Here is a 52,290-nt window from a genome sequence, read left to right as displayed (position 1 = left end):
GGGCACTGTGATGTTGAACCCGGATCGGCAGCAGCAGACCGAGAAAAGAGCGGCATAGTTAGACGGCGACGCGACAACAACCTTGAAAAACGCCGAACCAGGCAAACCGCTTTGTTGTATCAAAGACGATACCTACCGTTCGGCCATACACTGCACGTTCTTGTACGAAAGTACCTAAAGCTTCTTCCCATCCCGACGATACCCATGGATACCCGTGATGTTTTCCCCCTGAACCCATAATAAAAAACGTAGCTAAAGGACCGGTCTCCATGCCCGCATTGCGCACTATTCAGGCTCGCTACACGCTGTTTCTGGTTCTGTTCATGCTGTTGTTGTCGGTGCTGACCGTGGTTGGCATCAGTCAACTGGTCGCCCCCAAACTGCGTCATACCGAAGAACAGGTTGTGCTCAACCGTATCGCCGAAGTCGCCGAGCAGATTCAGGGCGAATTGAACAAGGTTCAGGCGCAACAGCGCAGCATCACCCAAACCATCCCGTTGCTCGACAGCGCTGCCATCGATACGGTATTGCCGGGCTTGGTCGATCAATACGGCGAGCCGAAAGTCTTCGGCGGCGGGATCTGGCCGCTGCCGGGGCAGCGTGAGGCTGGGCGCAACAAGTTCAGCACTTTCTGGCATCGCGATGCCTCGGGCAAACTGGCGGTCAACACCTTCTGGAACAGCGACGCCGCGCCCAACTATTACGACCAGAGCTGGTACAAGGGCGGCATGCAGACCCCGCGCGGTCAGTGCGCCTGGGCCGCTGCCTATAAAGACGATGCCAGCGCCGAACCGCGCACCAACTGCGCCATGGCCATCCAGAAAAACGGTAGCGCCTGGGGCGTGTCGACCATCGACGTGACCCTCGGTTTCTTCAATGATCTGGTCGCCCGCAAGGAAAAAGACCTCAACGCCGAGATGCTCATCGTCGAGGCCGACGGCAAGATCATCAGCAACAGCTCGCGCATCAGCGGGCCGATCGTGCTGAAAAACATCAGTGAACTGGCCGCCAGTTCGACCTTCGCCAGCCAGGTCAAGGCTGGCCTGCAAAACCGCGATCAGGCGCAGCGCGTCGAGTTCGACAACAACGGTCAGGACAGCACCTTCTTCATGCGGCCGATCGAAGGCACCCCTTGGTTCCTCGCCACCGCCCTGCCGACCAAAATGCTGACCGCCCAGCGTGATGACGTACTCAGCACACTGAGCCTGCTGCAGATTCCGCTGGTGCTGCTGCTGGTGCTCTTGCAGGTTTATGCCATCCGCCAACTGGTTTCGCGCTTGAAGGCGTTGAAAGCCAACATCGACTTGCTGTCCAGTGGCGATGCCGACCTGACTCGCCGCATCACCATCCGCGCCGAAGACGAACTGGGTGCCATCGGCCACTCGGTCAACACCTTCATTGCCTATCTGCAAAACATGATCGGGGAAGTCACGCAGGCCACAGGGGCCATGGCCTCAAGCCTCGACAACCTGCAACGTACCTCGGCGCATACCAGCCAGATCCTGCTGCGCCATGCCTCGGAAACCGATCAAACCGTCACCGCTATCACCGAGATGAGTTCCACCGCGGAAAGTGTGGCGCAAAATGCCGCCGAAACCGCAGCGTTTACACAGCGAGCCAACGAAAACGCCGATCGCTCTCGCGTAGTGGTGGGCGAAGCGACCAACAGCGTGGTTGCACTGATTGACGAAGTGGCCAGTGCCACACACAAAGTTGAAAACATGCAGCAGGATGCTCAACGCATCACCGAGATTCTCGGGGTCATCGGAGCGATTGCCGGTCAGACCAACCTGCTGGCGCTAAACGCCGCGATTGAAGCGGCCCGCGCCGGCGAGCAGGGTCGTGGTTTTGCAGTGGTCGCTGACGAGGTACGCGCCCTCGCCGCCCGTACCCAAGCCAGTACCTCGGAAATCAACGAAATGTTGACCCGTCTGACCCAAGGGGTGAGCTCATCGGTCAGCGCGATGGAAAACACTCAGGCCAGTTGCCAGTCCGCCGCTGACGCTACGGCGCGGGTCAACTCCGGGCTGGACGAAATGGCTGGCTCGGTCAGCCACATCAATGGCCTCAGCACTCAGATCGCCACTGCCGCCGAACAGCAAAGCGCAGTGACCGAAGAGATCAACCGCAGCATGGTGCAGATCCGTCACATGGTCGATGAACTGGTGAAAAGCGGCCAGGCCAGCGAACTCAACACCCGTCAGTTGCTGGAAGCCAACAGCCAGGTGAGTGCGATCATGGGGCGGTTCAAGGTGCGCTGACAGGCCTGTGGCGAGGGCGATTGCGGCCTCGCCACCTCGGGTGTCTACCGCCCTTGCCCGGCGGCTCAACTGACAGATTTGTAATCTCTCGCTCATCGGGCTGTCAGCCTTGATCTACGATCATGCTGACGGCCTGCCTCGTAGCAACTGGAAACAATCCGTTGATGCCTGCCAGGAAAAACCGGTCAAAATGCGTTCTTTTTTGACCGTCAATCCGAGTCGAGAAGCCATCATGCGAACCCCTTTGCGTCTGGTCGCCCTGAGCGCCCTGTTCATCTCCTCCCTCGCCCAGGCTGGCGACCTGATCCAGATCGAAGTCCATCGCGACGCCAACTGTGGCTGCTGCAAAAAATGGATCAGCCACCTGGAAGCCAACGGCTTCAAGGTAGAAGATCACGTCGAAAGCGACATGAGCCGTTTCAAGCAACAGCATGGCGTGCCGCCGCGTCTGGCGTCGTGTCACACCGCGATCATCGACGGCAAGTTCGTCGAGGGCCATGTGCCGGCCGAACAAGTGCTGGCTCTGAGCAAGCGTGACGACTTGCTCGGTGTCGCTGCGCCGGGCATGCCGATGGGCTCGCCGGGCATGGAAATGGACGGCATGAGCGATGCTTATCAAATCATCGGCCTGAACAAGGACGGCGCTGACGTGGTGGTGGCAGACTACCCGGCCCATTGATGGGCGCGGCGTATATCGGGCTGTTCTTCGCCGCATTCGGCGCCGCAACATTGCTGCCGTTGCAGTCAGAGGCGTTACTGGTTGGCCTGATCGTCAGCGATCGTCATTGGCTCTGGGGGTTGCTGGCGGTCGCCACGCTGGGCAACGTCCTCGGTTCACTGGTCAACTGGTGGTTGGGATGTCGACTTGAACGGTTTGAGCATCGGCGCTGGTTTGCGGTCAGCCCCAAACACATGGCCACGGCGCGCAAGCACTACGAGCGTTACGGGCATTGGTCGCTGTTGCTCAGTTGGCTGCCGATCATCGGTGATCCGCTGACCCTGATTGCCGGCGTGATGCGCGAGCCCCTCGGGCGGTTTCTGGTGATTGTCACCCTCGCCAAGGGCGCCCGCTATGCCGTGCTGGCAATGCTGACACTGGGCTGGCTCGGTTGAACATTCGGGCCTGGGCATTGCCTGTGTTTAACATCGCCCTAATCCGGTCGTTCCAGCATCAGCCGATTTTCACTGGAGTTTGCACCCATGCCCGTTACGTTTTCCCGCTGGCTGCCCAGCCTGCTTTTGAGCGCTGCGCTGCCACTGATCGCCCAGGCCGAAACAGCGCCTGCGCCCGAAGGCCCCGAATACGGCTCGCAACTGGAAGGCTTCGAATACCCTTACACGCTTAAACACTTCGCCTTCCAGTCCCAGGGTAAATCCCTGCAGATGGGATACATGGACGTCGCCGCCCACGGCAAAGCCAACGGTCGCACCGTGGTGTTGATGCACGGCAAGAATTTTTGCGGCGCCACCTGGGATAGCTCGATCAAGGCTTTGAGCGAGGCGGGTTATCGGGTGGTCGCGCCGGATCAGATCGGTTTCTGCACGTCCAGCAAACCCGACAACTATCAGTACAGTTTCCAGCAACTGGCGACCAACACTCACCAATTGCTCAAAGCGCTGGGCATCCAGAAAGCCACCCTGCTTGGCCATTCCACCGGCGGCATGCTCGCCACCCGTTATGCGCTGCAGTTCCCGGAACAGGTCGATCAACTGGCGCTGGTCAACCCGATTGGCCTGGAAGACTGGAAAGCCCTCGGCGTGCCCTATCGCACCGTGGATCAGTGGTACCAGCGCGAACTGAACGTCAGTGCCCAAGGCATCCGCGAGTACGAACGCAAGACCTATTACGAGGGTCGCTGGAAACCCGAGTTCGACCGTTGGGTGGACATGCTCGCCGGTCTGAACAAAGGCCCGGGCAAAACCCAAGTGGCGTGGAACTCGGCGCTGATCTACGACATGATTTTCACCCAGCCGGTGTACTACGAATTCAAAAACCTGAAGATGCCGACCCTGTTGCTGATCGGCACCAGCGACACCACCGCCATTGGCAAGGACATCGCGCCGCCCGAAGTGAAAGCGAAAATCGGCCACTATGAGGAGCTCGGCAAACAGGTGGCCAAGCTGATCCCGCAGTCGACGCTGGTGGAGTTTCCCGGCATGGGCCACGCGCCGCAAATGGAAGAACCCGCGCAGTTTCACAAAGCGCTGTTGAGCTGGCTGGGCAAAAACAATCCCGTTCGTTGATGAGGTAAGGCTGATGGCGGTGCAGATTGCAGTGATCGATGACTGGCAGGACGTAGCCCGAGACGTGGTCGACTGGTCCGCCCTCGATAGCGTCGGTGAGGTGACGTTCGAGCATGAGTATCCGGCGGACAACGCCACGCTGGCCGAACGTCTGGGCAAGTACCAGGTGATTTGCGTGATGCGCGAACGCACCCGGTTCGACGAAGACTTGCTCAAGCGATTGCCCAAGCTCAAGTTGCTGGTCACCGGCGGCATGCGCAACGCGGCGCTGGACATGCAGGCGGCAGCAAAACTGGGTATCAAGGTTTGTGGCACCGACAGCTATAAACACGCGGCACCGGAACTGACCTGGGCGCTGATCATGGCTGCGACCCGTAACCTGGTGAACGAGGCGAACTCGTTGCGCGCCGGCACCTGGCAAAAAGGGCTGGGTGGCGATCTGCATGGCAAGACCCTGGGCATTCTCGGCCTGGGCAGCATCGGCCTGCGTGTGGCGCAGTTCGGCCAGGTGTTTGGCATGCGGGTCATCGCCTGGAGCGAAAACCTCACCGCCGAGCGCGCCGAACAGGCGGGCGTGACGTATGTCAGCAAGCAGCAACTGTTCGAACAGGCCGATGTGCTGTCGGTGCACCTGGTGCTCAGCGACCGCAGTCGCGGGCTGGTCGATGCGCAAGCGTTGGCGTGGATGAAACCGACAGCACTGTTGGTGAACACCGCACGCGGGCCGATCGTCGACGAGTCAGCGTTGATCAAAGCCTTGCACAAGCGACAGATCGCCGGGGCCGCGCTGGATGTGTTCGAGCAAGAACCGTTACCGGCGTTGCACCCGTTTCGCACGCTGGACAATGTGCTCGCCACGCCCCATGTGGGGTATGTCAGTCGGCAGAACTATGAGCGGTTTTTTTCACAGATGTTCGAGGATATTCAGGGCTGGGCGGCAGGAGCGCCCCTTCGATTACTGAATTGAGTCCGAGGGCTGCGTTGCTCCAGCCTGCGTCTTCGCGAGCAAGCCTGCGCCCACAATGATGCGTGTCCGACTGATCACCAGTGGAGCGCTTGCTCGCGAAGGGGCCATGAAAGCCCCTGCTACAAATTGCCCGCACCACAACAGTGCGTCCCGCCTTTCCGCTAGCACACATTCGTGACCGACCAGTCACTGTTTTGGCTCTTCCCCGCAAAAAAACCTGCACTTCGTCGGTGCGTTTACCCTGCCTGATCACGGTTTTCATTAAAGGAAACCGATTGTCGAACAATTTAGCCATTTGTTGTGGCCCGCTCTAGGATCTGGCCTAGACTGGTTTTCGCGGGTCAAAACCTGCCGGTCACACACCCGCAAAATAATCGAAACTTTTGCTGACGGCGGTGGGTCATCTGAAAGGCAGGGGAACGCGGCTGGTTCATTCCTTGCAATGGCCTCTTCACCCATTCTGCTTGCGCGTGTCGGGTAGCGTTTGCTCAGCGATGCGTGGTGCGTTTGCGCCCGGCCACAGGACGTTGGCCATGGACATCGCCTGCTAAAGACAAGAATCAGATCAACAAAACGGGAGATTCATATGATCAGTGCGGCATTGGATATTCAGGGAGAACGTGCTCAGCAATCGATAGGTGAATCGAGCACCGTCAGCGTTCCCGGCAGCCGATCGATCAACGCCCCCGGCACCAAGACGCTGGCTCCGGTAGCGAGTCAGAATCCCAACAAGAAAAAAGTGTTGTTCGTGACCTCGGAAATCGCCGACCTGGTGAAGACCGGCGGTCTGGGTGACGTTTCCGCCGCCCTGCCCCGCGCCATGGCACATCTGCACGATGTGCGCGTGCTGATCCCCGGCTACCCGCAAGTGATGCACAGCGAAAACCCGATTCACATCATTGGCGAACTGGGTGGCCATGCCGCACTGCCACCGTGCAAGATCGGTCGCATGGACATGCCTGACGGGCTGGTGATCTATGTGTTGATCTGCCCCGAACTTTACGAGCGCGAAGGTTCGCCTTACGGCGCCAACAACGGCCGCGACTGGCCGGACAACCACATTCGCTTCGCCCGCTTGGGTCTGGCCGCTGCGGACATCGCCGCCAACCTCGCGCAAATCCACTGGCGCCCGGATCTGGTGCACGCCCATGACTGGCCGGCCGGACTGGCACCCGCTTATATGCATTGGCGCGGGCAACGCACGCCGACGCTGTTCACCATTCACAACCTTGCCTACCAAGGCGTAACCAGCCTGGGTTCCTGCCCGGAACTGGGCATTCCCAACCATGCCCTGCAACAGGAAGGCATGGAGTTCTACGGCAAGATGTCGTTCCTCAAGGCCGGTATGGCGTATTCGAGCCACATCACCACGGTCAGCGCCACTTACGCGCAGGAAATCACCACCCCGGACTTCGGTTGCGGTCTCGACGGATTTCTTGCCGCCAAGACCCAGCAAGGTTTGCTCAGCGGCATCCCCAACGGCATTGACGAGAGCTGGGATGCGGCCACCGATCCGCACCTGTTTGCACCTTTCGCCATTGGCGATTGGGAAGGCAAAGCGGTCAATGCCGCGCATGTTCGCGAGCTGTTCGGTCTGGACCACTCCGAAGGGCCGCTGTTCGCGGTCGTATCGCGCCTGGTTTACCAGAAAGGTCTGGACCTGACCGAAGCCGTCTCGGAGTTCATCGTGCAGAACGGCGGCCAGATCGCGATCATCGGTCGTGGCGAACCGGAGGAAGAACAAGCCATGCGCGAACTGGCACTGCGCTTTCCCGGCCAGATCGGCGTGCGGATCGGCTTTAACGAAACCGACGCCCGCCGGATGTTTGCCGGCAGTGATTTCCTGCTGATGCCATCACGGTACGAACCGTGCGGCCTGAGCCAGATGTACGCCCAGCGCTTCGGCTCGCTGCCGGTGGCGCGCAACACTGGCGGACTGGCCGACACCATCGAGAACGGCGTCACCGGTTTCCTCTTCGACGAATCCACACCAGACAGCTATCGCGAGGCCCTGAGCCGCGCGTTCAAGGTGTTCGCCTTCCCGGAGCTGCTCAACGCCATGCGTTGCCGAGCCATGGCCGCGCCTTTCAACTGGTGCAAAGCGGTTGAACCCTACGCTGAACTGTATGAACAACTGGTCGCCAAGGCGCTGGGTAAAGCCGTCCACAAATAATCAGGGAGTTTCAACAATGCCGTTACGGACCCAAGAAACCTGGCCCCACGGCGCAATCATGCTGGATGCCGAACACACGCAGTTCGCGCTATGGGCGCCGGATGCGTTTTACGTCAGTGTCGAACTCGAAGACGGACGTTCTGTGCCGATGCTGCCTCAGGCCGATGGCTGGTTTGTGATCCAGACCCGCTGCGCGGCAGGCAGCCGTTACCGCTACAACATCGATGGCGAACTGGAGGTGCCGGACCCGGCCTCCAGAGCGCAGGATGGCGACCTTGATCGCCAGAGCGTGGTGGTCGACCCCCTCGCCTACCCATGGCAACACAGCACCTGGCACGGCCGGCCCTGGAGCGAGGCGGTGATCTACGAGTTGCACGTCGGTGCGCTCGGCGGTTTCGCTGAAGTCGAGCAACATCTGGAGCGCCTCGCCGCGCTGGGCATCACGGCCATTGAACTGATGCCGCTGGCGCAATTCCCCGGTGCGCGAAACTGGGGGTATGACGGTGTCCTGCCCTACGCGCCGCAAGCCTCCTACGGCACCCCGGAACAACTCAAACATTTGATCGACAGCGCTCACGGCCATGGCTTGGCTGTGATTCTGGATGTGGTTTACAACCACTTTGGCCCGGACGGCAATTACCTGCACCGCTACGCCAAAGGATTCTTTCGCGAAGACAAACACACGCCATGGGGCGCAGCGATCGACTTTCGCCGTTCCGAGGTCCGTGATTTCTTTATCGAAAACGCCTTGATGTGGCTGCTCGAATACCGTTTCGACGGCTTGCGTCTGGACGCGGTACACGCCATAGACAGTCCGGATTTCCTCCCCGAACTGGCCCAGCAGGTACGCCAGCAAATCGACCCGAGTCGCCATGTCTGGCTGACCGTCGAAAACGAGCTGAATCAGTCCAGCCTGCTGGAAGAAAATTACGATGCGCAGTGGAATGACGACGGCCATAACGCCCTGCATGTGCTGCTGACCGGCGAAACCGACGCCTATTACGCCGACTACGCCCAACAACCCACCGAGCAACTGGTGCGTTGTCTGAGCCAGGGTTTCGTGTTCCAGGGGCATATCACTCGCCATGGCGAACCCCGGGGTGAGCCGAGCGAACATTTGCCTTCCACCGCGTTCGTGCTGTTTTTGCAGAACCACGACCAGATCGGCAACCGCGCCTTCGGCGAACGTCTGCATCAGCTCGCCGATCCGCGTGCACTGCAAGCGGCCACCGTGTTGCTGCTGTTGTCACCGATGATTCCACTGATGTTCATGGGCGACGAGTTTGCCGCCGAGCAGCCGTTCCTGTTCTTTACCAGCCATCACGACGAACTCGCGCAGTTGGTGCGCGAAGGCCGGCGCAACGAGTTTGCCGCGTTCAGCGCCTTCACCGACCCACACAAGCGCGAGCAAATTCCCGATCCCAACGCCTTGCAAACCTTCCACGCTTCACAGCCACGTTTGACAGGCAACGGTACTGCCAAACAGCAGGACACCCTCGCGCTGTATCGGCAACTCCTGCAATTGCGCCATCAGCACATCATTCCCCACCTTCCCGGGACGCAAGCGTTGGGCGCGCACCTGCTCGGCCACGGCGCCGTCAGCGCACGCTGGCGCCTGGGCAATGGCAGCGAACTGCGAATTGACCTGAACCTCAGCAATACGGCGGTGGTCAACCCTCCACGAACCGACGCGGTGTGGCTGTTTCAACAGCCCGGTGCCGTCGAGTTATCGGATGAGGGCCTGTTGCCCCCGTATTGCGCGCTCGTCAGCCTCACGGCCGCAACCCCTTTGCAACCTCTGGATGGAGAGCGCCTATGAGCGATGCGCAACTGGAAATTCTTGCAAGCCGCGCCGGCCTTGCCGTCGACTGGATCGACGCCAACGGCCGCCCGCAAAAAGTCGCTCCGGCGGTGTTGCGCAATGTCCTGATCGGGCTCGGCCACCCTGCCAGTACGACGCAGGAAATCGACGCCAGCCTGCTTGAACTGCAACAAGTCCAGCAAGACCGTCACCTGCCCCCGTTGCTGACCAGCGATGTCGGCGCTGGCGTTGATCTGGCGCGCTATTTCGCACCTCTAACGCCTTGTGAGATTCATCTCGAAGACGGTTCGCGACTGAACCTGAAACTGGATGCGCAAGCGATACTGCCCGGGCTGATTCCGGTCGGTTATCAGCAAGTGCACATCGGCGATCAATATTTCACGCTGGCCGTCGCCCCCGAACGCTGCTTCAGCGTCGGCGATGCGGTGGACAATCCGATCCCGCGTGTGTGGGGCCTGAGCGTGCAACTGTATTCGTTGCGCCGCCCAGGTGACGGCGGCTTCGGCGACACGCAAGCCTTGGAAGCACTCGCTCGCGTGGCCGGTGAACGGGGCGCCGAAGCCTTGGCGATCAGCCCGCTGCACGCGATGTTCAGCGCCGACACCGGACGCTACAGTCCTTATTCGCCATCCAGTCGCCTGTTCCTTAACGCCCTGTACGCCGCACCGGGGGCGATTCTCGGCGAGCGCGCCGTGCGTGATGCCATCGACGCCGCAGGTCTGGCTGAGCAATTTACGCAACTGCAAGACCTGAAACTGATCGACTGGCCAGCCGCCGCCGACGCCAAACAGCAATTGCTGCAAGCGCTGTACGAAGGCTTTGTCGCCGGCGAGCACCCCTTGCATCCGGACTTTGCCAGTTTCCGTCATGCCGGTGGCGAAGCGCTGGAAAACCACTGCCGCTTTGAAGCGATCCAGGAAATGCGCGCCGCCCGTGGCGAAAGCCTCGACTGGCGCGAATGGCCCGAGCACTGGCACGACCCGCGTGGCGCTGCCCTGGAAGCCTTTGCCGAGGAATACGCCGAACGCATCGCCTACTTCGCCTTCTGCCAATGGCTGATCCACCGCTCGCTTGAGCGCGCACAAAGCGCCGCCCGCAGCGCCGGTATGGGCATTGGCCTGATCGCTGACCTTGCGGTGGGTGCCGACGGCGCCGGCAGCCAAGCCTGGAGTTTTCAGGATGAACTGCTCGCTTCACTGACCGTGGGTGCGCCGCCCGATATCCTCAATCGCGCAGGACAAGGCTGGGGGATTTCCGCGTTTTCCCCCGAAGGCCTGATCCGCAATGGTTTTCGTGCGTTCATCGAAATGCTGCGCGCCAACTTTGCCCACGCTGGCGGCCTGCGCATCGATCATGTCATGGGCCTGCAACGTCTTTGGGTCATCCCCAACGGCGCGGCGCCGGCCGACGGCGCGTACCTGTATTACCCGGTCGACGACCTGCTGCGCCTGCTGACCCTCGAATCCCATCGCCATCAAGCCATCGTGCTCGGTGAAGACCTCGGCACCGTACCGGAGGGGCTTCAGGAAAAACTCATCGCTCGCTCGATTCTGGGCATGCGCGTGCTGCTGTTCGAACAGGACAACACCCGTTTCAAACCGATCCTCGACTGGCCGGACAATGCGCTGGCCACTACCAGCACCCATGACCTGCCGACACTCAATGGCTGGTGGCATGGTCGCGACATCGACTGGAATGCGCGATTGGGTTTTGTCGACGCCAATGGCGAAATCGAATGGCGTCATCACCGTCAACGTGAACGCGAAGGCCTGCGCAGCGCGTTGAGCCAGGACCCGCAGAATTTTCGAGAGGAGTCCCACGAGGCCGACCAAGTAATCGATGCCAGTGTGCGTTTCCTCGGCCATACCCGCGCACCGCTGGTGTTGCTGCCTCTGGAAGATGCGCTGGGCATCAATGAGCAGGCGAACTTGCCCGGCACGATCGATACCCACCCCAACTGGTCGCGGCGCTTGCCGGGCAACAGCGAAACGTTGCTCGATGGCGCAGATGCCGCGCGACGTCTGGAACTCCTGGCGTGTGCACGTCTTCAGGCTGCCGAGCGTGACCAATGAATCAAACGCTCATCCAACCGCTACGCGCCACCCTGCGACTGCAATTTCACAAAGGTTTTACCCTTGAACACGCGGTGCCCCTGGTGCCGTATTTCGCCCGGCTCGGCATCAGCCATATTTACGCTTCGCCGCTGCTCGCCGCGCGGGCAGGCTCCATGCACGGTTACGACGTGGTCGACCCGACTCAAGTGAACCCGGAACTGGGCGGCGAACCAGCCCTGCGGCACCTGGTCAGCACCTTGCGTGAACACAAGATGGGCTTGATCCTCGACATCGTGTCCAATCACATGGCCGTCGGTGGCAGCGACAACCCGTGGTGGCTCGACCTGCTGGAATGGGGGCGATTGAGTCCCTATGGGGAATTTTTCGACATTCAATGGCACTCGCCTGACCCGCTGATGGAAGGCCAGTTGCTGCTGCCGTTTCTGGGCAGCGATTACGGCGTCGCGTTGCAGGAAGGCACCCTGAAGCTGCATTTCAACGCACAAACCGGCAGCTTCCACGTCGAGCATTACGACCATCACTTCCCGATCTGCCCGAATGATTACGGCGAGCTGCTCAAGCCTGATGAAACACTGAAAACCCTCGCGGATCGTTTCAGTGCCCTCAGCTATCAAACCGACGCCCATTCGCTGGCGGCTCCACTTAAGGAAGAGTTGCAACAGCGAGCGAGTGATCCGCGGACACTGGCAGCCATCCACAGCCATCTGGCGCATTACGACTCCACCACCGAAGAAGGCTTTCACAAGCTGCATGAGTTGCTGGAGCGCCAGAGTTATCGCCTGGCCAGTTGGCGCACCGCCGCGGATGACATCAACTGGCGGCGTTTTTTCGACATCAACGAGCTCGGTGGTTTGCGTGTCGAACGGCCGGCCGTGTTCGAGGCCACCCACGGCAAAATCTTCCAGTTGGTCGCCGAGGGGTTGGTCGACGGCTTGCGCATCGACCACATCGACGGCCTCGCCGACCCACGCGGTTATTGCCGCAAGCTGCGCCGACGTCTGGATCGGTTGGCGCCGGGAAGGCATTTGCCAATCTACGTCGAGAAAATCCTGGGTGCCGGCGAAACCCTGCGCCGCGACTGGGCAGTGGACGGCACCACCGGTTATGAGTTCATGAATCAGTTGTCCCTGCTGCAACACGATCCGGATGGCGAACACGTGCTCGGTGAGCTGTGGCAGCGGCGCACCGAACGCCCGGCTGCGTTTATCGAAGAGGCGCAGCTTGCCCGTCAGCAGATCCTCAACGGTTCGCTGGCCAGCGATTGCGAAAGCGTCGCTCAGGCGTTGCTGCAAGTGGCCCGCGATGACCTGATGACCCGCGACTTGACCCTCGGCGCAATCCGCCGGGTCTTGCAGGCGTTGATCGTGCATTTCCCGGTGTATCGCACCTACATCAGCGCGATGGGTCGTTCGGCGCAAGACGATGAAATTTTCCAGCATGCCATGGACGGTGCCCGGCAGACGCTGGGCGAAGGCGACTGGCCGGTGCTTGACTGCGTGGCGGCCTGGCTCGGTGGCACGCCGTGGCGACGCAAGCCCCGCGGGCGCTCGCGCAAAATCCTCAAGCATGCCTGCGTACGCTTTCAGCAACTGACGTCACCGGCGGCCGCCAAAGCCGTGGAAGACACTGCGCTGTACCGCTCAGCCGTGCTGCTGTCGCGCAATGATGTGGGCTACAACACCGAACAGTTCAGCGCACCGGTCAGTGATTTCCATGCGATCAATCAGCAACGCCTGACCGAGTTTCCCGACAACCTGCTGGCCACCGCCACCCACGATCACAAACGCGGCGAAGACACCCGCGCACGCCTCGCGGTGCTGAGCGAGCGCAGCCACTGGTACGCCGAACAGATCGAGTTGTGGCGCGCCCTCGCCCGCCCGGTGCGCCTTGATGATCAAATGCCGTCGACCGGCGACGAACTGATCCTCTACCAGGCGCTGATCGGTAGCTGGCCGCTGGATTTACAGGATGACGATCAGGCCGGTTTCGCCGACTACGCCAAACGCATCTGGCAGTGGCAACAGAAAGCCCTGCGCGAGGCCAAGCTGCAAAGCAGTTGGAGCGCGCCCAACGAAGCCTATGAAAACGCCACGCAGGCGTTCACCGAAAAACTGCTGACCGGCGATGAAGGTGAGTTGCTGCGCGCTGCACTGAGCAAGACCGTCAACAGCATCGCTGCTGCCGGCGCGCTCAACGGCTTGGCGCAAACCTTGCTGCACATGACGGTACCGGGGGTGCCGGATCTGTATCAAGGCAACGAGTTCTGGGACTTCAGCCTGGTTGATCCGGACAACCGCCGGCCGGTGGATTACGCCGCTCGCGAGCAGGCCTTGCCGGCACCCGCGCCGACCTCGGCGCTGCTGACCGATTGGCGTGACGGGCGTATCAAGCAAGCCTTGATCGCTCAAGTGCTGAACCTGCGCGCTGAACACGCGGAGCTGTTTCGGCGTGGCGCATACCAGGCCCTTGAGGTACTGGGCAGCCAGGCGCACAACGTACTCGCGTTTGCCCGCGAGCATGAGGACAGGCAGGCCATCGTGATCGTGCCGATCCGTTGCGCAACACTGCTGGAAAACAGTGCTGTACCTCAGGTCGATGCGCTGCGCTGGGGCGACACTCGGGTGGTTTTACCGTTCGCCGCCTCTGACGCAAACCTGAAGGGACTTTTTTCAAGCAGCGCAGTCACAAAAAACAGGGAGCTGAATGTCAGCGACGCGCTGGGGGATGTCCCGGTGAATCTCTTTATCCAACACTTAACGTAAGCACGAGTTCAGTTCAGGAGCATTACGATGAGCACCGACGATAAACGCATCCGCGAATTCGCCTATCAGATCTGGGAATCCGAAGGTAAACCCGAAGGTCATGAAGCGCGTCACTGGGAGATGGCGCGTAAATTGGCCGAGGCTGAAGCGCTGGCACCGAAGAAATCGCCGAAGGCTGCCGGCAGCAAAACTGCTGCCAAGACCGCCGAGGTGAAAGCGCCGGCAGCCAAGCCCAAAACCCCGGCCAAAGCCAAGCCAGCGAGCGCCGCAAAAGTCGTCCCGCCGGGCGAAAAAACCGCCGAGAAAAAGCCGCGCGCACCGCGCAAGCCTCCGGCGAACTGACGCTCTCGCGATTATTGAACTCAATGATCCTGTGGCGGGCTTGCTCGCCACAGAGGGGGCGTTCGCCCTCAAGAAACATGCACAACCCCGCGTGTCAGCCCAGAATTCATCTGTTTTGCAGGAGCAATCATGACCCATCCAAAGAAAGCCGAGCCCACACAGCACGCCGAACCCTCGAGAATCCGCGAAGGCCTGCCCTTCCCGCTCGGCGCGACCTGGGATGGTTTGGGGGTGAACTTTGCCCTGTTCTCCGCCAACGCCACCAAAGTTGAACTGTGCATTTTCGATGACGCCGGTGAAGTCGAGCTAGAACGCATCGAACTGCCGGAATACACCGACGAGATCTACCACGGCTACTTGCCCGACGCACATCCGGGGCTGATCTACGGCTACCGTGTCTACGGCGCGTATGACCCGGCCAACGGCCACCGCTTCAACCACAACAAGTTGCTCATCGACCCGTACGCCAAACAGCTGGTCGGTGAACTCAAGTGGTCGGAGGCGCTCTTTGGCTACACCATCGGCCACCCCGACGCCGACCTCAGCTTCGACGAACGCGACAGCGCCCCCTTCGTGCCCAAGTGCAAAGTCATCGACCCGGCGCACACCTGGGGCAACGACCAGCGCGTCAGCGTGCCGTGGGACAAGACCATTATTTATGAGACCCACGTGCGCGGCATCAGCATGCGGCACCCCTCGGTTGCGGAAAACGTACGCGGCACTTTCGCCGGGCTGATGAACGACGATGTGCTCAAGCACATTCGCAGTGTCGGGGTTTCGAGCGTTGAGCTTTTGCCAATCCACGCGTTCGTCAATGACCAGCACCTGCTGCACAAGGGCATGACCAATTACTGGGGCTACAACAGCATCGCGTTTTTCGCCCCCGACCCGCGCTATCTGGCCAGCGGCAAGATCGCCGAATTCAAGGAGATGGTCGCGCACCTGCACGAAGCCAACCTCGAAGTGATCCTTGACGTGGTCTACAACCACACGGCCGAGGGCAACGAACAAGGCCCGACCCTGTCGATGCGCGGCATCGACAACGCCTCCTACTACCGCTTGATGCCGGATGACAAACGCTTCTACATCAACGATTCCGGCACCGGCAACACGCTGGATCTGAGCCACCCGTGCGTGCTGCAAATGGTCACCGACTCGCTGCGCTACTGGGCCAGCGAAATGCATGTCGACGGTTTCCGCTTCGATCTGGCGACCATTCTGGGCCGCTACCACGACGGTTTCGACGAGCGTCACAGCTTCCTTGTTGCCTGCCGCCAGGATCCGGTGCTGCGTCAGGTAAAAATGATCGCCGAGCCCTGGGACTGTGGCCCCGGAGGCTATCAGGTCGGCAACTTCCCGCCGGGGTGGGTGGAGTGGAACGACAAGTTCCGCGACACCGTGCGTGCATTCTGGAAAGGTGACGACGGCCAAGTGGCCGACTTTGCCAGCCGCATGACCGCTTCCGGTGAGATGTTCAACCAGCGCGGACGACGGCCGTATTCGTCGGTGAACTTCATCACCGCTCACGACGGTTTCACCCTCAACGATCTGGTGTCGTACAACGACAAACACAACGAAGCCAACGACGAGAATAATCAGGACGGCAGCAACAATAATCTGTCGTGGAACCACGGCGTCGAAGGCCCGACTGACGACCCTGACATCAACGCCCTGCGCCACCGGCAGATGCGCAACTTCTTCGCCACCCTGCTGCTGGCCCAAGGCACGCCGATGATCGTTGCCGGTGACGAATTCGCCCGAACCCAGGACGGCAATAACAACGCCTATTGCCAGGACAGCGAGATCGGCTGGGTCAACTGGGACTTGAGCGAAGACGGCCAGGCGTTGCTCAAATTCGTCAAACGTCTGATCAAGCTGCGTCTGGCGTATCCGATCCTGCGCCGTGGACGTTTTCTGGTCGGCGAGTACAACGAGGACATCGGCGTCAAAGACGTGACCTGGCTCGCGCCGGACGCCACCGAGATGACCACCGAGCATTGGCACGACGCGCACAACCGCTGCCTGGGCATGCTGCTCGATGGCCGCGCACAGGAAACCGGCATCCGTCGCAAAGGTGCTGATGCGACGCTGCTATTGGTGGTCAACGCGCACCACGACATCGTCAACTTCACCTTGCCGGAGGTTCCTGAGGGCAGTTTCTGGACGTGCATGGTCGATACCAATCAACCGTCGATTCGTGGCCAGGAACGCTTCGAGTTCGGTCATGAATACTCGGTCACTGGCCGTTCACTGCTGCTGTTTGAATTGCAACGCGAAGAAGAAGACTGACATGGACTTGCAAAGCTATCTCGCTCGCCGTCCGCCGGACTACGCAGACACAGCCTCGCTCGGCCTGTGCCTGCGGGCGTTGGTCGAGGCCGGGCTGGACCGATTGCCGTTACCCGGCAGCGGCAGCACGCTGGAGCGATTTCAGCGTCTGGCCGATGTTGGTGGGCATGATCTGGGTTTGTGCAAACTTTACGAGGGCCACACCGACGCGTTAGCGATCATCGAGCAACTGGCAGGCGCGCCAACGCCCGGCAGCACGTGGGGCATGTGGGCGGCAGAACCGCCGCAAGCGCGGGTGCAGGTGCGACCCGCCGGGCATATGGTGGAACTGAACGGCCGCAAGGCCTGGTGTTCCGGCGCCGCGGTACTCAGCCATGCGCTGCTCACCGCGTGGGACGCTGATGATCAGCAGCAACTGGTTGCCGTGGCCCTCGATCAACCCGGCGTGACCATCACCGATCAAGGCTGGCAGGCGGTGGGCATGGGCGCCACGGGCAGTGTCGAGGTGCTGTTCGACGGCGCCGAAGCTCAAGCCATCGGCAATCCCGGCGATTACCTGCAACGACCGGGTTTCTGGCAAGGCGGGATCGGCATTGCTGCCTGCTGGTACGGCGCCGCGCGGCAGATTGCCGAACGCCTGCGCCAGCCATGTGCGCAACGGCAGGAGCCGCATGCCCTCGCCCATCTGGGCGCGGTCGATAGCGCCTTGCAGGCAGCCGCCGATGTCTTGCGTTTCAGCGCCCTGCAGATCGACGCGCATCCGCAAGCCGATACCCAACTGCTGGCCCGGCGTGCCCGGGCCGTGGTTGAACAGTCTGTCGAACAGGTGATCCGCGAAGTCGGCCGCGCCTTGGGGGCCGGGCCATATTGCAAGGATCGGCACTTCGCCCGGTTGATCGCCGATTTGCCGGTGTTCCTGCGCCAAAGCCACGCCGAACGGGACCTCGCCGCCCTCGGCCAAATGGTTGCCGCGCAACCTGACGGAGCATGGGCGCTATGAAAACCAATCCCATCGTCGGCCAAGGCACGTCCTTGCAGCAATGGCAGAGTTCACAGCATCTGGCCGATATGCAAAGCATCAATATCCTCAGTCTGGTACCTCCGGGGGCTCGCGCGGTGATTGTCGCGCCGCACCCGGACGATGAAGTGCTGGGCTGCGGCGGCCTGCTGCAAGTGCTCGCCGCTGCCGGCCGCTCGTTACAACTGATCTCGGTCACCGACGGCAGCGCCAGCCACCCCGGTTCCACGCGCTGGCCGGTGGAGCGCCTGAGCGTGATCCGGCCACAGGAGTCCGCTGAAGCGCTGCGGCGCCTCGGTCTGCCGATGCATCGTTTGAAATGGCTGCGCGGCGGTTTCAGCGACACGCAGGTGGCGGCGCGAGAATCCGAGCTGAGCGCGTTTATCGAACACCATCTGCGCCCCGATGACGTCATTTTTACCACGTGGATCGAGGACGGTCATTGCGACCACGAAGCCGTCGGCCGCGCCAGCGCTGAAGCAGCGCGCAGAGTCGGCGCGACGTGCCACGAACTGCCCGTATGGACGTGGCACTGGGCAACGCCCGAAGACGCGCTGGTGCCCTGGCAGCGGGCGCGCAAGATTCTCCTGTCACCGGTTCAAATCGCCCGCAAACGCCACGCCGTCCATGCCTTTGCCAGCCAATTGGAGGGTGATCCCGAGGCAAGGCTCGCGCCGGTATTGGCGCCCTATGTGCTTGACCGCTTACTGCAACCTTTCGAGGTGGTATTCCTATGAGCGTTGAAGATCGTTATTTCGAAGGCTTGTTCGCCGGCAACGACGACCCGTGGGCATTTCGTCAGCGCTGGTACGAACAGCGCAAACGGGCGATCACCCTCGCCGCACTGCCTCGTGCGCACTATCGGGCGATCTTCGAACCGGGCTGTGCGAACGGCGAACTGAGCGCCGAACTGGCGACGCGCTGTGATCGACTGTTGTGTTGCGACACCGCCAGCGCGGCAGTGACACTGGCGCGAACCCGTTTAAGTCTTTTTGACCACGCCCAAGTGCGTCAAAACCGTCTGCCCGGTGACTGGCCGGAAGAAAAATTCGACCTGATTGTATTTAGCGAAATCGGCTACTACCTCGACGGCAAGGATCTGACAGAAGTGATTCGCCGGATCAGTGATTCCCTGACCGCCGACGGCCAACTCCTCGCCTGTCACTGGCGCCCGCCCATCGACGGCTGTCCGCTAAACGCCCGACAGGTTCACGACCTGATCCATGAGCAGTTGAATCTGCCACGCGTGGCACTGCATCAGGAGGCTGATTTCATTCTTGAAGTATGGAGCCGCGAGCCGCGCTCGGTGGCGGCGTTGGAGGGTTTGCGATGATTGGCATTTTGATCCCGGCGCACAACGAAGAAGACCTGCTCGACGAATGCCTGAGCGCGGCCATGCGCGCCAGCCGGCACGGTTTGCTCGCCGGTGAGCGGGTCGAAGTGTTGGTGGTGCTCGACAGTTGTACCGACCGCTCGGCGCAGATTGTCAGCGGTTATCCGGTGCTGAGCCTGAATATCGACGCACGCAATGTCGGTCAGGCCCGCGCCGTCGGCGCTCAGGTGCTGCTGGAGCGCGGGGCACGCTGGATCTCCTGCTCCGACGCCGACAGTCGCGTCGCCGATGACTGGCTGGTGGCGCAAATCGGGCTGGGCGCGGATGCGGTGTGTGGCACGGTCACCGTCGAGCACTGGCATGAATCATTCGATGAAGCGGCGCAAATTCGCTATCACCGGCACTATCGGGCCAGTGAGGGCCATCGGCATATTCATGGCGCCAATCTGGGCGTCAGCGCCGATGCCTATCGGTGGGCCGGAGGCTTTAAACCGCTGGCGTGCGACGAAGATGTGCACCTGGTGCGGGATCTGGAACTGACCGGTGCGAACATCGCCTGGAGCCATCGTCCGCAAGTCCACACCAGCGCTCGTTTCGACAGCCGGGCCCGGGGTGGATTTGGCGACTACTTGCGAAACCTGGCACAGATGTAATAAAAAAAACCGTATCAGATTGATCTGTGGCGCGACGAACGTCACATCATGAGCAATACTGTGCTGCGCGGCAATCCAGGGTTCGGAGCGTCGCATGGCAATCAACCAGCCTTCACGGGTCGGCCGCGTCACAGGTTTATGGCTGTGGGCACGATTGAGGGCGAAACAACACAAGGACGTCGCACCCATGAAACCGTTATCGCTCATCGAAAACAGCCCGTCGGCGCAAATCTGGAACAGCGCCCCGCAACTGCACAACATTCCCGTCATCAACACCCGCAGCCTGGTGCCACCCGGTGCCCGCGCCGTGGTGATCGCCCCGCATCCCGGCGATGAGGTGGTGACGTGCGGTGGCCTGCTGCAATTACTCTCAAGCCTCGGTCATCCGCTGCAACTGCTCTCGATCACCGACGGCAGCGCCAGCCATCCCGGTTCACGACAGTGGTCGGAAAAACGCCTGAGCGTGTTCCGCCCGCAGGAAAGCGTCGAAGCCCTGCGCCGCCTCGGCTTACCCATGCACAGCCTGAAATGGGTACGCGGCGGTTTCACCGACAACGCACTGAGCGATCAGCACAGCCAATTGGCCGGGTTCATCGGCCGTTACCTGCGCCCCGGCGACGTGGTATTCAGCACCTGGCGCGGCGATGGCAACGACGATCATGAGGCGGTCGGACGTGCTGCCGCCGAAGCCGCCGAACTGGCCGGGGCGACCTTCCACGATGTGCCGGTCTGGGCGTGGCACTGGCCTGAGCGCGATCAAAAACTGATCCCCTGGGATCGCGCACGCAAACTGCGCCTCGACACCTGGACCGTGGCGCGCAAAAGCCACGCCACCCACGCCTACGCCAGCCAGCTCAAGGGCGAACCGGCGATTGGCATCGCGCCGATGCTGCCGCCGGTGATTCTGGAACGGATGCGTTTGCCCTATGAAATCGTTTTCGTCTGAAGGCCACAGGTAGCACCTTCGCCAACATCTTTCGTGGGCGGGCTTGCCAACGATCGCGGTGGGTCAGCCAATCAGATGCTGAGTTGCGTACCCTCATCGCTGGCAAGCCCGCTCCCCTAGGGGCTAACCCGTGTGTCTGAGGGAAGATTTTCCCCTTCCCGACCGCGTAACCATTCGTCCGGAAACCGCGCGCACCTGTCAGATCTGACAGGTGACAAACATTGCTGATTAGCGTCATCTGTCGCCATGGCATTTTCCTATTCAGCCTGGAGATGGCGATGACCAGCACCCGCACGATTGACCCCTTGGCACTGCCCCTTCCGAAAGCACCCAAGATGATCCCCCTCGTCCCTGCTAGTGAGGGAGTCCACGGTGGCGTTGCCTTCGACGACGCGAGTGAGGAAGAGGGATTTCAGATACTCATGCTGGCGTATGACAACCAATCAGAAAACGACAAAATCACGCTTTGGTTGAACGATGAAAAGGCGGATGACACCACTATTGCCAAAGGCAAGGAGCTTGACAACACGCCACTTTACATTCCGCCGGAATGGTTTCAAAAAGGCCTGAACAAAATCAAGTTCAGCGTCAAACGTACTTCCGGCAACTGCGATTTCACCGATGAACTCATCCTGCTTCACCGCACCTCGCCACCCGGCGACACGCCCCCGGTCCTGAACCTCAGCGTCAGCCACTCCAGCATCGGCCCCGAGCAAGCGAACAAGGTTTCGGTCACGGTCAGCTACAAGAACATGAATTGGTACGACACGATTTCTATTTATTGTAATGGCGCGCGTGTCACCCACACATTGACACCAGACAGCACGTCTCCCCTACCGCCGGTTCCGCAAAGCGTGGTGATCCCGATCCCTAAAGAGAAGCTGGAACAAGGCGGCGACGATTCCGACTTCGAATTCAAATTCCGCGTGGTCGACTATCTGACCAATCCGTCCGGCCCTCCGACCTGGTCGGATGTAGTGACGGTGGACGTGCATTTGAATCGCCTCACGTTGCCCGCCCCAACCGTCAAGGGCCAGACCGGCAACAACTTCAGTCCGACCCAACCGGAAGTCCGGGTGCTGGTGCCGCAGGGTTCGCTGCTGCCTGACGATAAGCTGAACGTGATCTGGCAAGGCGCAGCCGAGACACCGGCTGCGGGTACCTACACCAGCCCTCAACGGCTTGTCAGCGCCGGTCTGGAAATCGCGGTGCCGCGATCAGTCCTGGCTTACAGCCTTGGCAAACCGGTGACCGTCATCTATGTCATCGAACATAATGGCGCCTCCAGTAATTCCCTGCCGCTGTCTCTGAACATCCTGACGCTACCGGCGACGGCGCTGATCCCGCCGAAGATCGTCGAGGCCGATGCCAACAACGTCCTGGACGTGAACGCGTTGGGCAGCAAAAACGCGACCCTTCACGGGTTGCTCCACACTGATCGAGGCGGGCCAACAGGTCTGGATGAGCCTGGAAGGTCAGAAGGCCGACGCCAGCCCTCACAACCTCACAATCTGGAACGGCGGAGACGCCAATGTCAATGCGACGTGGGTCAGCCAGGGCTTCTGGCCCGCAGCACTGGCCAACAGTTACCTCAAAGAACTCGGGCATGGCACCACGCTGAAAATCAAGTACAAGGTGTCGATGGACAAGAGCGACAACCCGGCAACGGCCACGGTGTTTCCGGATCGAACTTACAGCATCAAGTCGATAGAGCTAGTGGTGCCGACGCTGGTGAATGTGCTGGATGCGAGCAATAAAGAAGTGCCGGAGGGCACGTCCACCATCAGCACCACGCTGAAACTCAAAGGCAAGGCCAGCAAAGGCCAGACCGTCGAGATTTTTGATGGCAACGGTGCGTCTGCCGTGTCCAAAGGGACTGCGCCAGCACATGAAACAACAGGCGAATGGGAGAAAACCATCACCGTACCAGAGGGTAGTCGCCGGTTGTATGCAAAGGCACTGTATGCCGTAAGCCCGGTGTATTCGAATGTTCGGTTACTGACCGTTATAGCCGCCACAGCACCGACGATCACCTCGGTCAAAGGCTCGCCGAGCGGCGTGGAAATCCCACCCGGCGGCACCACCGCGGAAACAGCCGTGACTCTGACCGGCAGTGCCGCCAAGGGCCAAAAAGTCGATATCCTCGATGGGATCACGTCCAAAGGTCAACCCGACACGGATCAAGCAACAGGGATCTGGACATTAACCGTTACAGGCCTGAGCGTAGCGGCGCACAGTTTTACAGCCAAGGCGTTGTATGGCGATGGTGCGACCTCCGAAGCCTGGACGGTGAATGTAACGGCGAATGTACTTTCTTTTATAAATCAGCCCTATCGATCGTCACCCGGAGGACGGCTGAAAGATATTGAGATATTCGCAAGCAAACTGGATGGCACGCCTCGTCCAGAGGCACCTGTAATATTGACACTCGCCAGTGGAATGTTTTTCGCCGATGGCACTGGGGGGGAGCGTGAATTCATAGCTGATGGGCAAGGCCTTGTAATAGTGAAGGGCGTACAGGCGTCTATGGTTCCTGGAGAGTACGCGCTGAATGCTGTCAGTGAAGGGGCAATAGCATCCGCGAAGGTAACGGTCTTCCCCGCAATCTCTGAGGGGGACATATCAATCGGAACGGGTGGCACTGAAAAAGCTTTAAGCCCCGACGGGCTTACGCTTTATGTCCTTGTTCCCTCGGCTTCTTTGGTTAAAGTCGTAGATCTGATTTCAAGGAAAGTTTCAAATCATATTCAGACTCCCCCTATCGCCCTCTCATGGCCAAGAATGGCCATAAGCCCTGATGGAAAGCAGTTATTTATTGGATACACACAAAGCGGAAATATCACCATTATTGACACGACCAATCTAAAGATTATTGGAGATATAAAGATAAATCAATCACCCCATTATTTAGCGGTGAGTCCGGATGGCAAATCCCTTGCGGTCGGATATGGCGGTATAAATTCAAGCCTCTACAATATTCAGGCAGCGATAGTTGATATATCAACGCAAAGAATTACTCGCGAAATAACTGAAGCAGGAAGCAACACCAAAATGATTGATTACACTCCTGATGGCGAATATTTATATATTGTGATCTGGGTTGGCAATGCTGGCACACTGGCTATCATTGAAACAAAAACGCACTCAACTGTCGCCAGAATAAACATTAACAGCCGCCCTTACACATTGCACTTTAATGCATCAGGAACTCGCGCTTATGCAATTGGAAATACTTTATCCTGGACACCAACCATAACAGTTGTTGATGTTCTACAAATGCAGCCCATCAGGACAATCCGCCCTTTAAATGAAATTAAAGCAACCGCATTTGTCATTAACACTAGCGAAACCCAAATAACATATAGCGAGGGCACTGTGATTGATGCCGCCGGAGGTCGGACTTTGAAAAAATATCCTTTTGAAACGGGGGGCGGGCCTGTTGACTATCGAAACAACCGCCTATATGCGTCCGGCACTGACACTATTAAAGTTATTGCCATGGATCCATGACTTGAAGCTCAATGCAAATTACTTGTATTGAGACGCTCTTGACAAAGAAAACAAAAGGCGATGAGTTTATTTTTCGCCTTTTATTCAATCTCTATAAACAACCAAGAATACTTCGTTTACGATCCTCAACGCTTTGGAATGGCCAATACATGTTAAACGGGGCCAGCCCCTGAGGGATCCCCACAAATCTACTCCAGGCTCTGCGCCTGATGATGCACCTCATCGCGCAGAGCTTTCTCCAATTTTCCCCAGTCTCCGCTGCCTCCGAACTCTATGCACCTACGCCAGTATTCCAGGCCAAGCCGCCACATGGATGTGTTGGGCGGCAGATTCGATTGCGCGTCTGATGTAGAAGCTGCCGAAGGCTGCGATCATTTGATCCAGAACAACAAGACCAAATGATCGCAGCCTCGTTTCACTCGACAGCTCCTACACTAGTTGGCGGTGTTGATTCAGAAGGAACCGCCACCCCCACCCACCAGTCGCATGAATACGCACTCAGGATTCACAGGAGTCACCGTGTCCAGCGCCCCCAATCGTCACGTCGTCGGCGATTCAGTCATCCATCGCCTGCGCGTGCTGACGGTCAATACCCACAAGGGTTTCACCGCACTCAACCGACGTTTCATTCTTCCGGAGTTGCGTGAAGCCGTACGCAGTACTTCGGCCGATCTGGTGTTTTTGCAGGAAGTAGTGGGTGAACACGAACGGCATTCGAACCGCTACAACGAATGGCCGCAAACCTCGCAATACGAATTTCTCGCCGACAGCATGTGGAGCGATTTCGCCTATGGGCGCAACGCGGTTTATCCCGATGGCCATCACGGCAATGCGCTGCTGTCCAAATACCCGATCCGCGAGTACCGCAACCTCGACGTGTCGATCACCGGCCCCGAGCGCCGTGGCTTGTTGCACTGCGTGCTGGATGTGCCGGGGCATGCCGAAGTCCATGCGGTCTGCGTGCATTTGAGTCTCCTGGAAAGCCATCGCCAATTGCAGTTGCAACTGCTCTGCCAGTTGCTTGAATCCTTGCCTGATGACGCGCCGGTGATCATCGCCGGAGACTTCAACGACTGGCAGCTTCACGGCAACGTCGCCCTCGCCCGGCGCGACTATTTGCACGAAGCCTTCGAGCGCCATCATGGCCGCCCTGCCAAAACCTATCCGGCGCGTTTTCCATTGCTGCGACTGGACCGGATCTACCTGCGCAACGCCAGCAGCCATGACCCGCAGATCCTCGGCAACAAGCCGTGGACGCACCTGTCGGATCACTTGCCGCTGGCCGTTGAAGTGCATCTGTAGCTGCCGAACGGACAAGCCTGCTTTTCGGCTCTGCGTGATGACTCACCTGGACGTTTCGCTCCGGGCGATTGTCGTAACTCACGCCCTTGATATCCGGCCAATATTCGAAATATTGACAGCAACGGTTTATGCGGTGCGTTCGGCAATGTCGGAACCTGGATCAACCGAAAAACCGTCCGTCAACAATACATTCCCTCTGCATCGGGGTTTTCACTGCCGCGAGCCACACAAACAACCACTTGGTTATATTCAAATAAACAAACAGTTACAAAACCTAAATAACACCGACCACTCATCGATCAATTTCTTGACGCATGCCTGTGGTTCTTCTTATCTCAACCTTACTACCCCCGGAATAACCCTCCGGGCCGAACCATCGGACACTCGCGAAATCGAGCGGCCATGGATCTGCCCGCTCCATTCGGTCGCCCCTCGTTCGGGGTAGGAGAGACGCCACATCGAGATGCCGCATGCGCTTGCAAGGTAGGCCTCCATGAGAACTTCAATCACCCCACGCGAGATCAAAATTACTTTCTGCACAGTCTCGAGTTTTCTCTTGCTGTGCTCATCCATGGAGGCGCAGGCAGCCCCTGCGGCGGATGAAGCGACACCGTGGTATCGAGAGAACGTCCCCGTCATCACATTGCCTGCGACGGTCATCACCCCGGACCGGCAACGGTTCAATCCCCTATCTGATCGGCAAATTGCGAGGCTGATCACCGAAGAACTCGCGCCAGGCGCCTGGGACCTGCTCTACGGACAAAGTGCCCGAAAGGCGCAAACCGATGTGGTGTCTTCGGGTTTCGCGATGCCCGGCGGCTCTGACTGGAAGGGCCCCGCCGTACTGACTCTGCAAAGCGGCGGCGGCCCTACGCAGAAAATCGGCCTGATGGGCGGTCCGAACCAGATTCAAGCCAATGGCAATGGGCAAATCATCAGCCGCGCCCTGGCCGACCCGACCACCGACACCCTCAACTTGCAAGGCCAACGCCTGGGGGCCTATTACAGCCTGATCGGTGCGCGGGGATGGCACGTCGACTTGTCGGCCAGCGGTGGACGAGTCAGCGGATTCAGCCGCGATCAACGAGGTGCGCGGCAGGCCACAGAAGGCAGCGCCATGACGTTCTCGGTCGAAGGCGGTTTCCCGATTGGTTTGAGTGAAAACTGGGTGATCGAACCCCAGGCGCAATTGGTCAACCAGCGCATCACCCTCGACACCCCCAACGCTGGCTCAGGCCACGCAACGTCCAAAGACCTCTCAGCCTGGAGCGGCCGCGTCGGAGCACGCTTGAAAGGTAGCTATGACTTGAGTGGTCTGCCGGTCGAGCCGTACCTGCGCACCAATCTCTGGCACACGGTCTATACCGGCAGCACGGTGACTCTGGATAAGGTCGACAAGATCAGCAGCAGCCGCAAATCATCGACCGTCGAGTTGGGACTGGGGCTGGTGGCTCGGGTGACGCCGGCGGTGAGCCTGTATGTGAGTGCCGATTACAGCAGTGATGTCGATGACAATGATTTGAATGGCTTGATTGGCAGCCTCGGCGTACGGATGCGTTGGTGAGGCTTCGGTTTCCCGGCGTCTGAGCTGACACCTTCGCGAGCAAGCCCGCTCCCACATCTGGAATGCATTCCTCTGTGGGAGCGGGCTTGCTCGCGAAGGCAGCGACTCGGTGTGGGATCAACCCTCAGGCTTGAGGATCAACACCGCCAGCGGCGGCAAATTCAGCTCCAGCGACAACGCCTGGCCATGGCTAGGCACTTCTTCGGTAAACGCGCCGCCACCGTTGCCATAGTTGGAACCGGCATAAGTATCAGCGTCGCTGTTGAGCAACTCGCTCCAACGCCCGGCGAACGGCACACCCACACGATAGGAATGACGCGGCACGGGGGTGAAGTTGGCCACCACCAGCACGGGTTTACCGTCCTTGCTCCAACGCAGCCAGGCATAAACGCTATTGATCGCATCGTCGCCAATCAACCACTGGAAACCCTGCGGCGCGTCATCCTGATCGTGCAATGCCGGCTCTTCGCGATAGAGACGGTTGAGGTCGCCCACCAGTTTCTGCACGCCTTTGTGCTCGGAATACTGCAACAGATACCAATCAAGCTGTTGATCGTGATTCCACTCGCGCCACTGGCCGAACTCGCAGCCCATGAACAGCAGCTTCTTGCCCGGATGGGTCCACATGAAACTCAGATAGGCCCGCAGGTTGGCGAATTTCTGCCAGCGATCGCCGGGCATCTTGTCGATCAACGAGTGTTTGCCGTGGACCACTTCATCGTGGGAGATCGGCAGAATGAAACGCTCGGACCAGGCGTAGACCAGGCCGAAGCTCAACTCATTGTGGTGATGGGCGCGGTACACCGGGTCCTGCTGAATGTAATGCAGCGAATCGTGCATCCAGCCCATGTTCCATTTGTAGGCAAAGCCCAGACCGCCCTGCTGCGTGCTCTGACTGACGCCCGGCCACGCCGTGGATTCCTCGGCGATTACCAGTGCACCCGGGGCCTCCAGGTCGACCACGTCGTTCAAGTGCCGCAGAAAATCGATGGCTTCAAGGTTTTCCCGCCCGCCATGCCGGTTCGGCACCCATTCGCCGGCCTTGCGCGAATAGTCGCGATAGAGCATTGAAGCCACCGCATCGACTCGCAGGCCATCGATGTGGAAATGCTTCAACCAATGCAGCGCCGACGCCAGCATGTAACCGTGTACTTCGGTGCGCCCGAGGTTGTAGATCAACGTGTCCCAATCCTGATGGAAACCCTCCAGCGGATTGCCGTACTCGTACAGCGCGGTGCCGTCAAATTGCGCCAGGCCGTGGGTATCGGTGGGGAAATGCGCCGGTACCCAATCGAGAATCACGCCGATATCGGCTTGGTGGCAGGCGTTGATGAACTCGGCGAATTGCTCCGGCGTGCCGTAACGGGCGCTCGGCGCAAATTGCGACAACAACTGATACCCCCAGGAACCACCGAAAGGGTGCTCCATGATCGGCATCAACTCAATGTGGGTGAAACCCAGTTCCTTCACATACGGAATCAATCGCTCTGCCAATTCCGGCCAGGTGTACTGGCGCGCTACTTCACCCAGATCGTCCAGTTCACACTGCCAGGAACCGGCGTGCAGTTCATAAATAGACAGCGGCGCCGAATGTTGCTGCCGCTCGCGACGGCTGCTCATCCAGTCCTGATCCTGCCAGTCGACGTGCAGCGGCGCGGCGACTTTCGACGCGGTATCCGGCGGCAGGCTGGTGGCCAGCGCCATCGGGTCAGCCTTGAGCGGCAGAATCCCGTGAGTGCCAAGAATTTCGTATTTGTACAACTCCCCCGCTTGCAGGCGCGGGATGAACAACTCCCATACCCCGGACGGATGACGCAGGCGCATCGGGTGCCGGCGCCCATCCCAGACGTTGAAGTCACCCACCACCGAGACCCGTCGGGCATTCGGCGCCCACACGGCAAACCGCACGCCGTCGACGCCATCCACGGTGGTCAGTTGCGCGCCGAGGCACGAACTGAGGTCGCGGTGATTGCCTTCGGCAAACAGATACAAATCCATTTCGCCCAGCAACTGACCGAAGCTGTAGGGGTCTTCCGCCACCTGCTCGCCACCGGCCCAACGGGTACGCAATTGATACGGCCGTGTCTGATCGAAGTGGCCGACAAACAGCCCCGGCGTTTCAGTCTGCTCAAGCGCGCCGCGCTCTTGCCCGGTCTCTTTGTCCAGCACCGAAACATTCAACGCACCGGGCAGATAAGCGCGAATGAATTGTCCGCCGGCGCCATCGCCGTGCGGGCCAAGAATGGAAAACGGATCGTGATGCTCAGCACGGACCAGGGCGTCGATGTCCTTCGCCGTGGGCAGCAATGCGTCTTTGACTTGACCCTGTTCCTTGTTCGAGAAACTCATGACTACTCTCCACCAAGATCGGAAAAGGGTTTAAGCCCCGTCAATAACCCATACAAACCGTGCAACGGCACGGGCAGCCACGCGGGGCGATTTTCGGCTTCATAGGCCACTTCATAGGCCGCCTTCTCCAGGCCGAACAACGCCAGTGCGGCGTCGGCGCCTTCAGGATCTTGCCAAGCATGATCAAGACTAGCTGCCGCCCGGCGATATGCCTGAACAAATGCCTCTCGCGCCTCCTGCAAATAGCGATCCGCCACACGATGACGTGAGGCTTCGGATTCGGCGCTGTGGTCGACGTTGTGCACGTTGATGGTCATGGCTGCCGCGTAATCGAAAGAACGCAGCACACCGCTGACATCCTTGTACGGGCTGTGTTTGCCACGACGCTCGCTCAATGGCCGTGCAGGTTCGCCCTCGAAATCGATCAGAAAGGCATCGCCCTTGATCACCAGCACCTGACCCAAATGCAGGTCACCGTGGACACGGATCCGCAAACCGCCGACAGCTTTTTTCGCCAGATCCTGCACATGGGCAAGGATGGTTTTTTTCTCGTCGATCAGTCGTTTAACCCGCTTCTGATCCGCCGCGCTGAGTTCGCCCTGATGCTGTTTGAGCAGTTTCAGCGCCTGTTCGACCTGAGCGGCGACGTCCTTGCCGGTGGCCTGCATGTCCTTGGCCGTACTGATTTGCGGTGCAAAGTCGGGATTGTCGGTCGGCGCCGCCAGCACTTGATGCATTTCGCCCAGGCGCTGACCGAGCATCCCGGCAAAATCCTTCAACTCCCCCAAGGCGTTGTAATGCTGTTCCTGCTCGGACATGGCATCGGCCAGCTCATCGCGCAATGCTCGTTCGAGGTTGTTTTGCGTCCATTCCCACGCATCGCCCTGATTGCTCAGATAGCCTTGGGCGATCATCAACAGATTGTCTTCGCCCTGCGCATCATGGCGGATCACCGAGCCCAGCAGCGGGGAGATATTGGCAAATCCGGCAGCGGTCAGGTAAGCGCTCATCTCCAGTTCCGGGTGTACGCCAGAAGCGACTTTGCGGATCAGCTTAAGGACTACGCTGTTGCCAACGACCACCGAACTGTTTGATTGCTCGGCCGACAGATAACGCACCTCGGACTCACTGCCCAACCCCAGTTTCTCCAACAGCGGCGTTGGCGCGAAACGGATTTGACCGTCCGCCGATTCGAGCACCGTGTTGTTCTGCATACCCTGCAATACCGCGCGGATAAACGCTTCGAGACTGAATGCGTCTGTAATCAAACCGACCTGACGCACCCGACGCACGCGGGCCAATGCCAGTTGCTGAGGCAGCGCCGCGCCGACCTGATCCTCTGAGATAAAGCCAAACGGCAGTTGATAACGGTGGGTCTGGCCGCCGCTGGTGACTTCGATCTCGCTGAGCAGCACCGGATGCTCGGCGTCGCCGAACCGCACGCCGTAGGCCAGATGCACCTTGTCGATGGCAGCGTCCTTGCCGGCGAACCAACGGCGGTTTTGCAGCCAGCTCGGCAGAATGCCCTGCTCCAGGGTCGCGCGGGCTGGCGCCTCGAGCAGTTCCTCCATGCGTTTTTTCAACACCAGGGTGGTGAAATCCGGCAGGCTCTGCGCCGGTTCCACATGCCAGCTCGGCATCTGGTTTTCCGCCGCGAGGGCGAACCAGTAAAAACCGTAGGGTGCCAGGGTCAGGAGGAAATTCAACTGACCAATGGGTGGGAAGGCGTTACCGCCGAGCATCTCCACCGGGACCATGCCGACGTAGGCCGACAAGTCGAGTTCCGCCGCTTGGGCGCTGCGCGACACGTTGGCCACGCAGAGAATGATTTCGTGTTTGCCATCGGCGTCGGTGAATTCGCGGGTATAAGCCAGAATCCGTCGGTTGCTGGGCGAGAGCATTTTCAACGTGCCACGGCCAAACGCTTTGGATTGCTTGCGTACTGCGAGCATGCGCCGCGTCCAGTTGAGCAACGAATGCGGGTCGCCGGCCTGGGTTTCGACGTTGACCGACAGATAGCCGTATTGCGGGTCCATGATCGGCGGCAACACCAGGCTGGCCGGGTCGGCGCGGGAGAAGCCGCCGTTGCGGTCGATGGACCACTGCATGGGCGTGCGCACACCGTCGCGGTCGCCAAGATAGATGTTGTCGCCCATGCCGATTTCATCGCCGTAATACAGGGTCGGCGTGCCCGGCATCGACAGCAGCAGGCTGTTGAGCAACTCGACGCGGCGACGGTCACGCTCCATCAACGGCGCCAGCCGCCGACGAATGCCGAGGTTGATCCTCGCCCGGCGATCAGCGGCGTAGTAGTTCCACAGGTAATCGCGCTCCTTGTCGGTGACCATCTCCAGCGTCAGCTCATCGTGGTTGCGCAGGAAAATCGCCCATTGGCAGTTGGCGGGGATTTCCGGGGTCTGGCGCAAAATATCGGTGATCGGGAAGCGATCTTCCTGGGCCAGCGCCATGTACATGCGCGGCATCAGCGGGAAGTGAAAGGCCATGTGGCATTCGTCGCCATTCAAACCATGCGCGTCGGTATCGCCAAAATACAACTGGGTGTCTTCCGGCCATTGGTTGGCTTCGGCCAGCAACATGCGGTCGGGGTAATTGGCATCGATTTCGGCACGGATCTGCTTGAGGACGTCGTGGGTTTCCGGCAGGTTTTCGTTATTGGTGCCATCACGCTCGATCAGGTACGGAATCGCGTCGAGGCGCAGGCCGTCGATGCCCATGTCCAGCCAGTAGCGCATCACTGACAGCACGGCTTTCATCACTTGCGGATTATCGAAGTTCAGATCCGGCTGATGGGAATAAAAACGGTGCCAGAAGTATTGGCCGGCGACCGGGTCCCAGGTCCAGTTGGACTTTTCGGTGTCGAGAAAGATGATCCGCGTGCCGTCGTATTTCTGGTCGTCATCCGACCACACGTAAAAGTCCCGTGCCGCCGAGCCCGGTTTGGCTTTGCGCGCCCGTTGAAACCACGGATGCTGGTCGGAGGTGTGGTTGATGACCAGCTCGGTGATCACCCGCAAGCCACGCTTGTGCGCCTCGGCGATAAAGCGCTTGGCGTCGGCCATGGTCCCGTAATCGCTGTGCACGCCACGGTATTCGGCGATGTCGTAGCCGTCATCGCGACGCGGCGATGGATAGAACGGCAACAGCCATATGGTGTTGACGCCGAGTTCGGCGATGTAATCGAGTTTGGCGATCAGGCCGGGAAAGTCGCCGATACCGTCGTTGTTGGAGTCGAAAAACGATTTGACGTGAACTTGATAAATCACCGCGTCCTTGTACCAGAGCGGGTCTTTGATAAAGGTGGCAGCCTTGGGTTTCTTCGCCATGTGAAACTCCTGTTCGATTCAGGAAAACAAATTATTCCCTGTAGAAACTGGTCACTGTGGAAGCCGGCAAAGCAGCGCCCACATTAGACCTTCGCCAACCTCAGGAGGCGGTTATCCGCCAAATCCCGAACGGCTGGTACGCGGGGTCAATCCGCATGAACTGGTACTTGCCGTACCACTCCCAGCGATGCCCGCTCATCAAGTCTTCGCCATGGGTGGTCGCGTCGTCCGGCAGGCCCATCTCCCAAAGCGGCAGCTCGAAACTCGCTTCCTGCACGTTGTGCGGGTCAAGGCTGACCGCCACCAGAATGAAGTTGCGGCCGTCCGCGCTGCGTTTGCCGAAATACAGGATGTTGTCGTTCCAGGCGTTGTAGACCTTCAGGCCCAGGTGGGTGTGCAACGCCGGGTTTTGCCGGCGGATGCGGTTGAGCTGGGCGATCTCGGCAATGATGTTGCCGGGGGCGTTGAAATCGCGGACACGGATCTCGTACTTCTCCGAATCCAGATACTCCTCTTTGCCCGGTACCGGCGCCGCTTCGCACAGCTCGTACCCCGAATACATGCCCCAAAGGCCCGAGCCCATGGTCGCCAGCGCGGCGCGAATCAAGAACCCAGGCCGGCCCGAGTCATGCAGGAACGCCGGGTTGATATCCGGCGTGTTGACGAAAAAGTTCGGCCGGTAGCATTCGCGCCACGGCGACTCATTGAGTTCGGTGAAGTAAGCCGCCAGTTCTGCCTTGGTGTTGCGCCAGGTGAAATAGGTGTAGCTCTGGGTGTAACCGACCTTGCCCAACCGCGCCATCATCGCCGGCGTGGTGAACGCTTCCGCGAGGAAGATCACCTCCGGATGCAGCGCGCGCACATCGGCAATCAGCCATTGCCAGAACGGCAGCGGCTTGGTGTGCGGGTTGTCGACACGGAAGATCTTCACGCCCTCCTCGACCCAACCGACGATGATGTCCCGCAGCTCAACCCAGAGGCTCGGTAGCGCGTCGGGCGCGTAAAAATCAACGTTGACGATGTCTTGATATTTTTTCGGTGGGTTTTCCGCGTATTTGATCGTGCCGTCCGGCCGCCAGTTGAACCAGCCCGGATGCTGTTTGAGCCAAGGGTGATCCTGGGAGCACTGGATGGCGAAGTCGAGGGCGATCTCCAGCCCATGATCGGCGGCAGCCACCACCAGCCGACGGAAGTCTTCGCGGGTGCCCAGTTGCGAGTGAATGGCCTCGTGCCCCCCCTCTTCGCTGCCAATCGCGTAAGGGCTGCCAGGATCCTGCGGCCCGGCGCTCAGGGAATTGTTGCGGCCCTTGCGATGGGCGCGACCGATCGGGTGGATCGGCGTGAAATAGAGGACGTCGAAGCCCATGTCCTGAATCATCGGCAACCGCGCATGCACGTCATTAAAGGTGCCGTGACGGTCGGGATCATCGGTGATCGAGCGCGGAAACAACTCATACCAACTGGCAAACTCGGCCAGTTCGCGCTCGACATCCATGGGAAATTCGGCGCTCACGCTCAAATAGGCGCGGTGATCGGCCTGGGCCATCAAATGCGCACTGCGTGAGTGCAGAAACAGCGCAACCTGCTCGGTTTCGAGCAGGCCGGACAGTTCATGGTGCAGCGCAGCGAGTTGTTCGCTGAGCGCACCTTCACTGCGTTCGGCAGCCTGTTGCACCATGCTGCGGCCCTCTTGCAGCTCAAGTGAGACGGGCACCGCCGCGTTGTGTTTCTTCTCCAGTTCATACTGAAAACTGGCGAAATGGTCGATCCACGCTTCGATGCAATACACATAACGGCCTTGATCTTCCGGGCGGAAGCGGCCTTGCCAGCCGTTGTTGCCCAGCTCCGACATGACCTCGCTTTGCCACGTCTCTTTGCCTTCCTCGCGCCAGCGAATGCGCACCGCCAACTTGTCGTGACCGTCGGCGAATACCTTGCTGGTGACCTCCACATCGCGCCCGACAATGGATTTGACGGCAAATTGACCGCCATCGAGAGTCGGCATGGTGTTTTCAATGACGATGCGCGGCAGCAGCAAAGCTTGCGACAGCGGCATGTGCGGGTTGTAGTTCAGTTCAGAAGGTTTTTCAGCAGTCATTGAGCATCTCTCCTTAACGCCCCAAGGACGCTCTTGTGCCGGATCAGTGTTCACAACGAGGCACCTGCCCCGATATGAACTCACTTAAGTTCCGAGCGACCGGCGCCGGGAAAAGTTCACAGGGATTTGCCCGAGCAAAAAAGCGGATCGAATCCGCTGCGAGGTGGTCAACTCACTTAAGCACTTCTCACGCCATGTGCCACACGGAGGTCATCAGATGAGTATCCCGATTCCGGCCGAAACGCCTGATCCGAACATCGATAAACCCACTTTGCCCGAGACCGAGCCGCAGCCGATTCCCGATCAGGAACCGCCGGGCACGACGCCACCGCCCAGGGAGGAACCGCCAACGACCATGCCGCCAGTGATTGTTGCGCCTGATTGATGACGGTCCGTCATCGGTGATCCCTATCAAAGGGTTTTGCGATGCGTGGCATCACGTTGAAGAGCGCCGCCATGAGCAGGCGACCATTAATCGGTTGCGCAGAACGACCAGCAAAGCCTGTGCCCTAACCTTTCAGGCAACTCTGAAAAAGGACCGTCCCATGCCCGTTCGAATCGAAAACCAGACCTGTTTTTTCACCACTGAAAACGGCGAAGAAATCCGCCTGTGCGGCGACTTGACCGTGATCACCGACAGCGAGAAAGCCATGTCGGCCGTGGAGATCGAAGGCCAGCGCCTTTACCTCACCGAAGCAGAAGCCGACGCATTGACCGTTGCAGGCGCCAAGGACGGACGCAAGCATTTGAAGGCTGACGAGAGTGATTCGGTGATTTGACTGACCTTGATCAACACAGCGCGCAAACCCTTGAGATAGGGGTTTGCGCCTGCGCCTGCGGGCTGCTTCAAGTTGTCGCAGGCAGGCCGGCAAACACCATCTGATACGCTTTTTATTGAAATAGCTGAGTCTGTTATGCAAACAGATCGGCGCTCATAGTGCATCGGCCTGATGGAGGCTGATGAGCGAACGACCATGAGCGAACAAATCCCCGTCCGAACCGTAGAAGTTGAACCACCCCACATAAAAAGTGTGCCGGGCCGCCCAATGAAGGCGAGAAACAAGTCCAGCGATAACCAGATCCACACCCGCAGCTTCACCGGCCTGTTTCGAACCCTGCGCATGAGTGGCGCGGGGTTCCTGTTTTTGCTGTTTTTCGGCACCGTGTGGCTGAACTGGGGTGGGCGTCAGGCGGTTCTCTGGGACCTTGGCGAAAGCAAGTTCCACATCTTTGGCGCGACCTTTTGGCCGCAGGATTTCATCCTGCTGTCTGCCCTGCTGATCATTGCCGCGTTCGGCCTGTTCGCCATCACAGTGTTCGCCGGCCGCGTCTGGTGCGGTTACACCTGCCCGCAGAGTTCGTGGACCTGGATCTTCATGTGGTGCGAGAAGATCACCGAAGGCGAACGTAACCAGCGGATCAAGTTGCAAGCCGCGCCGTGGGGGCTGAACAAACTCGCCCGCCGCGCCGCCAAGCACACGCTATGGCTGGCGATCAGCGTGATGACCGGCCTGACATTCGTCGGCTACTTCACCCCGATCCGACCGTTGGCCGAGGAGTTGCTGACCCTGCAAATCGGTGGCGTCAGTCTGTTCTGGGTACTGTTCTTCACCGCCGCCACCTACATCAACGCCGGCTGGCTGCGCGAAGCGGTGTGCATGCACATGTGCCCTTATGCGCGGTTCCAGAGTGTGATGTTCGACAAGGACACCCTGGCCATTTCCTACGATGTGGCCCGTGGTGAGAACCGCGGCCCGCGCAAACGCGACGTGAAACCGGCCGAGGCCGGGCTGGGCGATTGCATCGATTGCCAGTTGTGCGTGCAGGTCTGCCCGACCGGCATCGACATTCGCGACGGTTTACAGATGGAATGCATCGGTTGCGCGGCGTGTATCGACGCCTGTGATTCGATCATGGACAAAATGAACTACCCACGCGGATTGATCCGTTACAGTTCCGAGCGCGAATTGCAGGGTGGCAAGACCCACCTGCTGCGGCCACGGCTGATCGGCTACACCGTCGTGTTACTGCTGATGATCGGAGCGCTGGCCCTGGCGTTGGTCGAGCGGCCGATGGTGTCGCTGGACGTGACCAAGGATCGCGGCCTGTTCCGCGAAAACGGTCTGGGCCAGATCGAGAACATCTACACCCTCAAAGTCATCAACAAGACTCAACAGCGCCAGGACTACAACCTGAGTCTGGTGGACGGCGACGGCTTCCAGTTGCAAGGCAAGACCGAACTGAGCCTGGCCCCCGGCGAGATTGTCGATGTGCCGGTGTCGGTGGCCATGACCACGGAACGCCCGAGCAGCAGTTCACAGACCCTGAGTTTCAAGATTGCCGACAGCGATGAACCTGAGGTTTACAGCGTGTCGAAGAGCAGGTTTGTGGCGCCGATGAATCGCTGATCCCTTAAACTGCGGCGCGGCCATTGGCGAGCAAGCCCGCCCTCACATTTGGAATGCATTCCTCTGTGGGAGCGGGCTTGCTCGCGAATGTAAGCAACGCGGTCTTCCAGAATGAAATCAATCCGGACCCAAGATGAAACGCTACGAAAAATTCGCCGACGACATCGCTGAACTGATCCGCTCCGGCGTCCTTGGCCCCGGTCAGCGCGTGCCCTCGGTGCGCTACGCCAGCCAGACTTACGGCGTCAGCCCGTCTACTGTGTTTCAAGCCTATTACCTGCTCGAACGCCGCGGTCTGATCCGCGCCCGCCCGCGTTCCGGCTACTTCGTCAATACCCACGCGCCGAGTCCGTTCTCGGAGCCGGTGATCAGCAGTCACGTCAACGACTCCACCGAGGTCGATGTCAGCGAACTGGTGTTCTCGGTGCTGGACTCGATCAAGGATCCGAGCACAGTACCTTTTGGCTCAGCGTTCCCCAGCCCGACGTTGTTCCCGCTGCAACGCCTGTCGCGTTCCCTGGCCAGTGCGGCGCGGGAGATGGACCCGCGCATGGTCGTCACCGACATGTCGCCGGGCAACCCGCAATTGCGCCGGCAGATTGCCCTGCGCTACATGGTCGGCGGGCTGATGCTGCCGATGGAAGAACTGCTGATCACCAACGGCGCCCTCGAAGCGCTGAACCTGTGCCTGCAAGCCGTGACCGAACCGGGTGATCTGGTGGCCATCGAAGCCCCGGCGTTCTACGCCAGCCTGCAAGTGCTGGAACGCCTGAAACTCAAAGCCGTGGAAATCCCCGTGCATCCGCGTGACGGCATCGATCTGGGTGTACTTGCGCAGACCCTCGAACGTCACCCGATCAAAGCCTGCTGGTGCATGACCAGTTTCCAGAACCCGATGGGCGCGACCATGCCCGAGGCGAAGAAACAGGAACTGGTCGAACTGCTGCGCCGCCACCAGGTGCCGCTGATCGAGGACGACGTCTACGCCGAACTCTATTACGGCCAACAAGCGCCGAAACCGGCCAAGGCCTTCGACACCGAAGGGCTGGTGATGCATTGCGGTTCGTTCGCCAAAAGCCTGGCCCCCGGCTACCGCATTGGCTGGGTCGCTGCCGGACGTTACGCGCAGAAAATCGAACGGCTGAAACTGATGACCTCGCTGTGCGCCTCGATGCCGGCGCAGGCAGCAATTGCCGACTATCTGCAACACGGCGGCTACGACCGGCACTTGCGCAAACTGCGGTATGCGCTGGAGGAACAGCAAAGTGCGATGCTCGCCGCGATTGCCCGTTATTTCCCGGCACAGACACGGGTCAGCCAGCCGGCCGGCGGCTACTTCCTGTGGCTGGAATTGCCACCGCAGATGGATTCGTTGAAGTTGTTTCAGATGGCGCTGGCGCAAGGCATCAGCATCGCGCCGGGGCCGATTTTTTCACCGACCCAACGGTTCAGGAACTGCATTCGCTTGAATTACGGCAGCCCCTGGACTGAAGACTCGGAGAAAGCGATGGAGACGTTGGGGCGGATTGTCCGGTCGTTCTGAGTTTTTTATGTTGATTGAACGGGTTCCATCGCAGGCTTGCCAGCGATGGAACCCGCCCAGACGCTTGAGTCCCTGAATTCAACGCCCGCCGCCGAGATCAACAAAGGTCCCGGTGGCATAAGAAGCTTTGTCCGACAGCAACCAGACAATCGCCTCAGCCACTTCGTCCGGCCGCCCGCCTCGAGCCATCGGAATAGCCGACTCAAGCTTGCTGACCCGATCCGGATCGCCGCTCAGCGCATGGAAATCGGTGTAGATGAAGCCCGGACGCACCGCGTTGACCCGAATCCCCTCGCCCGCCACTTCCTTGGACAAACCGATGGTGAACGAATCAAGTGCGCCTTTGGACGCGGCGTAATCCACGTATTCGTTAGGCGACCCCAGGCGCGATGCGACCGACGACACGTTGACGATACTGCCGCCCTGCCCGCCGTGTTTGGGCGACATGCGCAGGATCGCGTGCTTGGCACAGAGGATCGGCGCCAGGACATTGGTTTTCATGGTTTTGAGAATGCGGAATTCGGACATTTCGTCGACCCGCGATTTATGCCCGACGGTGCCGGCATTGTTGACCAGTGCGGTGACCCGTCCCAGTTCGGTATCGACCCGATGAAACAGCGCGACCACTTCGTCTTCAATGCTGACGTCAGCGCGCACCGCGATGGCTGTTGCGCCAAGCGCTCTGACTTGCTCCAGCACGCTTTGCGCGGCCTGTTCGTCTGACTGGTAGTTGATGCAGATCCGATAGCCCTTCCCGGCAGCCAACAAAGCCGTAGCGGCGCCAATCCCGCGCCCGCCACCGGTAATCACAATGACTTTATCCATGCCGGCCTTTCCCCCAAATTCACACGTAACAGTCGGGGAGAAGAATAACCGCCATTGGCAGGTTTTGCATGAGCCGTGTCAAAGGCTAGGTCTGCGACCACAGCAATGGCGAGGCTGAAGATGTTCTTGTGAGGGTTAACTCAGACGGCCGCCTGCTTCTCGCCCCGGGCAATGTCCTGCATGAATTTGTCCGCCGGCATCGGATACCCCAGCAGATAGCCCTGCAACGAATCACAGCCCAGTTTTGTCAGGAAGTCCTGCTGCACACCGGTCTCCACACCCTCAGCCACAATCCGCAGCCCCAGCGCCTGTCCCAGCGCAACAATTGCCGAGACAATCGCCGCATCGTCGCTGTCGTGCTCCAGATCCCGCACAAACCCACGGTCGATCTTCAACTCATTGGCCGGCAGACGCTTGAGGTACATCAGGCTCGAATAGCCGGTGCCGAAGTCGTCGATCGACAGGTCAACGCCCATGTCCGACAACTCCTGCAGCACCGTCATGCTCGCATCGGCGTCGCTCATGGCCGTGGTTTCGGTGATCTCCAGGGTCAGGCTGTTCGCCGGCAAATGGTGCGTCGCCAGCGCCTTGGCGACGCTTTGCACCAGGCCGGCATGACAGAACTGCAAGGCCGACAGGTTGACCGCGATACGCCAGTCGGTATAGCCAAGCACATACCACTCGCGCATCTGACGGCAGGCCTCGTTAAGCACCCACTCTCCGATCGGAATGATCACGCCGGTTTTCTCGGCCAGATCGATGAATTTGTCCGGCATCAGCAAACCGTGGATCGGGTGTTGCCAACGCAGCAGTGCTTCGGCACCGACCGGGCGCCCATTGGCAGCGTCGAACTTGGGCTGGTAATGCAGGGTGAACTGGCTGTGCTCCAGGGCCGCACGCAAGTCCTGCAGTAACTGCAACTGCTTGCGTGCGTTGCTGTTCATCGACGCGTCAAAGAAGCTGTAACCGTTCTTGCCGGCACCCTTGGCGTGATACATCGCCGCATCGGCGTTCATCAGCAGTTCCTGAGCGGTCCGGCCATTGCCGGGGTACAGGGCGATGCCAACACTGGCGGAAATCTGCAAGTCATGCTCGGCAACGCGAAACGACTGCGCAACCAACCCGACCTGACGTGCCGCCAGCCCCACTGCGTCGTTGGGTTCGGTCAGGCGCACCAGCAGCACAAACTCATCGCCGCCGATCCGCGCCAGCGTGTCCTGGCTGCGCAAGTCTTCCCGCAGGCGCACACCAACTTCGCGCAACAACTGATCGCCCATGTGATGGCCGAATGCATCGTTGACGGGTTTGAACCCATCCAGATCGATGAACATCAAGGCAAAACAGCCGCCCTGTTCATCGACCTTTTTCATCGCCTGATTGATCCGGTCGTCAAGCAACATGCGGTTAGGCAGACCGGTCAAGGTGTCGTGCAGCGCCAGTTGCGTGAGTTCGCGGTTGGCCACGGTCAACGAATGCGCCAGCCCGGCGGTGCGCGTTTCAAGCCGAGCGTCGAGAATCGAGGTCAGCAAGGCAATCGACAGCACCGCCAACGTGGTGATCAGCACCAGACTGTCGAGCCCGTTGCCCTTCAGGCCATTGAGCGTCGCGCCGCAAAAACTGCCGTCAGGGAATTGCGCGGCGGCCATGCCGGTGTAATGCATGCCGACGATGGCGATACCCATGATCACCGCGGCACCACCGCGAATCAGACGAACATGGGGCGAATGCTGGCGCAGGCGGAAAGCGATCCACAACGCCGCCGCTGAGGCACCGACAGCGATCAACAGGGACGCACCGAACAACGCAGGATCGTAATCGATCCCCGGCGTCATTCGCATCGCCGCCATGCCGGTGTAATGCATGGCGCTGATGCCGGCGCCCATGATCAGCGCACCGAACGCTAACTGAGCAATCGGTAGTTTCGGCTGGCTGACCAGCCACAAGGCGAAACCGCAGGACAGCACAGCGATCAGCAGCGACAGCGCCGTGATGTTGATGTCGTAGCCCAGATCGATCGGTAGCCTGAAGGCGAGCATGCCGATGAAGTGCATCGACCACACGCCAACGCCCATGGCCAATGCACCACCGGCGGTCCAGAAATGCACGGAACGGCCTTTGGCAGTGGCGATGCGTCCGGTGAGATCGAGCGCGGTGTACGACGCGAGGATCGCCACACACAACGAAATGAAAACCAAAGTGGAGGAATAGCTACCAATGAGCATAGGGTTTCTCGTCGTCTCCCTAACCGGACTGCATCGATTCTCGGTCGGGCAAAATCAGCGATTGTACTGATTGCGCAGAAGAACGCACTGACAAAGTAACCAAATTGCCATCAAGTCGATGAAACGCTTGTTCGATCGTTCTGAAAGGCTCTGGGTCGACGCTCATTTGCTGCGGGCTTGCTCGCGAAAACAGTGTTTCAGGCAGTGAAATGCCAAAAGTTGCGACGCTTTCGCGAGCAAACCTACCGGTCTAACGGCTGTCGCTGACATCGAGTTGCCCATCCCAGCCACCGCCCAGCGCGGCAATCAACTGCACACTGGCGATCAATCGACTCTGCAATAGGCTCAGCACGCTGCGCTCGTTGCTCAGTGCAGTGGCTTGCACCACGACCACGTCGATGTAGGCAATCAACCCGGCCTTGTACTGGTTTTCCGTCAGGCGCAGCGAATCGCGCGCCGCATCGAGTGCTTCCTGACGCACAGCCGCTTCGTCCTCATACACTTTTAGCTGCACCAGATAGTTTTCAACTTCACGCAAGCCATCGAGTACGGTCTGCCGGTACTTGGCAACGGTCTGGTCGTAGACCGCCTCGGTGCGGTCGACTTCAGCCGAGCGTATGCCGCCGTCAAACAGCGGCAAGTCCAGTTTCGGCCCTACCGACCAAAAGCGGTTCGGCAAGCTGATCAGGTCTTGGGACTTACTGCTGCTGTAGCCGCCACTCAGGCTCAGGGACAGATCCGGGTAGTACGCCGCTTTCGCCACACCTATTTTGGCGTTGGCGGCAATCACCGAGCGTTCGGCCGAGGCGATGTCCGGACGGCGCTCCAGCAACTGCGATGGCAGGCTCAAAGGCACTTGCGGCAGATCGGGAATGGTTTGGGTTTGCGCGATGCTGAAATCCGCTGGCGCTTGCCCGGTCAGTACGGCGACGGCGTTTTCGAACTGCGCGCGCTGCCAGATCAGGTCGACCAGATCGGCCTGGGTACTTTTGAGCTGTGTCTGTGCCTGAGCCACCGCATCACGCCCGGAAACACCGGCGCGGTATTGGTTCTGGGTCATTTTCAGCGAACGCTCATACGCCGCAACAGTGGCTTCGAGCAGACGTTTCTGTTGATCGATGACCCGCAATTGCAGGTAGTTCTGCACCAATTCCGATTGCTGGCTCAGGCGCATTGCCGCCAGATCGGCGAAGCTCGCCTGGGCACTGGCCTTGTCAGATTCTAGCCCTCGGCGCAATTTGCCCCAGATATCCGCCTCCCAACTGACGCCCAGTTGCGCGTTGTAGGTGTCGCGAATACCGCTGGCGGAACTGCTCAGACTCGAACTGCTACTGCCGGTGCCCTGACTCGAGCGGGTCTTGCCCAGACTCAAGTCGACACTTGGATAAAAAGCGCCACGCGCACTGCGCACCAAGGCTTGGGCCTGTCGGTATTGGGCTTGCGATTGCGCAACCGTCTGGTTGGAACTGTTGAGCTTCTCGATCAGCCCGTTGAGTTGCTGATCGCCATACAGCTCCCACCAAGCGCCACGGGCCAGCGAATCGCTCGGGTTGGCCTGACGCCAGCCTTCGGCTTCCTTGTATTGCGCGATTTCAGCCGTCTGCGGGCGCTGATAGTCCGGGCCGACAGCGCAAGCACTGAGCATCGCCACGCACAGCGAAAGGCTCAACAGACGCGAGCCGCGAACAGTGGCCAGATTGATAAGCGAACGGTCAGTCATAGCGGAGTTTCCAGAGCGGCGTCAGTACGCACGCCACGCCATTTATTGAAGCGATGGCGCAGCTTGTCGAGATAGAGGTAAACCACAGGCGTGGTGTAAAGCGTCAGCACTTGGCTGAAAATCAGCCCGCCGATGATGGTCAGGCCCAACGGCTGGCGCATTTCCGCGCCTTCGGCCCGGCTGAGCAGCAACGGCAAGGCACCGAGGATCGCTGCCAGTGTGGTCATCAGAATAGGTCGCAGACGTTGCAAGCAGGCACTGCGGATCGATTCCTGCGGCGTCATGCCTTGATGCCGTTCCAGTTGCAGCGCCAGGTCGATCATCAGGATGGCGTTTTTCTTCACCACACCGATCAACAGAAACAGCCCGAGCAGTGAAATCAGGCTGAACTCGCCGCCCAGCGCATAGATCGACAACAGCGCGCCGACTCCGGCAGACGGCAGCGTCGACAGAATCGTCAGCGGGTGAATGTAACTTTCGTACAGCACACCCAACACCAGATACACCGCCAGCAACGCACCGAGAATCATGAACGGCTGGCTCTTCTGGGTCGCGGCGAACGCGTCGGCGGTACCGGCCATTTTCGCAATAACGTCTTCCGGCAAACCGAGTTTGGCAATCGCTCGTTCGATGGCGGCACTGCCCTGCTCTACCGTCACGCCTTCGGCCATGTCGAAGGAAATGTCTTCCGAAGCAAACTGCCCTTCATGGCTGACCCGGTCGTCTTCCAGGCTGCTCTCGTAGTGAGCGATGGTCGATAGCGGGATCCGCGCACCGTCAGCCGTGATCACTTGCACCTGCTTGAGCGTCACCGGGTCCTGGGCGTACTTCGGATTGACCTCCATCACCACTTGGTACTGGTTGAGGCTGTCGTAGATCGTCGAGATCTGCCGCTGGCTGTACGCGTTATTGAGCACCGAGGTGACCATGTCCATGTCCACATCCAAGCGTTTAGCCTGATCGCGGTCGACGATCAATGTTATTTGCTGCGCGCCCTTGCCTTCACGGGCATCAATTGCGGTCAGCTCCGGCAGTGCGCGCAAAGCAGCCACCACTTTCGGATACCACTGGCGCAGCTCGCCCAGATCACCGCTTTGCAAGATGTAGCTGTACTGCGAAGTGGTCTGTTCGCGGCCACCGCCAAATTGCAGGTCCTGATCGGCCATCAGCATCAATCGCGCGCCAGGCACTTGCGGCATTTCCTTGCGCAGGCGCTCGATGACTTTCTGTGCCGACAGGTTGCGCTCCTTGATCGGTTTCAGGCGCACCAGCATGAAGGCGTTGTTGGTGCCGTTGTTGCCGCCAATGAAACCGGCGACGCTTTCAACCGCTTCGTCCTTGAGCACAGCGCGACGGAACATTTCCATTTTCGGCTGCATCACGTTGAACGACAGACCGTCGTCACCGCGAACGAAACCGATCAACTGACCGGTGTCCTGCTGCGGCATGAAGGTTTTCGGCACCACCACATACAGGGCGACGTTGACGCCAACGGTCACCAGCAAACTGAGCAAGGTCAGACGACGATGGCGCAACACCCAGTCGAGGCTGGTGGCGTACCTGGCGACCATCCAGTCGTTGGTCTCGCGGCTCCAGCGTTGCAGGCGGTTTTCCTGCCCGGGCGTGTGCGGCTTGAGCCACCGGGCGCAGAGCATCGGGGTCAGCGTCAGCGAGACCACCAGCGAGACGACAATGGCCGCTGCCAACGTGATGGAGAATTCGCGGAACAGGCTCTCGATGATCCCGCCCATGAACAGAATCGACAAGAACACCGCCACCAGCGACACGTTCATCGACAGCAAGGTAAAACCGACTTCCTTGGCCCCGAGATACGCGGCCTGCATCGGTTTGACGCCGTCGTCGATGTGCCGGGAAATGTTCTCCAGCACCACGATGGCGTCGTCCACCACCAGCCCGGTGGCCAGAATCAACGCCATCAGCGACAGGTTGTTCAGCGAGAAACCATAGAGGTACATCACCGCGAAGGTGCCGACCAGCGACACCGGCACTGCCAGCGTCGGAATCAGGGATGCACGGAAATTACCGAGAAACAGGAACACCACCAGAATCACCAGTGCTACAGCGATCAGCAGGGTCATTTCCGCTTCGTGCAGTGTCGCCTTGATCACGGGGGAGCGATCCATGGCCAGGTTCAGCTTCACGCTGGCCGGCAGCACCGCTTGCAGCGCGGGCAATTGCGCTTTGATCTCCTTGACCGTCTCGATGATGTTGGCACCGGCCTGCCGGTTGATCACCAGCAACACCGCCGCGTCATCGTTGAAGAAACCGCTGTTGTAGCGATCTTCGACGCCGTCGCTGACCTTGGCCACGTCCTTGAGACGCAACGCCGCACCGTCAGCGTAGTGGATGATCAGCGATTCGTAATCCTTGGCTTTCTCCAACTGGTCGTTGGCCTGGATCTGCCATGACCGCTGCCCGTCCTCGACCGAACCTTTGGGTCGGCGCACGTTGGCGTCGGCAATGGTCTTGCGCACATCGTCGAGTGCCACGCCGTACTGGTTCAGTGCCTGCGGTTCGAGTTCGATGCGTACTGCCGGCAGGGAGCTGCCGCCGATCTGCACCTCACCCACGCCCTGCACCTGCGACAGACTCTGGGACAGAATGGTCGAGGCCAAATCGTAGAGCTGCCCCTTTTCCAGCACATCCGAGGTCAGCGACAGCACCATGATCGGCGCCTGCGACGGGTTGACCTTCTTGTAGGTCGGCATGCTGCGCATCCCGCTCGGCAACAAGTTGCGCGAAGCGTTGATCGCGGCCTGCACTTCCCGCGCGGCACCATTGATGTCGCGGTCGAGGTCAAATTGCAGAATGACCCGGGTCGAACCCTGGCTGGAACGGCTGCTCATGGTGTTGACGCCAGAAATCGCGCCGAACGAGCGCTCCAGTGGCGTCGCCACCGTAGACGCCATGACTTCCGGACTGGCACCGGGCAGGCTCGCCTGCACAACGATTACCGGGAAGTCCATTTGCGGCAGCGGCGATACCGGCAGCAGACCGAAGCTGACACCACCCAACAGCATGATCGCCAGGCTCAGCAGCATGGTCGCGACCGGGCGTTTGATGAAAGGGCCGGAGAGGTTCATGGCTGCTCTACCGGCTCCACGGCCGAAGGCGCCCGCCCCCAGCGACGACCGAGACGGTCGAAATACAGGTAGATCACCGGCGTGGTGAACAACGTCAGCACCTGGCTCACCAGCAAGCCGCCAACCATCACCAGACCCAGCGGTTGGCGCAGCTCAGCGCCGGAACCGGTGGCGAGCATCAACGGTACCGCGCCGAACAATGCGGCCAGCGTGGTCATCAGGATCGGCCGGAAACGCAACAGCGCCGCCTGATAGATCGCCTCCTGCGGCGCCATGCCCTGATTGCGCTCGGCGTCGAGGGCGAAGTCGATCATCATGATCGCGTTTTTCTTGACGATACCGATCAGCAAGATGATGCCGATGATCGCGATCATGCCCAGGTCATTGCCGCTCAGCAGCAACGCCAGCAAGGCGCCGACCGCCGCTGACGGCAGAGTCGAGAGAATGGTGATCGGGTGAATGTAGCTCTCGTAAAGCACGCCCAGCACGATGTACATGGTCACAACCGCCGCCAGAATCAGCAGCAAGGTGCTCGACAGCGAGGCCTGGAACGCTTCGGCTGCGCCCTGGAATTGTGTCTGCACGCCAACCGGCATGCCGATGTCTTTCTGCACCTGTTCGATGACATCAACCGCATGCCCCAGCGCCACACCCGGCGCGAGGTTGAACGACATCATCACCGCCGGGAACTGGCCGATGTGAGTGATCGCCAGTTGTGCCTGACGCTGTTCGACATGGGCCAGACTCGACAACCGCACCTGCGCGCCATCGGTGGTTTTAACGTGAATCTGATCCAGCGCCTGCGGGCCGATCTTCTCTCCGGCCTGGGCTTGCAGCACCACACGGTACTGGCTGGCCTGGGTGTAAATGGTTGAAATCTGCCGCTGGCCGAAGGCGTCGTACAGCGCATCGGTGATGTTCGCCACCGAAACGCCGAGGCGCGAAGCCGCATCACGGTCGATCACCAGGTAGACCTGCAAACCTTTGTCCTGCAAATCGCTGGCAACATCGGTCAGTTCCGGACGCTGCGCCAGTGCCTCGACCAGACGCCCGCTCCACAGGCTCAGCAGTTCGGAGTCCGGCGACGACATGCTGAACTGGTACTGGGTGCGGCTGACCCGGTCCTCGATGGTCAGGTCTTGCACCGGCTGCATATACAGGCGGATACCGACCAGTTTGGCGAGTGGCGGTTGCAGCCGTGCGATCACTTCGGTAGCCGACAGATCGCGCTCGCCGTGAGGCTTGAGATTGATCAGCAAGCGACCGCTGTTCAGCGTGGCGTTATCGCCGTCGACACCGATGTAGGACGACAGGCTTTGTACCGCCGGATCTTCAAGAATCACCTTCGCCAGTTCCTGCTGACGCTCACTCATGGCGGCGAAGGAAATCGATTGCGGCGCCTCGGAAATGCCCTGAATCACCCCGGTGTCCTGCACCGGAAAGAAACCCTTGGGCACGACCAAATAAAGGAACACAGTGAGCGCCAACGTGCCGATGGCTACCATCAGCGTCAGCGACTGATGCTTGAGCACCCACTGCAATTTGCGCCCGTAGGCCGCAATCATCCAGTCGATGCACGCGCCGCTGGCTCGATAAAAACGCCCCTGTTCATGGGGCTCGGGTTCACGTTTGAGCAAGCGTGCGCACATCATCGGCGTCAGCGTGAGCGAGACAACAAGCGAAATCAGGATCGCCACCGCGAGGGTGATAGCGAATTCGCGGAACAGTCGCCCAACCACGTCCGCCATGAACAACAGCGGAATCAGCACCGCGATCAGCGACAACGTCAGAGAGATCAGGGTGAACCCGATCTGCTTGGCGCCCTTGAGCGCAGCTTGCAGGGGGCTATCGCCCTCCTCGATGAAACGCGCGATGTTTTCCAGCATCACGATCGCATCGTCGACCACAAAACCGGTGGCGATGGTCAGGGCCATCAAGGTCAGGTTGTTGACCGAGAACCCGGCGAGGTACATCACGCCGAACGTACCGATCAGCGACAGCGGCACGGCCACCGATGGAATGATCGTCGCACTGGCACGGCGCAGGAACAGAAACGTCACCATGACCACCAGCGCGATGGCGATCAGCAGTTCGTGCTGCACGTCGGTAACCGAGGCACGAATGGTTTGGGTGCGGTCAGTCAGTACCGTTACATCGAGCCCGGCCGGCAGGTTGTCGGTGATGCTCGGCAGCAGCGCCTTGATCCGGTCGACCACCTCGATCACGTTGGCGCCCGGTTGACGCTGGATGTTCAGCAAAACCGCCTGATTAAGGTTGGCCCACGCCGCCAGACGTTCGTTTTCTGCGCCGTCGACGATTTGCGCGACATCCTTGAGCCGTAACGGCGCGCCGTTCTTGTAGGCGAGGATCAGGTTGGCGTAGTCCTTCGGCGAGGTCAGTTGATCGTTGGCGTCGAGCATCGACACCCGCGTCGGGCCGTCGAAGTTGCCTTTGGGCTGGTTGACGTTGGAGGCGGCGATCAGGGTGCGCACGTCCGACAGGTTCAAGCTGTTGGCAGCCAGAGCCTGCGGGTTGACCTTGATCCGCACGGCCTGACGCTGACCACCGGCAATACTGACCATACCGACGCCGCTGATCTGGGCGATTTTCTGCGCCATGCGCGTATCGACCAGATCATTGAGTTTGGGCAGGAGCATGGTTTTCGAGGTAATCGCCAGGGTCAGCACCGGGGTGTCCGCCGGGTTGACCTTGTTGTAAACCGGTGGCGCCGGCAAGTCGCTTGGCAACAGATTGGTCGCGGCGTTGATCGCGGCTTGCACCTGCTGTTCGGCGACGTCCATGTTGATGTCGAGGCTGAAGCGCAGGGTCAGCACCGAGGCGCCGCCGGAACTGGTTGAAGCCATTTGAGTGAGGCCCGGCATTTGCCCGAACTGACGTTCAAGCGGCGCAGTGACGGCACTGGTCATCACGTCCGGGCTGGCGCCGGGATAGAGGGTCATGACGCGGATGGTCGGGTAGTCGACCTGGGGCAGCGCCGACACGGGCAGCAAGCGGTAAGCGATCAGGCCGGCCAAAACAATGGCCAGCATGCTCAGGGTGGTGGCTACCGGACGGAGGATGAACAGCCGCGAAATGTTCATGCGCCCTTCTTGGCCTTGTCGGTGACAGCGGCGTCAGCAGGCGTGGCAGCGGATTGGCCTTGCAAGTGCTCGGTCGGGGTGGTGGGCACCTGATTGCTGTCGTTGACCACCTCGACCTCACTGCCCTCTTTCAGACGGTCGGTGCCTTCGAGCACCACACGATCACCAGCGGCGAGGCCTTCGTTGATAACCGTGTTTTCGCCGTCACTGGCGCCGACCTTCAATTGGCGAATAGTGACGTTCTTGTCGCCATCAAGCGCGTAAGCGAAGGTGCCGTTAGTGCCGAATTGAACGGCGGCGGACGGTACCAGCACCACACCTTTAAGGGTGTCGGCCAGCAAGTGAACGTTGACGAACTGGTTGGGAAACAGCGCCTGATCACGGTTATCGTAGCGGGCCTTGAATTTCAGAGTGCCGGTGGCCACGTCGATCTGGTTGTCGAGGCTTTGCAGTACGCCGCTGGCTTGCAGTTTGGTATCGCCGCGATCCCAGGCCTCGGCTGGTAGTTTGGCGCCGCTTCGGTAGCGGGCAAGCACGGTTTCGAGGCTGTTTTCCGGCAGCGTGAAGGCGACGCTGATCGGTTGCGTCTGGGTGATTACCGCGAGGGACGTGGTGTCGTTGGCGGTCACCAGATTACCGACGTCTACCTGACGCAAGCCGACGCGACCGGTAATTGGCGCACGGATCTTGGTGAATTCGAGATTGAGTCTGGCGTCGTTGACTGCCGCCTGATTGGTCTTGACCGTGCCCAGATACTGGCCGACCAGCGCCTCGGCGGTGTCCAGGGTCTGCTTGGCGATGCTGTCTTCTTTGTACAACCCACGATAACGCTCGACATCGACCTTCGCGTTTTTCAGTTGCGCCTGATTTTGCAGCAAGGTGCCCTCGGCCTGGAGCAAGGCGTTCTGGTACGGACGCGGATCGATCTCTGCCAGCAAGTCGCCAGCCTTGACCATCTGGCCTTCTTCAAAATTGATCTTGACCAGTTCGCCACCCACCCGGCTGCGCACGTTGATGGTGTTGAGCGCGGTCACCGTGCCCAAAGCCTTGTAATACAGCGGGAAGTCGCCCGTGACGGCCGGCGCCACCCGCACCGGAACAGGCCCCGTGCCACCACCGAAGCCCGGTCGCATCATCCCGGAACGCCCGGTATGACCGGCCGCCGCTTTCTCGTCACCCTCCTTGTGGGCTGAACCGGCAGGCCAGAATTTCCAGCACAGGACGGCGATAACCAACAAGACAAGCAGGCTGATCAGCCAGCGACGGGCGTTGCGTGGGGACGATTGCATGGAGTGATTAACCATTGGGCGCGTGGGCTTCTTTTACGGGAGGCTGAACGATAAGCACTGGTGGGGATTTAGCAAAGCAGCTTTACCGGCAATTTACCTTCAACTTACGTTTCAAGGTGTGAGGCAAAACACTGATACACAAATGAAAACGGCCTGGACAGTGCCAGGCCGTTAACAATTGTAAAGCGCTTGTTTCAGAACATTTATTTCAAGACGGCCAGGGCCGCTTCGTAATTAGGCTCTTCAGCGATTTCCTTGACCAGTTCGCTGTGCAGAACGTTGTCGTTTTCGTCCAGAACCACCACGGCACGAGCGGTCAGGCCTTTGAGTGGGCCGTCAGCGATGGCCACACCGTAGTTCTCGATGAACTCGACACCGCGCAAGGTCGACAGGTTCTGGACATTTTCCAGACCTTCAGCGCCGCAGAAGCGAGCCTGAGCGAACGGCAGGTCAGCCGAGATGCACAGCACCACGGTGTTGCTGATGTCGTTGGCCTGAGCGTTGAACTTGCGCACGGAGGTGGCGCAGGTCGGTGTGTCGACGCTTGGGAAGATGTTCAGCACTTTGCGCTTGCCGGCGAAGTCTTTCAGGGAGACATCCGACAAATTGCCGGCAACCAGGGAAAAGGCTGGCGCCTTGGAACCGGCTTGTGGCAACTGGCCGTTGACTTGAACCGGATTGCCTTTAAGGGTGACTTGAGCCATGACTTGAGTCCTTCTGAACGTTGTTGTTGAGCATGCAAGAGGCCGAAGTTAAGCACGAAATTGTCCGACGACCTATGCCTTGACTGAAATTGTCATGTGCCGAAACGCAAAACTGCATACAACCCAAGTACTCAGTAGGCAGCTACACCGTTCCTGTTGAAACTGAAATCGTATTGAGGAATGTTCCCGCATTCTTCAGCGAGTCTTCCTACATAGATTTTTTTCTGCCCTTGTTACCGTGCCCGCCAGTTCTCGCGAGCACAAACCAGGGACGGTTTCGACATCGCGCTCTTTTCCTCTTTGCTTAAGGATAAGCGTATGT

33 protein-coding genes and 2 pseudogenes are annotated in these 52,290 nt (G+C 59.7%); 25 read left to right on the top strand and 10 right to left on the bottom strand.

The window, feature by feature from the left end; translation table 11 throughout:
- Nucleotides 1-269: 269 nt before the first annotated feature.
- The 21 genes and pseudogenes from ACIOWA_RS16970 to ACIOWA_RS16870 form a co-directional block, all read left to right on the top strand.
- Nucleotides 270-1,400: pseudogene (locus tag ACIOWA_RS16970) on the top strand (cache and HAMP domain-containing protein); the annotation flags it as partial.
- A 333-nt stretch (nucleotides 1,401-1,733) separates the two neighbouring features.
- Nucleotides 1,734-2,261, top strand: a pseudogene (locus ACIOWA_RS16965) (methyl-accepting chemotaxis protein); the annotation flags it as partial.
- A gap of 232 nt (nucleotides 2,262-2,493) precedes the next feature.
- Entirely contained in the window at nucleotides 2,494-2,940 is a 447-nt protein-coding gene (locus ACIOWA_RS16960) for a DUF411 domain-containing protein (RefSeq protein WP_401160854.1), read from the top strand.
- Nucleotides 2,940-3,374 carry a YqaA family protein gene (locus ACIOWA_RS16955; protein ID WP_401160852.1) on the top strand — a complete coding sequence of 145 codons (435 nt, stop codon included), beginning with the start codon at nucleotides 2,940-2,942 and terminating at the stop codon, nucleotides 3,372-3,374. The genes ACIOWA_RS16960 and ACIOWA_RS16955 overlap by 1 nt, the downstream gene beginning before the upstream one ends.
- 87 nt (nucleotides 3,375-3,461) lie before the next feature.
- Nucleotides 3,462-4,505 carry an alpha/beta fold hydrolase gene (locus ACIOWA_RS16950; RefSeq protein WP_401160850.1) on the top strand — a complete coding sequence of 348 codons (1,044 nt, stop codon included), beginning with the start codon at nucleotides 3,462-3,464 and terminating at the stop codon, nucleotides 4,503-4,505.
- Nucleotides 4,506-4,518: 13 nt separating this feature from the next.
- The gene (locus ACIOWA_RS16945) at nucleotides 4,519-5,472 is read left to right on the top strand and encodes a D-2-hydroxyacid dehydrogenase family protein (RefSeq protein ID WP_401160848.1); all 954 of its coding nucleotides are present in this window, start codon (nucleotides 4,519-4,521) and stop codon (nucleotides 5,470-5,472) included.
- Nucleotides 5,473-6,058: 586 nt separating this feature from the next.
- On the top strand, nucleotides 6,059-7,645 hold the full coding sequence (gene glgA, locus ACIOWA_RS16940; protein WP_339495651.1) for a glycogen synthase GlgA: 1,587 nt from the start codon (nucleotides 6,059-6,061) through the stop codon (nucleotides 7,643-7,645).
- A 16-nt stretch (nucleotides 7,646-7,661) separates the two neighbouring features.
- Entirely contained in the window at nucleotides 7,662-9,464 is a 1,803-nt protein-coding gene (treZ, locus tag ACIOWA_RS16935; protein WP_401160846.1) for a malto-oligosyltrehalose trehalohydrolase, read from the top strand.
- Nucleotides 9,461-11,539: a 4-alpha-glucanotransferase gene (malQ, locus tag ACIOWA_RS16930; RefSeq protein WP_401160844.1), complete on the top strand. Its 2,079-nt coding sequence runs from the start codon at nucleotides 9,461-9,463 to the stop codon at nucleotides 11,537-11,539. Before treZ ends, malQ begins: the two co-directional genes overlap by 4 nt.
- Nucleotides 11,536-14,304, top strand: a complete 2,769-nt coding sequence (locus ACIOWA_RS16925; protein ID WP_401160842.1) for a malto-oligosyltrehalose synthase — start codon at nucleotides 11,536-11,538, stop codon at nucleotides 14,302-14,304. The genes malQ and ACIOWA_RS16925 overlap by 4 nt, the downstream gene beginning before the upstream one ends.
- Nucleotides 14,305-14,331: 27 nt before the next feature.
- On the top strand, nucleotides 14,332-14,646 hold the full coding sequence (locus ACIOWA_RS16920; RefSeq protein ID WP_401160840.1) for a DUF2934 domain-containing protein: 315 nt from the start codon (nucleotides 14,332-14,334) through the stop codon (nucleotides 14,644-14,646).
- Nucleotides 14,647-14,775: 129 nt separating this feature from the next.
- Complete coding sequence (gene glgX / locus ACIOWA_RS16915) at nucleotides 14,776-16,935, top strand: glycogen debranching protein GlgX (protein ID WP_339495646.1); 2,160 nt, start codon at nucleotides 14,776-14,778, stop codon at nucleotides 16,933-16,935.
- 1 nt (nucleotide 16,936) lies between these two features.
- A complete protein-coding gene (locus ACIOWA_RS16910; RefSeq protein WP_401160838.1) occupies nucleotides 16,937-17,935 on the top strand; it encodes an acyl-CoA dehydrogenase in 999 nt (332 codons plus the stop codon).
- Complete coding sequence (locus ACIOWA_RS16905) at nucleotides 17,932-18,690, top strand: PIG-L deacetylase family protein (RefSeq protein ID WP_401160836.1); 759 nt, start codon at nucleotides 17,932-17,934, stop codon at nucleotides 18,688-18,690. Before ACIOWA_RS16910 ends, ACIOWA_RS16905 begins: the two co-directional genes overlap by 4 nt.
- Nucleotides 18,687-19,286, top strand: coding sequence for an SAM-dependent methyltransferase (locus ACIOWA_RS16900; RefSeq protein WP_339465794.1), 600 nt, complete (start codon nucleotides 18,687-18,689; stop codon nucleotides 19,284-19,286). Before ACIOWA_RS16905 ends, ACIOWA_RS16900 begins: the two co-directional genes overlap by 4 nt.
- Nucleotides 19,283-19,939 carry a glycosyltransferase gene (locus tag ACIOWA_RS16895; protein WP_339495644.1) on the top strand — a complete coding sequence of 219 codons (657 nt, stop codon included), beginning with the start codon at nucleotides 19,283-19,285 and terminating at the stop codon, nucleotides 19,937-19,939. Before ACIOWA_RS16900 ends, ACIOWA_RS16895 begins: the two co-directional genes overlap by 4 nt.
- Before the next feature lie 187 nt (nucleotides 19,940-20,126).
- Nucleotides 20,127-20,885, top strand: a complete 759-nt coding sequence (locus tag ACIOWA_RS16890; protein ID WP_339465796.1) for a PIG-L family deacetylase — start codon at nucleotides 20,127-20,129, stop codon at nucleotides 20,883-20,885.
- 278 nt (nucleotides 20,886-21,163) lie between these two features.
- Nucleotides 21,164-22,642 carry a hypothetical protein gene (locus ACIOWA_RS16885; RefSeq protein ID WP_401160833.1) on the top strand — a complete coding sequence of 493 codons (1,479 nt, stop codon included), beginning with the start codon at nucleotides 21,164-21,166 and terminating at the stop codon, nucleotides 22,640-22,642.
- Nucleotides 22,605-24,395, top strand: a complete 1,791-nt coding sequence (locus tag ACIOWA_RS16880) for a YncE family protein (RefSeq protein WP_401160831.1) — start codon at nucleotides 22,605-22,607, stop codon at nucleotides 24,393-24,395. The genes ACIOWA_RS16885 and ACIOWA_RS16880 overlap by 38 nt, the downstream gene beginning before the upstream one ends.
- Nucleotides 24,396-24,881: 486 nt before the next feature.
- Entirely contained in the window at nucleotides 24,882-25,697 is an 816-nt protein-coding gene (locus ACIOWA_RS16875) for an endonuclease/exonuclease/phosphatase family protein (RefSeq protein WP_401160829.1), read from the top strand.
- 493 nt (nucleotides 25,698-26,190) lie between these two features.
- Complete coding sequence (locus ACIOWA_RS16870; protein WP_401160827.1) at nucleotides 26,191-27,261, top strand: autotransporter outer membrane beta-barrel domain-containing protein; 1,071 nt, start codon at nucleotides 26,191-26,193, stop codon at nucleotides 27,259-27,261.
- Between the two features lie 117 nt (nucleotides 27,262-27,378).
- Here ACIOWA_RS16870 and glgB read toward each other — a convergent pair whose 3' ends face one another.
- The 3 genes from glgB to ACIOWA_RS16855 all read right to left on the bottom strand — a co-directional run bounded on the left by glgB (nucleotide 27,379) and on the right by ACIOWA_RS16855 (nucleotide 35,052).
- Nucleotides 27,379-29,610 (bottom strand): 1,4-alpha-glucan branching protein GlgB, encoded by a 2,232-nt coding sequence (gene glgB / locus ACIOWA_RS16865; protein ID WP_401160825.1) that lies wholly within the window; start codon nucleotides 29,608-29,610, stop codon nucleotides 27,379-27,381.
- Between the two features lie 2 nt (nucleotides 29,611-29,612).
- The gene (treS, locus tag ACIOWA_RS16860) at nucleotides 29,613-32,954 is read right to left on the bottom strand and encodes a maltose alpha-D-glucosyltransferase (protein WP_339507685.1); all 3,342 of its coding nucleotides are present in this window, start codon (nucleotides 32,952-32,954) and stop codon (nucleotides 29,613-29,615) included.
- Nucleotides 32,955-33,054: 100 nt separating this feature from the next.
- Complete coding sequence (locus tag ACIOWA_RS16855; protein ID WP_401160822.1) at nucleotides 33,055-35,052, bottom strand: alpha-1,4-glucan--maltose-1-phosphate maltosyltransferase; 1,998 nt, start codon at nucleotides 35,050-35,052, stop codon at nucleotides 33,055-33,057.
- Nucleotides 35,053-35,269: 217 nt separating this feature from the next.
- Here ACIOWA_RS16855 and ACIOWA_RS16850 point away from each other — a divergent pair, with 217 nt between their 5' ends.
- From ACIOWA_RS16850 to mapR, 4 genes are all read left to right on the top strand, one after another.
- A complete protein-coding gene (locus tag ACIOWA_RS16850; RefSeq protein ID WP_339465803.1) occupies nucleotides 35,270-35,437 on the top strand; it encodes a hypothetical protein in 168 nt (55 codons plus the stop codon).
- A 160-nt stretch (nucleotides 35,438-35,597) separates the two neighbouring features.
- Nucleotides 35,598-35,831, top strand: a complete 234-nt coding sequence (locus ACIOWA_RS16845) for a DUF3203 family protein (RefSeq protein ID WP_339465804.1) — start codon at nucleotides 35,598-35,600, stop codon at nucleotides 35,829-35,831.
- A gap of 195 nt (nucleotides 35,832-36,026) precedes the next feature.
- Nucleotides 36,027-37,460 carry a cytochrome c oxidase accessory protein CcoG gene (ccoG, locus tag ACIOWA_RS16840; RefSeq protein WP_339465805.1) on the top strand — a complete coding sequence of 478 codons (1,434 nt, stop codon included), beginning with the start codon at nucleotides 36,027-36,029 and terminating at the stop codon, nucleotides 37,458-37,460.
- Between the two features lie 133 nt (nucleotides 37,461-37,593).
- Nucleotides 37,594-39,003, top strand: a complete 1,410-nt coding sequence (gene mapR / locus ACIOWA_RS16835; protein WP_007919188.1) for a GntR family transcriptional regulator MpaR — start codon at nucleotides 37,594-37,596, stop codon at nucleotides 39,001-39,003.
- A gap of 78 nt (nucleotides 39,004-39,081) precedes the next feature.
- Here the strand turns inward: mapR and ACIOWA_RS16830 are convergent, their stop codons facing one another.
- The 7 genes from ACIOWA_RS16830 to tpx form a co-directional block, all read right to left on the bottom strand.
- Nucleotides 39,082-39,828 (bottom strand): SDR family oxidoreductase, encoded by a 747-nt coding sequence (locus ACIOWA_RS16830; RefSeq protein ID WP_339465808.1) that lies wholly within the window; start codon nucleotides 39,826-39,828, stop codon nucleotides 39,082-39,084.
- Between the two features lie 140 nt (nucleotides 39,829-39,968).
- The gene (locus tag ACIOWA_RS16825; RefSeq protein WP_339495636.1) at nucleotides 39,969-42,050 is read right to left on the bottom strand and encodes an EAL domain-containing protein; all 2,082 of its coding nucleotides are present in this window, start codon (nucleotides 42,048-42,050) and stop codon (nucleotides 39,969-39,971) included.
- Nucleotides 42,051-42,300: 250 nt separating this feature from the next.
- Complete coding sequence (locus ACIOWA_RS16820) at nucleotides 42,301-43,770, bottom strand: efflux transporter outer membrane subunit (RefSeq protein WP_401160818.1); 1,470 nt, start codon at nucleotides 43,768-43,770, stop codon at nucleotides 42,301-42,303.
- A complete protein-coding gene (locus ACIOWA_RS16815) occupies nucleotides 43,767-46,874 on the bottom strand; it encodes an efflux RND transporter permease subunit (protein WP_401160816.1) in 3,108 nt (1,035 codons plus the stop codon). The genes ACIOWA_RS16820 and ACIOWA_RS16815 overlap by 4 nt, the downstream gene beginning before the upstream one ends.
- On the bottom strand, nucleotides 46,871-49,975 hold the full coding sequence (locus tag ACIOWA_RS16810; protein ID WP_401160814.1) for an MdtB/MuxB family multidrug efflux RND transporter permease subunit: 3,105 nt from the start codon (nucleotides 49,973-49,975) through the stop codon (nucleotides 46,871-46,873). The genes ACIOWA_RS16815 and ACIOWA_RS16810 overlap by 4 nt, the downstream gene beginning before the upstream one ends.
- Nucleotides 49,972-51,279, bottom strand: a complete 1,308-nt coding sequence (locus tag ACIOWA_RS16805; protein WP_339465818.1) for an MdtA/MuxA family multidrug efflux RND transporter periplasmic adaptor subunit — start codon at nucleotides 51,277-51,279, stop codon at nucleotides 49,972-49,974. Before ACIOWA_RS16805 ends, ACIOWA_RS16810 begins: the two co-directional genes overlap by 4 nt.
- 188 nt (nucleotides 51,280-51,467) lie before the next feature.
- Nucleotides 51,468-51,968: a thiol peroxidase gene (gene tpx, locus ACIOWA_RS16800; protein ID WP_339538935.1), complete on the bottom strand. Its 501-nt coding sequence runs from the start codon at nucleotides 51,966-51,968 to the stop codon at nucleotides 51,468-51,470.
- Between the last annotated feature and the right edge of the window lie 322 nt (nucleotides 51,969-52,290).

The sequence above is a fragment of the Pseudomonas sp. NPDC087614 genome, from assembly GCF_044743485.1.
GTDB classification, from domain to species: Bacteria; Pseudomonadota; Gammaproteobacteria; order Pseudomonadales; family Pseudomonadaceae; genus Aquipseudomonas; species Aquipseudomonas baetica_A.
The sequence above is the reverse complement of the archived record's forward strand: the minus strand, read 5'-3'. Positions and strand labels throughout refer to the sequence as shown.

Excerpts from the sequence above, each read along its gene's own strand:
- ACIOWA_RS16960 (WP_401160854.1), top strand. The coding sequence starts at position 2,494 with ATGCGAACCCCTTTGCGTCTGGTCGCCCTGAGCGCCCTGTTCATCTCC.
- ACIOWA_RS16955 (WP_401160852.1), top strand. The coding sequence starts at position 2,940 with ATGGGCGCGGCGTATATCGGGCTGTTCTTCGCCGCATTCGGCGCCGCA.
- ACIOWA_RS16950 (WP_401160850.1), top strand. The coding sequence starts at position 3,462 with ATGCCCGTTACGTTTTCCCGCTGGCTGCCCAGCCTGCTTTTGAGCGCT.
- ACIOWA_RS16945 (WP_401160848.1), top strand. The coding sequence starts at position 4,519 with ATGGCGGTGCAGATTGCAGTGATCGATGACTGGCAGGACGTAGCCCGA.
- glgA (WP_339495651.1), top strand. The coding sequence starts at position 6,059 with ATGATCAGTGCGGCATTGGATATTCAGGGAGAACGTGCTCAGCAATCG.
- treZ (WP_401160846.1), top strand. The coding sequence starts at position 7,662 with ATGCCGTTACGGACCCAAGAAACCTGGCCCCACGGCGCAATCATGCTG.
- malQ (WP_401160844.1), top strand. The coding sequence starts at position 9,461 with ATGAGCGATGCGCAACTGGAAATTCTTGCAAGCCGCGCCGGCCTTGCC.
- ACIOWA_RS16925 (WP_401160842.1), top strand. The coding sequence starts at position 11,536 with ATGAATCAAACGCTCATCCAACCGCTACGCGCCACCCTGCGACTGCAA.
- ACIOWA_RS16920 (WP_401160840.1), top strand. The coding sequence starts at position 14,332 with ATGAGCACCGACGATAAACGCATCCGCGAATTCGCCTATCAGATCTGG.
- glgX (WP_339495646.1), top strand. The coding sequence starts at position 14,776 with ATGACCCATCCAAAGAAAGCCGAGCCCACACAGCACGCCGAACCCTCG.
- ACIOWA_RS16910 (WP_401160838.1), top strand. The coding sequence starts at position 16,937 with ATGGACTTGCAAAGCTATCTCGCTCGCCGTCCGCCGGACTACGCAGAC.
- ACIOWA_RS16905 (WP_401160836.1), top strand. The coding sequence starts at position 17,932 with ATGAAAACCAATCCCATCGTCGGCCAAGGCACGTCCTTGCAGCAATGG.
- ACIOWA_RS16900 (WP_339465794.1), top strand. The coding sequence starts at position 18,687 with ATGAGCGTTGAAGATCGTTATTTCGAAGGCTTGTTCGCCGGCAACGAC.
- ACIOWA_RS16895 (WP_339495644.1), top strand. The coding sequence starts at position 19,283 with ATGATTGGCATTTTGATCCCGGCGCACAACGAAGAAGACCTGCTCGAC.
- ACIOWA_RS16890 (WP_339465796.1), top strand. The coding sequence starts at position 20,127 with ATGAAACCGTTATCGCTCATCGAAAACAGCCCGTCGGCGCAAATCTGG.
- ACIOWA_RS16885 (WP_401160833.1), top strand. The coding sequence starts at position 21,164 with ATGACCAGCACCCGCACGATTGACCCCTTGGCACTGCCCCTTCCGAAA.
- ACIOWA_RS16875 (WP_401160829.1), top strand. The coding sequence starts at position 24,882 with ATGAATACGCACTCAGGATTCACAGGAGTCACCGTGTCCAGCGCCCCC.
- ACIOWA_RS16870 (WP_401160827.1), top strand. The coding sequence starts at position 26,191 with ATGAGAACTTCAATCACCCCACGCGAGATCAAAATTACTTTCTGCACA.
- glgB (WP_401160825.1), bottom strand. The coding sequence starts at position 29,610 with ATGAGTTTCTCGAACAAGGAACAGGGTCAAGTCAAAGACGCATTGCTG.
- treS (WP_339507685.1), bottom strand. The coding sequence starts at position 32,954 with ATGGCGAAGAAACCCAAGGCTGCCACCTTTATCAAAGACCCGCTCTGG.
- ACIOWA_RS16855 (WP_401160822.1), bottom strand. The coding sequence starts at position 35,052 with ATGACTGCTGAAAAACCTTCTGAACTGAACTACAACCCGCACATGCCG.
- ACIOWA_RS16850 (WP_339465803.1), top strand. The coding sequence starts at position 35,270 with ATGAGTATCCCGATTCCGGCCGAAACGCCTGATCCGAACATCGATAAA.
- ACIOWA_RS16845 (WP_339465804.1), top strand. The coding sequence starts at position 35,598 with ATGCCCGTTCGAATCGAAAACCAGACCTGTTTTTTCACCACTGAAAAC.
- ccoG (WP_339465805.1), top strand. The coding sequence starts at position 36,027 with ATGAGCGAACAAATCCCCGTCCGAACCGTAGAAGTTGAACCACCCCAC.
- mapR (WP_007919188.1), top strand. The coding sequence starts at position 37,594 with ATGAAACGCTACGAAAAATTCGCCGACGACATCGCTGAACTGATCCGC.
- ACIOWA_RS16830 (WP_339465808.1), bottom strand. The coding sequence starts at position 39,828 with ATGGATAAAGTCATTGTGATTACCGGTGGCGGGCGCGGGATTGGCGCC.
- ACIOWA_RS16825 (WP_339495636.1), bottom strand. The coding sequence starts at position 42,050 with ATGCTCATTGGTAGCTATTCCTCCACTTTGGTTTTCATTTCGTTGTGT.
- ACIOWA_RS16820 (WP_401160818.1), bottom strand. The coding sequence starts at position 43,770 with ATGACTGACCGTTCGCTTATCAATCTGGCCACTGTTCGCGGCTCGCGT.
- ACIOWA_RS16815 (WP_401160816.1), bottom strand. The coding sequence starts at position 46,874 with ATGAACCTCTCCGGCCCTTTCATCAAACGCCCGGTCGCGACCATGCTG.
- ACIOWA_RS16810 (WP_401160814.1), bottom strand. The coding sequence starts at position 49,975 with ATGAACATTTCGCGGCTGTTCATCCTCCGTCCGGTAGCCACCACCCTG.
- ACIOWA_RS16805 (WP_339465818.1), bottom strand. The coding sequence starts at position 51,279 with ATGGTTAATCACTCCATGCAATCGTCCCCACGCAACGCCCGTCGCTGG.
- tpx (WP_339538935.1), bottom strand. The coding sequence starts at position 51,968 with ATGGCTCAAGTCACCCTTAAAGGCAATCCGGTTCAAGTCAACGGCCAG.